Below are 56,999 nucleotides of genomic sequence, written 5' to 3'. Positions count from 1 at the left end.
TCGTCTTGAACTTCTCCCAGACCCGCGGCACCGCGAAGAAGATGGTGGGGCGCACCTCCGTGAGGTTCTTTCCCAGGGTGTCCAGCGAGTCCGCGAAGTACACCTGCGTGCCCAGGAGCAGCGGGCTGTGCAGGGAGACGATCTGCTCCGCGATGTGTGACAGCGGCAGGTACGACACCAGCCGGTCGTCCTCCATGTCCCGGAAGCCCATGGTGTCGCTCAGCTGCCTGGACGTCCAGGCGAGGTTGCGGTGGCTCAAGGCCACGCCCTTGGGCTGGCCGGTGGTACCGGAGGTGTAGATGAGCGTGGCCAGCGCGTCCGGGTGGAGCGCGTGGACGCCGTCCCAGTACGGGGCTTCATCCGTCTTGGCGCCGGAGGCCAGCACGTCCGCGTAGCGCAGCACGCCCTCGGGCAGCGGCGTGGGCGCGTCCACCACGATGAGGTGCTTGAGCGCGGGCAGCCGCTTCTGGACCTCCAGACCGGTGGCCAGGTGCTTCGCGTTCTCCACCAGGAGGAAGCGCGCCTCGCAGTGGCCCAGGATGTAGACGAGCTGATCCACGCTGCTGGTGGTGTAGAGCCCCACCGGGATGCCGCCCAGGGCCATGGCCCCCAGGTCCGCGACGTGCCACGCCTCGCGGTTGAAGCTCAGGATGCCCAGCGGGTCGCCGTCCCGGAACCCCAGCGCGTACAGCCCCAGGGCGAAGCGCTTGACGCGCTGGGCGTAGTCGAACCACGAGGTGGGGACATAGGCGCCTCCATGGCGGGACCAGAGCGCCGGGCGGTGTTCCAGCCGCGCGGCCTGGTCATGGAGCGCATGCAGCATCGTCTTGGGCAGGTCCATCTGGCGAAACGTAGTGGAAGCTCCCCGCCCGTTCCACGTCCCCCCGTCTCAGGCGTTGACAGCATGTTCACCGGCTTTGTATGCCGCGCCCGACCATGAGCATCGACTTCACCTGCCAGAAGTGCGAGGCCAGCTTCGAGTTGGAAGCCCAGGACCTCATCGAGGGGACGGAAAAGATTGTCTGTCCCCACTGCGACGCGAAGGCGCCCGCCAACCTCTCCGAGGACTTCGTCGCCGCGCTCACGGAGATGCGCGCGCAGATCGCCACCCTGAGCAAGAAGTTCGCGGTGACGATGACGCTCGAAGCCGAGGAGCTCGAGGACGAGCTCGACGACGAGGACGAAGACGACGAGGAGTCCGACGAGGACGAGCTCGACGACGAGGACGAAGACGACGAGGAGTCCGAGGACGACGAGGACTACGACGACGAGGAAACCGAGGACGACCGCTAGTCGCCTCGCGCCCCTTCTTCCCGGCTGCCCGCCCGCCCTCCAACCGGGTGGGCCAGGGCCCGGGGGCCGCTCGCGACGGCGGAGGGGCGGTGCCCTCCCGGTGAAGGGAGAGGTGCGTAGCTTAGGGATGTGAAAACGTCCAACCGCGCCAACTTCTTCGTCGCTCCGTTCACGGCCGTGGTGCTGGCGCTGGGGGGAGCGTTGTTCCTTCCCGCGTTCGGGATCCCCGGCGCCATCGCCGCCTCCGACAAGGCGGAAGGGAAAAAAGAGAAGCCCTGCGTCACCGAGAAGGGCAGCGACCCCAAGGCCTGTTCGGAGCTGGTGGAGCTGGAGGTGAAGGACGTGGTGCCCTTGATGGAGGCGCAGACGCACGCCGTCGTGCTGACCACCAAGGACGGGGAGACGGTGCTCCCCCTGTTCGTGGACGAGGGCGCGGCGGTCTCCATCGCCTTCCGCCTCGCGGAGCGTCCGCCTCCGCAGCCCCTGTCCCAGGACCTGCTGGACGACGTGGTGAACAAGCTGGGTGGCAAGGTCACGGAGGTCCGCATCGACGACCTGCGTGACAACGTCTACTCCGGCCGCGTCTTCCTCCAGCAGGGCAAGAAGGAGCTGGCGCTGGACGCGCGGCCTTCGGACTCCATCGCCATGGCCATGCACAGCCAGGCCCGCATCCGCGTGACGCGCAAGGTGCTGACCCTGGCGGGCATCACCCGCGCGGAGATTGAGGCCCTCCAGAAGCAGCAGGACCTGGGCGTGGGCGGCAGCGGCGGCCTGGGTGAGGAGGACATGGGTCCCCTGCCTCCGCCGCCTCCCATGGGCCCCAGCGCTGGCCACCCGAAGCCTCCCTCGGAGGACATCGGCATGGACCACGCCACGACGCCGCTGATGGAGCCCATGGGCAAGGGCCAGGAGATCGACCTCTAGCCGTCCGCGAAGAAGGCCCGCCCTGGAACGATGAAAGCCCGGCCCCCCCTCCCAAGGTAGCCGGGCTTTCTTCGTCTCAAGCGTCTGAGAGCCACGAATGGCGTGCGCCGGCTCGCGGTAACTTTCCGCCCAGCGCGTGAAGCGAAGAGTTAGTCCTTCGGGCGCAAGCCTGTCAAGACGCCCACCCCGTTGGCGCTAGGATGGGCGGTTCTATGCGCAAGGCGAAGATCATCTGCACGCTGGGTCCGGCTTCGGACTCCAAGGAAGTCATCGAGGGACTGGTGAAGGCGGGCATGAACGTGGCCCGGCTCAACTTCTCTCACGGGACGCACGACGAGCACCGCCAGCGCGTCCAGCGCATCCGCGCGGTGTCGAAGAAGCTGGGCGTGCCGGTGGCCATCCTCCAGGACGTCCAGGGCCCCAAGGTGCGCCTGGGGCGCTTCGAGGGCGGCCAGCTGATGGTCACGGCCGGCGACACGGTGACGGTGACGACGCGCGCGGTGCAGGGCCAGGGGAAGATCATCCCCACCCCGGTGCGCACGCTGCCCCGGGACGTGGAGAAGGGCCACGAGGTGCTGCTGGATGACGGCCGGGTGCGCCTGCGGGTGCTGAAGGTGAGCGGCCAGGACGTGTCCTGCCGCGTGGAGGTGGGCGGGCTGCTCAAGGACCACAAGGGGCTCAACCTGCCCGGCACGGCCATGTCGGTGCCCACGCTGACGGAGAAGGACAAGGTGGACCTGGCGTTCGGCCAGGAGGTGGGCGTGGACTACGTGGCGCTGTCCTTCGTGCGCTCCGCCCAGGACGTGCGCCAGGCGCGGGCGCTGGTGGCGAAGGGCAAGACGCCCATCATCTCCAAGATTGAGAAGCCCCAGGCGGTGGAGAACCTGGACGCCATCGCCAGGGAGTCGGACGGGGTGATGGTGGCCCGCGGCGATCTGGGCGTGGAGCTGCCGCTGGAGCAGCTGCCGGCCATCCAGAAGCGCACCGTGCGCGAGGTCAACCGCATGGGCGGCATCGTCATCGTCGCCACGGAGATGCTGGAGAGCATGGTGCTCAACGCCCGGCCCACGCGCGCGGAGGTGTCGGACGTGGCCAACGCCATCCTCGACGGCGCGGACGCGGTGATGCTCTCCGGCGAGACGGCCGCCGGCCGCTACCCCGTGGACGCGGTGGCCACCATGGCGCGCATCGTGGAGGAGACGGAGCGCACCGGCCTCATCACCCTGCCCCACTCTCCCTTCGAGCGCTCGGAGGACCTGGGCACCGGCGTCGCCGCGGCGGCGGTGGCCGCGTCCCGGCAGCTCAACATCAAGACCATCATCGCGTACACGGAGAGCGGCCACTCCGCGCGGCTCATCTCCGAGTTCCGGCCCGGCGGACGCATCCTCGGCCTGACGCCCAACGCGGACACGGTGAACCGGATGGCGCTGTACTGGGGCGTGACGGGCCACCTGGTGAAGCGCGTCAGCAGCACGGAGGCCATGCTCAAGCAGGTGCGCCGGCTCTGTCAGGAGCTGCGCTTCTGCGAACCCGGCGCCCCCTTCATCCTGGTGGCCGGCGTGCCGCTCAACGTGCCGGGCAACACCAACATGATGAGCATCCACCGCATCTGAAGACAGCCCGCGGTGGAGGCTCGGGGGCAGAAGGCCTACAGGACCTTCTGCTCGAAGTCGTAGAGCTTCTCCACGGACAGCTGGCGGTAGCGCTCCACGTTGAGGGCCCGGCGGGCGCACTCCCACACCAGGTCCTTGGCGGGGCGCTCCGGCTCCTTCTTCTTGCGGCGCTTCACCTCGGCCTTGATGGCCTTGAGGGCCAGCGCCGGGTGGTAGCAGAAGGCGGAGGAGAACAGCAGGTGGCCGCCGAAGGGCACCAGCCGCGCCTCCAGCACGTCCCCTGACTCCAGGCCCGCGATGTGGCGGCGCTCCGTCACGTCGAAGTCCTTGCCGGAGAAGAGCTCGCGCAGGCGCACCATGCCCTTGCCCAGCTTGCGCACCTCGAAGAGGCCGTGGACCGTCTCCGTGAAGCTGCGGAAGGCGTTGGCCTCCTCGGGCGGCGCGGACTTCTGGCGCTCTTCGTACAGCTCCGCGGCCGGCGTCTTGCCCGTGAGCGGCGAGACGCGGTCGTAGAGGTAGTAGTCCAGGAACGACGCCATCCGCAGCTCGAAGAGCTTGTCGTCCTCGAAGACTTCACCGGTGAGGCGGAAGTACTCCGCCTTGGCCTCCAGGAGGTCCGGCTTGCGCGCCTCCGAGCTGCCGAAGGCGATGAGCTGGTCCAGGTACGGCTGGTACGACAACGGGGTCAGCGCGGTGTCCATGGCCGTTGCGAGCTTTCTTCCTACGAACCCGCCATCAGCGTCGCGAAGCGGCTGAACAGGTAGCGCGCGTCGTGAGGGCCGGGCGAAGCCTCGGGGTGGTACTGCACGCTGAAGGCCCGCGCGTCCGGAACGGCCAGGCCCTCCACCGTGCCGTCATTCAGGTTGATGTGCGTGACGACGGCCTTGCCCTTGAGGCTGGCGTCGTCCACCGCGAAGCCGTGGTTCTGCGCGGTGATCTCCACCTTGCCCGTGGTGAGGTCCTTCACGGGCTGGTTGCCGCCGCGGTGGCCGAACTTCATCTTGTACGTCCGGCCGCCCAGGGCCAGCGCCATGATCTGATGCCCCAGGCAGATGCCGAACACCGGCACCTTGCCCAGGAGCGCCGCCACCGTGCGGTCCGCGCCCTTCACCGCGGCCGGGTCGCCCGGGCCGTTGGCCAGGAAGACGCCGTGCGGCTTCTTCGCCAGCACCTGCTCCGCCGTGAAGTGCGACGGCACCACCGTCACGCGGCAGCCCACGTCCACCAGGTACTGGAGCATGGAGCGCTTGAGGCCGTAGTCGTACGCGATGACGTCGTACTTCAGCTCCGGCTCCGGGCGCTTGTCCCCGGGGGCCAGGAACACGTCCGGCGACGGCGTGGTGAAGACGTAGGGCTCCTTGCAGGACACGCCCGTGGCCAGGTCCAGGCCCTCCATGCCCACGGCGGTGCGCGCGCGCTCGGACAGGGCGGCGGCGGACACGTTCTCCGTGGAGATGATGCCCGTCTGCGCGCCGTGCGTGCGCAGGTGGCGCACCAGCCGGCGGGTGTCCACGCCTTCGATGCCCACGCGCCCGTGGCGCGCGAGGTACGCGTCCAGCGTCTCCTGCGAGCGCCAGTTGGAGGGCGTCTTCGTCAGCGAGCGCACCACCATGCCCACCGCGTGCGGCAGCCCCGCCTCTTCATCCGCCGCGTTCGCCCCGATGTTGCCCATCTCCGGGTACGCCATCGTGACGATCTGCCCCACGTACGAGGGATCCGTGAGGATCTCCTGGTAGCCGTACATGGACGTGTTGAAAACCACCTCGCCCACCGTCTCGCCGGAAGCGCCAAAGGCGCGTCCCTCGAACGTGGTGCCATCCGCCAGTGCGAGCACCGCCCGCTTCGTCATCACCGCGACTCCTTGAGCTGACCGTCCTCGAACACACACCGGCCGCCCACCCACGTCTGCGTCACGCGGCCCTTCAGCGTGCGCCCGTGGAAGGGCGTGTTGCGACTGCGGGAATAGAACCGGTGGGCATCCACCGTCCACTCCTCCGAAGGAGACAAAAGAGTGATGTCCGCCGGGGCACCAGGCGCCAGGTGACCGCCCGGCAGGCCGAATACCCTCGCCGGCCCGTCCGACAAGAGCTCCACCGCCCGGCGCGGGGTGAGCACGCCCTCGTGCACCAGCGCCAGCGTGAGCCCCAGGGCCGTCTCCAGCCCGACGATGCCGTTGATGCCCTTCTCGAACTCCACCAGCTTGTCGGACACGCCGTGCGGCGCGTGGTCCGTGGCGATGGCGTCCACCGTGCCGTCCACCAGCGCCTCGCGCAGCGCCTTCACGTCCACGTCGCTGCGCAAGGGCGGCGCCATCTTCGCGTGGGTGTCGTAGTCCCCCACCGCCCGGTCATCCAGGGTGAAGTGGTGCGGCGCCACCTCGCAGGTGACGCGCAGGCCGCGCTGCTTGGCCTCGCGAATGAGCCGCACGCTGCCCTCGCAGGACACGTGCGCCACGTGCAGCCGCCCCTTCGTCTCCTCCAGGAGCACCAGGTCGCGCGCCACCATGGCCACCTCCGCGGAGGACGGAATCCCGCGCAGGCCCAGCCGCGTGGACGTGGCGCCCTCGTGCATGGCGCCGCCGGCGGACAGGGTGAGGTCCTCCTCGTGCACCATCACCGGCACGTCGAACTGGGTGGCGTACTGGAGCACCCGGCGCATCAGGCCCGCGTTCATCACCGGGCGGCCATCGTCGGTGAGGGCCACGCAGCCGGCGCCAATCAGCTCGCCTGCTTCCGACAGCTCCTCGCCCTTGAGCCCCTTGGTGATGGCGCCCGCCGGGTACACGTGGCACAGGCCCGCGTCCCGAGCGCGCGACAGCACCAGCTCCGTGACGAGCGCGCTGTCGTTCACCACCTTGGTGTTGGGCATGGCGACGACGCCGGTGAAGCCGCCCGCCACCGCCGCGCGGCAGCCGGTGAGGACCGTCTCCTTGCCCTCTTCTCCCGGCTCGCGCAGGTGCACGTGCAGGTCGATGAAGCCCGGCACCAGCCACTTGTCCGTGGCGTCCACCACCCGCGCGTCCTTCGGCGCGGGCAGCGGGGCCTCCGACACCTGGGCCACCCGGCCGTCCGTCACGAGCACGTCGCGAACGCCGTCCACGCCATTGCGCGGGTCGATGACGCGCGCCCGCTGGAATAGCACTGGGGTCATGATGCGCACGCCTCCAGGATGGCCCGGCGCACCGCGACGCCGTTGGCCACCTGCTCCAGGATGACGCTGCGAGGCCCGTCCGCCACCACCGGCGACAGCTCCACGCCGCGGTTGATGGGGCCCGGGTGCAGCACGAGGGCGTCCGGCTTCATCCGCTCCGCGCGGGCGGGCGTGATACCGAACAGCCGCGAGTACTCCCGCTGGGACGGCAGGAAGGCTTCCGACATGCGCTCCGTCTGCAGCCTCAGGCACATCACCGCGTCCGCCTGGGGCAGCACGGCGTCCAGCTGATGCGTCACCTCTCCGCCCATCTCCTCCAGCCCTGGCGGCAGGAGGGTGGGCGGACCGCAGAGCACGACCCGGGCCCCCAGCGCCTTCAGGCACAGGAGATTGGAGCGCGCCACGCGGCTGTGCAGCACGTCGCCGACGATGAGCACCGTGCGCCCGTCCAGGCGGCCCCAGCGCTGGCGCAGGGTGAAGGCGTCCAGCAGGGCCTGGGACGGGTGCTCATGCGCGCCGTCGCCCGCGTTCACCACCGCGCACCTCACGTGCCGGGCCACGAGCCCCGGCGCGCCGGAGGAGCGGTGGCGGATGACGATGACCGCCGGCCCCATGGCTTCGATGTTGCGCGCGGTGTCCAGGAGCGTCTCCCCCTTGGACACGGAGGAGCCCGCGTAGCTCCAGTTGAGGACGTCCGCGCCCAGCTTCCGCGCGGCCACCTCGAAGGAGGAGCGCGTCCGGGTGGAGTCCTCGAAGAAGAGGTTCGCCACGACGCGGCCCCGCAGTACGTGCGAGGCATCCGGTCCGCCGGGCAGGTGTGCCTGGGCGCGGTCGAGCAGCGCTTCCAGCTCGTCCCGCCGCCAGCCTGCGATTCCGAGAAGATGTCTCATGGGCCGGGGCCGCCGCGTACCGCGCGCCGCACGTTGCGTCAAGCACGGCGCGTGGTGGCCGTCCGGCCAGCGTCCGTCAGCGCACCGGTTCGAAGAAGCGGTCCACCCGCAGGCCCGTGCCGCCAAACAGGTTGCCCAGCAGGCCGCCCCAGCCGAGCGACAGCCAGACGACCATGGCCTTGCCCTTGATGTGGCCGTAGGGCACGTAGGCGACCTCGGCGCCGCCCGGGCCGCCCAGGTTGTAGCGGCTGTCCGCGCTGTTGTCCCGGTTGTCGCCCATCACGAAGACGCTGTTGGCGGGCACCGTGTAGGGGCCCTCGTGCTCGCGGCCCGGCAGGCGCATGGGGTGCTGGAGCGACGAGTGCACCACGTCGCCCAGGGTCTCCCGGTAGAGCACCTCTTCCTGGTCGAACCAGCGGCCCGTCAGGTCGTCCTGGTTGTGCACCACGAAGTCCGGCGTCACCAGCGTGCGCGGCTGCGGCTCGCCGTTGATCCGCACCACCCCGTCGACGATCTCCACCGTGTCGCCGGGGATGCCGATGACGCGCTTGATGAAGTCCTTGGACTCGTCCACCGGGTTGTTGAAGACGATGACGTCCCCGCGCTTCGGCTCGCGCACGATGCGGAACGGGACGAAGTTCGTGTACGGGATGCGCACCCCGTAGATGAACTTGTTCACAAAGACCTGATCGCCAATCTGCAGCGTGGGCAGCATGGAGCCGGACGGGATGCGGTACGGCTCGATGAGCACCGTGCGGATGACCACCGCGATGAGCAGCGCCTTGCCGAAGCCGCCCAGGAAGTCCCACACGGACTGCTTGCGGTACGCGCCCAGATGCTCCTGGGTGAGCTTCTCCAGCGCCTGCGTCTCCGTGCGCAGCAGCTCCGGGTTGCCCGCCACGGACGCGGACTCCACGCGCAGGGCCTGCTCGGTCAGCTTCTCCGCCACGGCCGGGGTCACCTTCGTCCCCAGGCGCGCGAGGATGCGCTCGTCCTCGGAGATGAGCTCGTGCGCCTCATGGCGCAGCGTGCGCAAGAGCGACTCCTTCCTGGAGGCGCTGCGCCACACCAGCAGCCCGAAGAAGGCCACCACCATCAGCAGGCCGAAGCCCTTCATCAGGGGCTGGGCCCAGGACGCGGTGCCGGGCGCCATCTCAATCAGCGTGACGTACGGGAGGAACGCCAGGCCCACGCCGCACAGCGGGGCCCAGAGGCTGGTGAGCAGCTCGCGCCACATGAGCTGGCGGCGGGCCTTGAGCTGCTCGGGGGTGCGGCGCGCGGCCATGGCCGCTCCCAGCTTCATGGAAGGACTGGCCGTGCTCATGGGGCTTACTGCTCCGTCTTGAGGACCGCGAGGAAGGCTTCCTGCGGAATCTCCACCGTGCCCACCTGCTTCATGCGCTTCTTGCCCTCCTTCTGCTTCTCCAGGAGCTTGCGCTTGCGGCTGATGTCGCCGCCGTAGCACTTGGCAAGGACGTTCTTGCGCATGGCGGAGATCGTCTCGCGGGAGATGATCTTCGCGCCGATGGCGGCCTGGATGGCCACCTCGTACATCTGCTTGGGAATCACTTCCTTGAGCTTCTCGCAGACCTCGCGGCCGCGCAGGTACGCGCGCTCGCGGTGCACGATGACGGAGAGCGCGTCCACCGGCTCCCCGTTGATGAGGATGTCCAGCTTGGCCAGGTCCGCCTCCGCGTAGGCGGACAGCTCGTAGTCCAGGCTCGCGTAGCCGCGCGACACGCTCTTCAGCCGGTCGAAGAAGTCGAACACGACTTCCGCCATGGGCATCTCGTACGTCACCTGCACGCGGGTGCCGCTGGAGCCCAGGTACTTCATGTCCTTCTGCACGCCACGCCGGTCCTGGCACAGCTTCAGGATGGCGCCCAGGTGCTCGTTGGGCACGTGGATGTGACAGGTGAGGATGGGCTCCTCGAACTTCTCGATGTTCTGCGTGGGCGGCAGCTTCGCCGGGTTGTCCACCAGCAGCGTCTCACCCTTGCTGGTGGTGATCCGGTAGACCACCGACGGCGCCGTGGTGATCAGGTTGAGGTTGTACTCGCGCTCCAGGCGCTCCTGGACGATCTCCATGTGGAGCAGGCCCAGGTAGCCGCAGCGGAAGCCGAACCCCAGCGCCGTGGACGACTCCGGCTCGTAGGTGAAGGCGGAGTCGTTCAGCGTCAGCTTCGCCAGCGCGTCGCGCAGGTTCTCGTAGTCCGCGGAGTCCACCGGGAAGATGCCGGAGAACACCATCGGCTTCACTTCCTTGAAGCCCGGGAAAGGCGCCTCCGTGGGGCGTGCCTCCTCCGTCACGGTGTCGCCGACCTTCGCGTCCTGCAGCTCCTTCACGTTGGCGACGAGCACGCCCACCTCGCCCGCCATCAGCTGCTGCACCGGGCGCGAGAACGGGCTGAACACGCCCAACTCCTGCACCTCGAAGACCTTGTTGTTGCTGAACATCTTGATCTTCTGCTTCAGCTTCAGCGTGCCTTCCAGCACGCGCACCAGCGTCACCACGCCCCGGTAGTTGTCGTACCAGGAGTCGAAGACGAGCGCCTTGAGCGGCGCGGTCGGCGAACCCGTGGGCGGCGGCACGCGCTTCACCACCGACTCCAGGATGTCGTGGATGCCGAGCCCCTCCTTCGCGGAGGCCGGCACCGCGACGGACGCGTCGATGCCGATGACGTCCTCAATCTCCCCGCGCGTGCGGTCCACGTCCGCGGAGGGCAGGTCGATCTTGTTGATGACCGGGATGATTTCCAGGTTGTGGTCCAACGCCATGTAGACGTTGGCGAGCGTCTGCGCCTCCACGCCCTGCGTCGCGTCCACGACGAGCAGCGCGCCCTCGCACGCGGCGAGGCTGCGGCTCACCTCGTAGGCGAAGTCCACGTGTCCCGGCGTGTCGATGAGGTTGAGGACGTAGTTCTGGCCGTCCTTGGCGGTGTACGTCATCCGCACGGACTGGGCCTTGATGGTGATGCCCCGCTCTCGCTCGATGTCCATGTTGTCGAGGAACTGGGCCTGCGCCTCACGCTTGGTCAGCGTGCCTGTCTTCTCCAGGAGGCGGTCGGCCAGCGTCGACTTTCCATGGTCGATGTGGGCGATGATGCAGAAGTTGCGGATGTGCGCGTTTTCAGCCGGCATGGTCAGGGCGCTCGTCGGTCGCGAAGCGGGCGTAGGTAACACCGAACCGCCTGAAAATCCACGACCGGCGCACACCTGCCCGCCGGGCACTCCACCCACCTGACGCCCGGCATTCCCTTTGATGCGCCCCCCGGCACCAGGGCCGGAGGGACCTGGGCGGCGACTCAGCCCCGGACGCGGACGGGCCCCGCGACCTGGTCGCGGAAGAACTGGATCGTGTGGCGCAGGCCCTCCGCCAGCTGCACGGTCGGCTCCCAGCCCAGCACCTTCTTCGCGTGCGCCGCGTCGATGCAGGAGCGCAGCTGCTCGCCCGGCTTGCCCGGCGCGTGCGCGGCCTTCAGCGAGCTGCCGCCGGCCTGCGCGATGAGCTCGTAGAGCCGGTTGATGTCCGTCTCCACGCCGGTGCCGATGTTCGCGGCGCCCACGTAGTCGCTCTGGAAGGCCAGGTAGTTGGCGCGGGCCACGTCCGGACCGAAGACGAAGTCACGCGTCTGCTTGCCCTCGCCGAAGATGGTGCAGCCCTGCCCCGCGATGACGCGCTGGCTGAAGATGGCCACCACGCCCGCCTCGCCATGCGGGTTCTGCCGCGGGCCGTACACGTTGGCGTACCGCAGGGCGACGTACGGCAGGCCGTACTGCGCGCGGTAGTAGCCCAGGTACAGCTCGCCCGCCGCCTTGGAGACGCCGTAGGGCGACACCGGCCGCTGGGGGTGGTCCTCCCGGGCCGGGAAGTAGTCCTGCTCGCCGTAGATGGCGCCGCCGGTGGAGCTGAAGATGACCTTCTTCACGCCGGATTGGCGCGCGGCCTCCAGCAGGTTCGTCATGCCGCGGATGTTCACGTCCGCGTCGAAGCCGGGGTCCTCCACGCTGCGGCGCACGTCCATCTGGGCGGCCAGGTGACAGAGAACCTGGGGCTTCTCCGTGCGGATGAGCTCCGCGGCTTCCGGGCTCCGGATGTCGTGCACAGCCAGCCGCACGCGCGGATCCAGGTTCTCCTTCTTGCCGCTCGACAGGTTGTCCAGCGCGATGACCTCATGGCCATTGCGGAGGAACTCATCGCACACGTGCGAGCCGATGAAGCCCGCGCCGCCCGTTACCAGGACTTTCACGCCGTTCTCCCCAGGCCCGGCCGCCACGGGCCCGGGCCGTCTACCTCGCGTTCACTCGCGCGCGGCCAACCTAAGTCCCAGAGGGACGAGCGGCAACCTCTCGGAAGTAGGCGATGGTGTCCCGCAAACCATCCTCCAGCTTCACCTTGGGCTCCCACCCCAGCAGCGTGCGCGCGCGGGTGATGTCCGGCTGACGCTGCTTCGGATCATCCTTGGGCAGCGGGTGGTAGACGATCTGCCTACCTCCACCGGCCGCCTCACGCACGGCCTCCGCGAACTGCTTGATGGTCATCTCGCGCGGGTTGCCGATGTTCACCGGGCCCCGGACGTCCGACAGCACCAGCCGCACCAGGCCGTCCACCAGGTCCTTCACGTAGCAGAACGAGCGCGTCTGGCTGCCGTCCCCGAAGACGCTGAAGTCCTCGCCCTTGAGCGCCTGGCCCACGAAGGCGGGCACCACGCGGCCGTCGTTGAGGCGCATGCGCGGGCCGTAGGTGTTGAAGATGCGCACGATGCGGACGTTCACGCCCCGGCTGCGCTCGTACGCGGCGCTGATGGCCTCCGAGTAGCGCTTGGCCTCGTCGTACACCGAGCGGGGCCCGATGGGATTCACGTTGCCCCAGTAATCCTCCTTCTGGGGGTGCACCAGCGGGTCGCCGTACACTTCCGACGTGGAGGCCATGAGGAACACGGCCTTCTTCTTCTCCGCCAGCTTCAGCGCGTTCTCCGTGCCGATGGAGCCCACGCGCAGCGTCTCGATGGGGAGGTTCGCGTAGTCGATGGGCGACGCGGGCGAGGCCAGGTTGAGGACGAAGTCCACCGGGCCGTCCACCTCCAGCCCCTCGGTGATGTCCTGGTTCACGAACTGGAAGCCCGCGCGCGGCTTGAGCGTGCGGACATTCGCCTCATTGCCCGTGATGAGGTTGTCCACCGCGAGGACGGACTCCGCGCCGTCATCCAGCAGCCGCTCACACAGGTGCGAGCCCACGAATCCGGCCCCACCCAGCACCACCGCCCGCTTGCCACGCATGCTCGTCACGTCACGCCTCGTTCGTCAGGAGAGTTCGTCGAAGGTCGCCTGGCCCGGCAGCTGCGCTTTGTATTTCTCCAGCACCAGGTCGATGCCCTGCCGGATGTATTCGGCCACGGGCACCTTCGTCTTCTGGTTCAGCGCCTTGAGCAGTTCGTTCTGCTCCGGAGTGATGTAGATGGTGGTGCTGACTTTCTTTCGGGCCATGGCGATACGTGAAAATATATGGAATGACGTGGCCTGCGAAAGCACGGAAGTGAAGAGGCGCGAACATGGCGCCCCACCTGCTCGGGAGGCACCTTGGCTTCTAGCAACCGTTTGATTTTCCTGGGCTTCCTGGTTGCTGGCGCGCTCGCGGGCTGCGCCTCCCAGAAGGCCGCGGAGGCCCCTGACGCAGCGCGCAAGCGCCCCGAGGCGGAGGGCGTCCGGGGGAAGCAGGCCCCGGGAGAGACCGTCACGGAGCTGGACGCCAACGGCGATGGCCGCACGGACGTGTGGGAGTACCGGCTCAAGGACGCGCTGGTGCGCAAGGAGCTGGACCTGAACTGGGACGGCCGCGTGGACGTCACCCAGTACCTGGATCCGCAGGGCGCGAAGGTCCGCGAGGTGATGGACCTGGACTACGACGGCAAGGTGGACGCCACGTACCACTACACCGAGGGCAAGCGCACCAAGGGCGAGCGGGACCTGAACGGCGACGGCCGCGCGGACTCGTGGCTGTACTACGAGAACGACACGCTCGTGCGGAAGGAGCGCGACGCGAACCACGATGGCCGGGTGGACTACTGGGAGTACTGGGAGAACGGCCAGGTGGATCGCATTGGCGAGGACCTGGACGGCGACGGCACCGTGGACCAGTGGACCCGCAATCCGAACCCGGCGGCGAAGCCCAAGGAGTGACGTCGGAGGCCCGGCCGGCGCACCGCGAAGGCGCGCCAGCGGGCTTCACGGCGGGGACTACGGGGCGCTGGTGCCCGTGCGCCCGTAGGAGTCCTCCAGGCGCACCACGTCGTTCAGCTCGGGGGTGCTGACCTCGAGGATGTCGCAGTCGGTGATGGCGACCATCCGGTGCTTGGTCAGCGGCTTGATGTGGTAGCTCTCACCGGGGTTCATCTCCTTCTCGATGAGGCCCTGGCCCTCGTCCACGACGAAGAGGAGCTTGCCGCTCTGGACGTGGATGGTCTCGTCCTTCACGTTGTGGAACTGGAGGCTCAGCTTGTGGCCGGCCTTCACGTGCAGGAGCTTGCCCACGTAGCGCTCCGTGTGGGCCCAGATGAGCTCGTGCCCCCAGGGCTTCTCCACCCGCTTCGTCGTCGTCATTTGCTTCGTCTCTTCCTTGCCCAGCAGCGCTAGTTCGTGCCGGCCACGTACGCGTCGAGCTGGGTCTCGCGCTTGAAGTCCGTCAGGTACCGACCCGCGGCTTCCTTGCTGGCGAAGCTGCCCATCCGGACGCGGTACCAGGTGCCCTTTCCAGGCACCTCCGCCGCCAGGATATAGGGGGCATAGCCCTTGTCGCGCAACCGCGCGGCGAAACGGTCGGCGTCCTGGCGGCTCTGGAAGGCAGAGAGCTGGAGCGTGAACGCCCCACCCTTCACGGCCTCGGACGGACGCGGCGGCTCCGCGGGCAGCGCCTGGGCCCGGGCGATGGCCTCCTTCATGCCCCCGTCACGCGCGGCGGTGCGGGTGGCGACCGGCGTCTCCTCCACCTTTCCCTTCACCGGCTCCACGACCTTGGGCTCCGGCTTCGCGGCGACCTTGGCGGGCTCTTCGACCTTGGGCTCGGGCTTGGACTCCGGCTTGGCGAGCGGCTTGCCGTTGGCGATGGCGTCCTCCTCGGCGGCGTCCATCGCGGGCAGCTCGCCCGTGTCGGGGTCCGGCGTGGGGGCCAGGGTGGGCTTCGCCGCGACCTTGGGGGCCTCCGCGGGCTTGGGCTCCGGCTTCGTCTCTGGCTTCGCGGCGACCTTGGGGGCCTCCGGCTTCGCGGCAACCTTGGGCAGCGGCGGCAGGGGCTCCGAGCCCGTCTTGCGGGTGAGCTCGTCCGGGAAGGTGAGCGGCGGATCCTGGCGCGCGTCGTTGAGGACCTGCGCGTTGGCATCCAGCGCGGAGAGCAGGTCCGGGGCGGCGGCCGTCTGCGAGTCGCCCGCGAGCTTCTTGCCCACCACCACGCCCAGCACGAACACGGCGCCCATCACGACGATGCCGGCGATCAACAGGCTGACGATCTGCCGGTTGTCCAGCGAGACGTCGAACTTCTCCTTCATCCGGTGGGCGTCACGCATGGCGGGGCAGACCTCGATCGCGCGCTCACGGCCCGTGTAACGGCCTGTAGCGACAGCGTGCGCGCAAGCTACGCCCCACCCCCAGGCGGGTCAAATTCGCGGAGGCAGCGAAGTCCCAGTGCGCGCGAGGCCGGAAGTCCGGCCCCAGCAGCTCCGGCGACGCCTTCAAGGGACGACGCAGGATGCGCCGGGTGGGCTCAGACGATCCACCCGCCGCCGAGCACGCGATCCCTGTCGTAGACGACCGCGGCCTGCCCCGGCGTGACGGCGCGCGCGGGCTCGTCGAGCTTCACCGACACCAGCCCGTGCTGCGAGATGTGGATCCGCCCCGGAGCGCCCGCGTGGCGGTGACGGATGCGGACCTCCACGGCCTGTTCGGGCGAGGGCGGCCCGTCCACCCAGTGCGGCTGGAGCAGGCCGAACTGCGCGCGGCCGGTGCCCTCCGCGGGGCCCACGACGACGCGGTTCGTCTCCGGCTCCAGGCGCTGCACGTAGCGCACTTCGCCACCGCCCAGGTTGAGCCCCTTGCGCTGCCCCACGGTGAAGCGGTGGATGCCGTTGTGCGTGCCCAGCACCTTGCCGTCCGGATCCACGACCTCGCCGGACGGCTGGGGACCGGCGACCTTCTCCACGAACCCGGCGTAGTCGCCGTCGGGCACGAAGCAGATCTCCATGCTCTCCGGCTTGTGGGTGGTGGGCAGGTGGTGGCGCTCGGCGACGGCGCGCACCTCCGGCTTGGTGAGGTGGCCCACCGGGAAGAGCACGTCCTTCAGCTCCTCCTGCCCCAGGGTGAAGAGGAAGTAGCTCTGGTCCTTGGCGGCGTCCACGGCGCGGCGCAGGTGGAAGCGGCCGTCCACCTCCTCCACCTGGGCGTAGTGGCCCGTGGCGAGCCGGGCGCCCAGGGCGCGCGCGCGCTTGAGGAGGAAGTTGAACTTCACGTCGCGGTTGCAGCTCACGCAGGGGATGGGCGTCTTGCCGCCCAGGTACGACTGGACGAACGGGTTGACGACCCGGTCCTGGAAGATCTCCTCGGCGTTGGCCACGTAGAACGGGATGCCCAGCGTCTGGGCCACCGCGCGGGCGTCGTCGATGTCGTCCGGACTACAGCAGCTGCCGCACTTCGCGGCGCCCTCGTAGGACCAGACGCGCAGGGTGATGCCGATGACCTCGTGGCCCTGCTCCTTGAGCAGGGCGGCGGCGGCCGAGGAATCCACTCCGCCACTCATCGCAACGACGACTCGCATGGGGCTCCTTCCTACACGCCCCCAGGCCGCGACGCACGGCCAGAGGCGCTCCAGGCCCCCTCCCCTGCCCTCCGGCCGGGAGGAGGCCCTCGTGTCATGAACCGCGCGCCGCCCAGGCCGTGAGCAGGGAACAGAGCGCGTCCGCGGTGTTCAGCGACGGGTCGTCGAGCACGGATTCGACAAGGTACCGGGTGGCCTCGCCCACCTTCGGTGAAGGGCCGATGCCCAGCGTCTTCATGATGTCGCCCCCGGTGAGCGCCAGCTCCTTCGCGGAGAGAGGGGGCTTCGCGGCGGCCAGCGCCTCCAGCCGCGCGGCCAGCGCCTCCACCGCGGGCAGCCGCTCCGGGGCTCGGACCTGGACGCGGGCCTTCGCCACGGAGAGGAGCGCGGGCAGGTTCGAAAGGCCCACGCGAGCAAGCAGCCGGCGCAGCGCGGAGTCCGCGTCGTCCACGCGCGTCTCCAGCTTCGCGTGCTCCACGAGCAGGCCGATGAGGTCCGCGGACTTGTTGGGGAACTTCAAACGCAGACACAGCTCCCGGGCCTGCGTCGCGGTGTCGATGTCCGCGAGCAGCGTGGCCATGCGCAGGTCCGCGTCCAGCGGCGCGGCCTGCACGGCGGCGCGGGCGAGCCGGACCGTCTCCGCGTCCGCGTGGGCCACCTCCGGCAGGAACACCGCCATCAGCCCCGTGTCCGCCAGCAGGTGCAGCCCCATCTCCGCGCGGGGGGACAGCAGCAGCTTGAGCAGCTCCTCGCGCACGCGCTCCAGCGCGACCTTGCGGAACACGGCCAGGGTCGCGGGGATGGCGTCGCGGGTGTCAGGGTCCAGCGTGAAGCCCAGCACGGCGGCGAAGCGCACGGCGCGCAGGGGACGCAGGCCGTCCTCGGAGAAGCGCTCCTGCGCGGAGCCCACGCAGCGGATCAGCTTCGCGGGCAGGTCCACCTGGCCGCCGAACGGATCCACCAGCTCGCGGTCCAGCGGGTTGTACGCCATGGCGTTGATGGTGAAGTCGCGCCGCGACAGGTCCTTCACGATGTCGCGCTCGAAGGACACGGAGCTGGGGCGCCGGCCATCCAGATAGTCCCCTTCCGAACGGAACGTCGTCACCTCCACGTGGTTGCCGCCGGTGACGACGGTGACGGTGCCGTGCTGGATGCCGGTGGGGATGACCTTGCGGAAGGCGCGCTGGACCTCTTCCGGCAGCGCGCTGGTGGCGACGTCGAAGTCCTTCGGATGGACCTTGCGCACCATGTCCCGCACGCAGCCTCCGACCAGATAGGTGGGGTGGCCCAGCTCGCGCAGGCGGGTGATGACTTCGAGCACGGGCTTCGGAATGTCGGCGTCGTGGAGGTTGGCGATCATGTCCGCAGGGGTGGGAGGAGGCGGGCGCGTACGTTGCCGTCTTCCGGAGGGCCTTGCCACTGCGATGGCCCCCGCGAAGGCCGGCATACGACAAATGACGTATACGTGGGCAAATGAAAGTCTTCAGGAAACTCCAGCCCACACGCCCCGACAATCATTTCAACGCATCACCTACCGCGGGCACGGTCCAACGGGCCGCCGCCCCCTGCGAGGAAAACCATGTTCAAGGTCACCAGCAACCACACGTTCAAGAACCCCTCCCGCCTGCAGATTGATCAGACGACGCAGGGCAAGAAGAGCGACTACAGCCACGCGGTCAGCGGCGTGAACCAGCTCCTCGACAAGGGCAACTTCGGCATCTCCGACCGGTCCAAGAACAGCGTCATCGACAACGTCAAGAAGGTGGAGACGGGCGCGCGCAGCGAGGTCAACGCGCACCAGCGCGAGGCGCTGAACTTCGGCCGCGACGCCTTCGTGAGCATCAGCAAGGGCCAGTTCAAGCAGGGCGCGGTGGAGGCCCTCGGCTCCGGGCTCAACGGCGCGGCCTCGGTGTTCAAGTCCACGTACACGCCGACCCCGCACGAGAAGCAGGGCATCGCCCCCTGGTGACCCCTGCCTGCTGACGGGCCGGGCATCACGCACGGCGTCTGGCGGGTGCATCTGTTAACGATGCACCCGCCATGTCCGAATCCCAAACCACCGCGGTGCACGTCCACGACGCCTGTGAGGTGTACGTGGGCCGCGCCTTTCGCGCCTGGGCAAAGCCCGGGCCGCTCAACCCCGTGCCCGGCCGCTTTGGCAATCCGTTCAAGCCCGGGGGTGTGAAGACCTGGAAGGCGATGATCCGCACGTACTTCGAGCCGTGGCTGGCGAAGCTGCCCGCGGACGAAGCCGAGCGGATCCGCGACGAGGCCCAGCGGCGCATGGCGCCCGGCCCGGACGCGTTCGAGTCCTTCCGCTGGTACCTGGAGCTGCGCACGAAGCACGACGCGGACTTCCTGCGCGACGTGAAGACCTTGCGCGGCAAGCGATTGGGCTGCTGGTGCAAGCCGGGCCCGTGCCACGCGGACGTGCTGGCCGCGTGGCTGGACTCAGGGCCGCGTTAGTGACGCGCGCTCTCCCGCTCGCGGACCTGTGCGGGCTGGGACGTGAGCCCTGCTTCCACCTGCTTCCGCGTGCCCAGGGCTTCCGACAGCGTCAGGCAGGCCTGGGTGATGGCATTGCGCGCGGCGAGTGAGTCCGCCAGCGGATCCAGCATCACGAAGTCGTGGATCATCCCCGCGTACTGGAGGGCCAGCGCGGGGACGCCCGCGTCCACGAGCCTGCGCGCGTAGGCCTGGCCTTCGTCGCGGAGCACGTCGCACTCGCCGTTGAGGATCAGCGCGGGCGGCAGGCCTCGCAGCTGCACGTCGGTCGCGCGCAGGGGGCTGACCGTGGGCTCCGTGCGGACCGTGGAGTCCGGGGCGTAGTTGTCCCAGAACCACTGCATGCCGCTCCGGGTGAGGAAGTAGCCGTCCGCGTAGCGCGCGTAGGACCCCGTGTCGAAGCGGGCATCCGTGACGGGATAGAACAGCACCTGCTGCAGGATGCGTGGACCGCCGCGCTCCTTCGCCAGCAGCGTGAGCGCCGCCGCCAGGTTCCCACCCGCGCTGTCCCCCGCCACGGCGATCCGCTGTCCATCCAGGTCCGCTTCGCCGCCGTTCTTCGCGACCCACTGGAGCGCGGCGTAGGCCTGTTCGAGCTGCGCGGGGTACTGCCCTTCCGGAGCGGGCGTGTAGTTCACGAACACGACCGCGCACCGGGTGCCCACGGCCAGCTCACGGATCAACCGGTCATGCGTGTCCTTGTCGCCCAGCACCCAGCCGCCGCCGTGGAGATAGAGCACCACCGGGAGCTTCTCCGACGCGTCCGCGGGCCGCACGATGCGGACGGAGACCTGGCCGTCAGGGCCCACCGGCAGGGAGCGGTCCTCGATGCGGGCCGGCTTCCGCGCGCTCTTTCCCGCCTGCACGCTCCTGAGCACTCCACGCGCCTCCGTGGGAGGCAGGGTTTCGAGCGCGGGCCCGCCCGCCTTCTTCAACTGCTCCAGGAAGGCACGGGCGTGGGGATCCAATCCGGAATCGGAAGGCTGCTTCGTGTCGGTAGGCATGGCGTCTCTCCTCCTGGGCCGAGGATGGCCATGCACGCCTGGAGTGGGAGACGCAGGCACACGGTGGGCTTGTCCGATGCGCCGCATCTGTCCTTTACAATCAGGCAGACATGCTCGGTTTTTCACGGAGAGGTTGTTCGGCGCCATGTTCGGCCGGGGCCGGGCCTTCTCGCTCCAGCTTCAGGCGCAGGTGGCCCTCTGTCAGGTCGCCGCGGAGGCCAATACACGGAGGACCGCGAACGCGGCGGCTGCCCCAGCCCCTGAGTCGGCGAACCGCGCGAGCTAGCTGATGCGATGGCGGCGGAGCTGCTAGGACGGAGCGCATGGGACTCGATGCGAGCTACCAGGCCCTTCCCGGCGGTTCCCCGCTGCTGGAGCTGGCGCGACGGAACACCGGCGTGGGCGGATGGCTGATGTCCGTCACCCGGTTGCTCCGGGCTCCGCGCGAGGAGACCCTGGCACCGGGCGGTCCGGATTCCGACGAACTCCTGCTCCTGGACGCCGTGCGAGACGTGCTGCGCACCCGCCCCGACCTGGCGACGCAACAGGTGGACCTTGGCCGGAGGTGGGACCACCTGCACTTCGTCCTCTCCGACCGCCGCCGGAACGCGCCGGGAACGGAGGACGACTCCCTGGCCGGCATCGCGATCCACGGTGAGGCGGAGATCGCCCCGCACGTGGTGGCGCCTCAGGGCGTGCCCCTGCGCTACACGCGGCCAGAGACGGTGGAGCGGATCGCCCGGATGCTGGAGGCCGTGCGGTTCGACGCCCTTCGCGAGCACTTCACCTTCAAGAGCCTGAGCGACGCGGCCGTCTACAAGTGCCCGCGCGAGGAGGGCATCGACGAGGCCTGGCAGTGGCTCACCGAGCGCTTCGATCGCTTCCGCGCCTTCTACGTCACGGCCGCGAAGCACGGAGACGGCGTCCTTGTCTGTGTGGACTGAACCCTGGCGCCGCGCATGAAATACACGTTCGTCTTCACGGCCGCGGCGGCACTGCTCACCTTCCTGGCGCAGCGGCTCCAGGGCCCAGGCTGGTTGCTGCTGTGGCCCGCGCTGAGCTTCGCGGTCCTGGCGCTCGCCTATGCCGGAGTGGGTGCGAGGGCCTTCGGGAAGCAGCCCTGCCCGGGCCGGTCTACGTCCACTGCGCGCAGGGACATGGGCGCACCGGGATGATCGCCGCCGCGCTCCTCGTGGCTCGGGGGGATGCTCCGGATGCGCAGGCCGCCCTCGCTCGGGTGCGTCAGGCGCGGCCCGGGGTGCGGCTCTCCGCCTTGCAGGAGCGTACGCTCGACGCGTTGTCGGCGGCCCTCCGCGCCCAGCCATGAACCGCGAGGCCTGGACACGGCAGGCCCCGCGGATGCTCAGGACCGCTCAGCTCTCAGCGGACGCAGTCTGCTCCGAGCCCGGATGGGAGGCGTCGCAGACCGGCGCGGCGTCCTGGGACAGCTCCGTGGAGACAGCAGCGGTCTCCTCGGAAGGCGACGGGGAGAAGCACCCCACCGACTCGCCACAGGTGGTGCGGTAGGTCCCTTCGTAACAAATCTGGTCGCAATACCCCTGACAGACATCCCAGCACTGCGGCGGATAGGCAACGGCAGCGGCGGGAGCCACGGCGAAGACAGCGGCGACGGCCATCAGGGACTGCTTCAGCGCGTTCATCGACACTCCTGGGGTGTGGGATGTGCCTGCGAAAAACCAGGCACGCCCGGCAGCAGACGCCAGCCACGGAAGACAATGACAGACTTCCACGCCACCAACGTCTCCGGCTGAACACCCACCTCATTCCCTGGATGATCCCCATCCCGGGAACCACGAAGCCACACCGGATGGAGGAGGACCTCGGCGCGGCCCGGGTGGAGCTGACGGCGGATGAGGTCCGCGACCTCACGGATGCCGCCGCGAAGCTCACGGCGCAGGGGGCCCGCTATCCCGAGGCCCTGGAGAAGCTGACCGGCCGCTGATTCGCTCTCACACGGCCTTCAGCGCCAGCTCGCGCGCGGCCTCGACGAAGAGTCGCAGCGGCGCGGAGCGCTGCGCACGGCTGGGGTAGTAGAGGAAGAAGCCGGGCACGGTGGGCGCGTAGGCCTCCAGCACCCGCACGAGCTTCCCGGTGCGCAGCCGCTCCTCCACGGCCGGCTCGAAGGCGTACGCCAGCCCCACGCCCTGCTCCGCCAGGGTCGCGGGCAGATGGATGTCATTGGTGACGACGCCGCCGCGCACCGGCACGCGCCAGTTCTTGCGTCCGCGCTCCAGCTCCCACGGGTAGAGCGTTCCGGTCGTCTGCGAACGGAAGGTGATGCACTCGTGCTTCAGCAGGTCCTCGGGACGCTGGGGCGTGCCGTGGCGCGCGAGGTAGCCGGGCGACGCCACCACCACGAAGCGGAACGCCTCCGTGAGGCGCACCTGCACCATGTCGCGCTGGATGGACTCGCTCAGCCGCACGCCCGCGTCGTAGCCCTCCTCGACGATGTCCACGAAGCGATCCTCGATGACGACCTCCACCTCCACCCGTGGATGTCGTTCACGAAAGGTGGGGACCACCGGAGTGATGACGTAGGGCACCGCCGCCGTCAGCACCGTCAGCCGGACCCGGCCCACGGCCTCTCCGGGTTGCGCGGCCACCTCGCGGAGCGTGGCCAGCGTCTGCCCCACCGCGGGGCCAGCTCCCTCCACGAGCCGCCGGCCTACGTCCGTCAGCGCCACACTGCGCGTGGTACGCGTGAGCAGCACCACCCGCAGCTGCTCCTCCAGCTGCCGCACCGCCTGGCTCACCGCGGCCGTGGAGACGCCCAGCTCGCGCGCCGCACCGCTGAAGCTGCGCAGCCGGGCCACGGCGAGGAAGACCTGCAGCTGCGTGAAGGGGGCCGTATTCATTCGCGAGGACCGTACCCGAAGCCACTGTTAAGCACCCGTTAAGAGCCTATTGGCTCCTCGCGCGTAGTCATCCACGGGGCTGGCGCGTATCTCTCTTCGCACGTGAACGGGGCCCGATGCCCCTGGAGAGAAGACACATGCCTACCGCCAACGCCTACGCCGCCACCTCCGCGAAGTCACCGCTCGGTCCCCTGGCCATCCAGCGCCGGGAGCTGGGCCCGCGCGACGTGCTCATCGAGATCAAGTACTGCGGCATCTGCCACTCCGACATCCACACCGTCCGCGGCGAATGGGGCGAGGCGACCTACCCCATCGTTCCCGGCCATGAGATCGCCGGCATCGTCACCGGCGTCGGCGCCCAGGTGAAGAAGCACGCCGTCGGCGACCGCGTCGGCGTGGGCTGCATGGTGGACTCCTGCGGCGACTGCGCGTCCTGCCGCAAGGGCGAGGAGCAGCACTGCCTCAAGGGGATGGTCGGAACGTACGGCGCCACCGGGCGGGACGGCCAGCTCACGCAGGGCGGCTACTCCACCCACATCGTCGTGACCGAGGACTTCGTCCTCAAGATCCCCGAGGGCATCTCGCTCGACGCCGCCGCGCCGCTCCTGTGCGCGGGCATCACGACGTACTCACCGCTGCGCCGCTGGGGCGCGGGGCCCGGCAAGAAGGTGGCCATCGTGGGCCTGGGCGGCCTGGGACACATGGGCGTGAAGTTCGCTCGCGCGATGGGCGCGGAGGTGACCGTCCTGTCGCAGTCGCTGAGCAAGAAGGAGGACGGCCTGCGCCTGGGCGCGCACCACTACCACGCCACCAAGGATCCGGAGACGTTCCGGAAGCTCGCGGGCACGTTCGATCTCATCGTGAACACGGTGAGCGCGAAGATCGACCTGGACGCCTACCTGTCCCTGCTGGCCCTGGACGGAGCCCTGGTCAACGTGGGCGCTCCCGCGGAGCCGCTCTCGGTCAACGTGTTCTCGCTGATCATGCCCCGCCGCGTGTTCACCGGGTCGCTCATCGGCGGCATCCCGCAGACGCAGGAGATGTTGGACTTCTGTGCGAAGCACCACATCGGCGCGGACATCGAGGTCATCCCCGCCAGCAAGATCAACGATGCCTACGAGCGGGTGCTCGCCTCCGACGTCCGGTACCGGTTCGTCATCGACACGTCGACCCTGAAGTAGCCCTTCGGGAAAGGCCCCACGTCCTGCCGCCGCTGGGGCGGCCCCGTCCCACTGCCTGAGTGAGCGAACAGCCCCCTGCCCCTGCTGGGCGATGGTGGGCCGGTTCGAGTTGGCGAACAGTCAAGCCTCCCAGGCAGTGGCAGGAAATCCCTGCGGGAGGCGTCGCCATGAGAGCGGTTCTGGCCGGAGTCACCCTGCTCTTTTCGGCGGCATGGTTCAGCGCCTGCACATGTCCCAAGAAGCAAGGTGCTGTGAAGACGATCGAGCTCACGCCGCCGAGCGCAGCCATCCAGGTGGGTGAAACCCAGACCTTCACGGCGGTGGCCAAAGACGAAGGTGGCAAGGTCCTGGAGGATGTGGGCTTCACATGGACCTCCTCGAACCCAGCGGTCGCCACCATTGCGGATGGCACAGCGACGGGCCAGACGCCCGGGGAGACCGGAATCACCGCCTCCGCGAAGAGGGTGACCAGCAATGGGGTCACCCTGTCCGTGGCACCCGCGGAGCAGGCGAACAGCCTTCAGCGCATTGATGCGGCACGGGCCAGAGGAGAACTCAATGACGAGACAGCCCTGATCTACAAGGTCTTCGCCATCTTTGGCGACGAGCGACTGCCCAGGCAGTACCTGGGGGACGATCGCGCACTGGATGGCACGGCCCTCATGGATGAGCTGGTGGAGTCGGTTGGAACGCTGTCGTCCGAAGCCCAGGCCACGCTCCAGCCATTCCTGCTCACTCCTCCGGAGGCTGGGAGTTGGTTCGCTCTGCGCGAGGCGGCTGGGGAGGAACGCGCCACTGCCCGGCAGGTCTCGTGGGGAACCGTTGTGACAGCCAACAACAAGGTCAAGCTCTGGTACCACAAGCGCTTCGCCGGGGACGCTGTCCGCGCCCAGCGAATCGCTGATGAGATTGACGGCGTCATCTGGCCCAAGCTGACCGGCCTCCTCCGGGAGCCGCTGCCCGACTGCGGCGCTGCCTGCCCGCGCGGGGGCGGAGACGAGCGCATTGACATCTATCTGGTCGACACGCGCGTCAGCCTCGCCCGCCGCTTCAGCTGCTGCCAGGGCTCGTCCGCCCTCGTGCTGCTCTCAAGACAGGCCTCGTTTTCCGTCGTCGCCCACGAGCTGATGCATGTCATTGCTTCAGCCTACCCCCGCGACTCCAGCCAGGAGTACCACTGGCTGAGCGAAGCCTCGGCGAAATGGGCGGAGAATTACGTCTACCCCAAAAGCAACATGGATCCCGATTACCCGTCGACCGACGACGAGCACTTCTCCGCCCAACGCTTCTTGCTGCTTCCTGACTTCCCCCTGGAATACCGCAACAATGCCCACGAATACGGTGCGTATCTGCTCCCGTTCTATCTCGCGGGCCCAGGTCAGGCGGGATCCGCCGTCGTCAAGACCATCTGGGAGAACGCCACCAACCCGAGCAGCCTCGGAGCCGTCAATGCCGCGATCGCTGGAGGGTTCGAGAAAGTCTGGCCCGAGTTCGTTCTTCACAACTGGAACCAGGATCCCGTGACTGACTACCGGGCCTGGGACGGTCTGCAAGCTCACGCCCAGGCGACGGGCACCTTCCACGTCGACGCCCCAGGAGAAGAGTCATTGACGACCAACGTCAAACACCTGGCGGCCAACTACTACGCCTTCACCTTCACCAGCGATGATGTCCATAAGGTCATCGTGGAGAATCCACTGGCAGCGAGCGCTGACCCCGCGGCTCGGGTTCAGGCCCTCGTGAAGATTGGCGGCCAGTGGCGGGCGCCAGAGGACTGGACGAAGCTCCAGAAGAAGAAGTTCTGTCGTGACAAGCCAGAGGAGCATGTCGAAGAACTCGTCATCATCATCAGCAACAGCGAGTGGCAGGATCGCTCGCACGTCCTTGCTGACGACCTTGTGACCGTCAAGTCTCTCAAGGAAGGTTGCACCTGCCCCGACCTGTCCGAAATCAAGAAATGGACAGGCCACATCGCCTTCTCGTACAGCGCGTCAGGCGCCAACAGCCATTACACGATCCAGACCGAGGTGAGCGCGGACGTCACGGCGACACTCGAGACTTCGAGGTTCGGCGGGCCCGGTAGCCCCACTGGCACGGCGACCATCCATCAAACCGTGCGGGATGCCACGGATGGACACCTGGTTTCGAGCACCGAGGGTTCCGGCAACCCGACCCCCATCGTTCCGCCGAACGAGAAGGGGTCCGTCCTTCTGCTTTCACTCGACCAGGATCACTGCAGGTACAACCTGGGCGGGCGCGTCTTCATCAACGCAACGGTGAATGGGACAAGCCAGGTCGGGACCCACGTTGGCGGTATAGGTACTGCCTGGCGGCCCCTCCCTGACGATCTCGTGCTTGAAGGCGGCGGTTCCTATCCTGCCCACTCCTCCAACTACCTCGAGAACCTGCCCGATCTGACGGACTCGTTCGGCGGCACCTTCATCGACAGCTGGCTCCTGCAGATTCTGGGGGAGCAGGGGCTGGGCTCAGCCTCGGTGACGTGGAGATTCGCGCCGGTGGTTCCCCATCCCCCCGAAGCCTCCCGGGGCGCAGGCCCCAGCGGACTGCCCCAGAACTGAAGGACGCGTCAGCGGCGTTGTGCCGGCCTCCGGTCGCGCTCAGGACTCTGCGGGGATTCCCTCTCTCGCTCTGAGAAAGCGCGCGCCGCAATGAGAAACGCGATGACTGGCGATGGCTCTCCCTCACACAGTGAGGCCCGCTCCCCCCATTCCGTCGTGGTGATCCACGTCACCCCGCCGTGCCTTCATGCTGTCGCCCTGCCAGCGGCGCGCTGCCACCCGTGGTCGAGATGATGCGGAGGCCGCTTTCTCTAGGATCTCCGCCGGTGACCGGACGTCTCCGGTCCAGGGGGAGCCAGAATGAAGCAGACACGCGGATTCGCCGTTGCCATGGCTGTGAGCACCTTGCTCACGGGAGCGCCCGACGTCCTGGCCCGGGACACGGTTCCATCCAACGTGGAACCCAAGGTGATCTTCAAGTCCGGCCATGCCGTCAGGTGCGGGGACACCCTCACCGAGCACACGCTCCTCACGCATGATCTCAACTGCCCGAGTTCGGATCCCTTCGCGCTCCAGCTCGACGGCCCGGACATCCTGCTCGACCTGGGCGGCCACACCATCCGCCGCACGGGTCCGGTGAATTTCACCTCGCAAGGCATCGTGGTCGCCAACGGCAGGATGGTGCGCAATGGCACGGTCCAGGGATTCGCCAGCGGCATCACCACCACCAGCGGAGAGACCGCGCTGAACCTGCGGCTGCATGCGCTCGCGATCCTCGACAACGGCATCGGCGTCTACAACCGGGCGTCCAATGCGAACTTCCTCATCACGGACTCGCTTCTGAGCGGGAATGACACAGGGCTGAGGGGTGAGTTCGATGCGTCCACGGGAAACTTCGACGTGCGGTCATCCATCTTCACCCACAACGAGCTCGTGATGATCGCGGACTATCACGACATCGACGTGCTCGACTCCACGTTCACGTCCAATGGACGCATCTTCTTCTGCTGGGAAGGCTTCATCCGCATCAGGTCGAGCACCATCGAGTCGAACGATGCCGTGGGCACGGCCCACAATGACGGCGAAGGCCCCCGCCGCTGCTACGAAACGCGCTTCGAAAACACGCTCATCGCGAACAACGCCGCGTTCGCGCCTGCTGATGAACCGGTCTGGGCGCCGCTCTCGCTCGCGATGCTCGACACGCTGGTCGTCAGCAACGGCACGGGGCTCCAGGCCTCTGCCTTCAACGTCTACATCGACGGCAACACCTTCTATGGCAACGCAGGCGGCCTGACCCTGTCCGACCGCGCAGGGTCCTCCCCCGGTTCACTCACGGGCATCGTCCGCGGCAACGAGTTCCTGTCCAACGACGGCGACGGACTCCGGGTAGAGCCGCCCAGCACCCCCACGGTGATCAACAACGTCGCCCTGGGCAACGCGGGCTTCGGCATCTATGCGCCGACCGCCTTCGACGGGGGCGGGAACGTCGCGCGAGACAACACCGCGGGCGACTGCGTGGGCATCGTCTGTTCGCCCTTCTGAGCACCTTTGTGTCGCCGTCCAGGCGGAGGGCTGCCACCCCTGGACGGAATGACGCGGGTGGCGCGTTCCCTAGGCTCTCCGCCGGTGGCCGGACGTCTCCGGCCCCGGGGAGGCAGCATGCGGAAGACACGCGGATTCGCCGTGGTCGTGGCGGTCACCACCTTGCTCACGAGCGCGCCCGAGGCGCAGGCCCGGGACACGGTTCCTTCCGAATTGGAACCCAAGGTGATCTTCAAGTCCGGTCACGACGTCCAGTGCGGAGACACCCTCACCGAAAGCACGATCCTCACGCATGACCTCAACTGTCCGGGTTCGCCGCCCCATGCACTCGAGCTCAATGGCGCGGACATCGTCCTGGACCTGGGCGGGCACACCATCCGCCGCATCGGCCCGGAGGTCCCGGGTTCACTCGGCATCGAGGTCACCGACGCCAGGATGATCCGCAATGGCACGGTGCAGGGCTTTGGGTACGGTATCGACGTCAGCTTCAGCTCCCCCACGGTGAACCTGCGACTGCACGAACTTGCGCTCCTCGACAATGGTTACGGCGTCTACAGCGCGTCCCAGACGAACTTCCTCATCACCCACTGCCGTCTGACCGGGAATGGCCGGGGACTGGGCAGCGTGTTCGATGCGTCCACGGGACTGTTCGACGTGCGCTCCTCGATCTTCACCCACAACGGGATCGCGATGGTGGCGGACTTCCATCACATCGATTTGTTCGACTCCACCTTCACATCCAATGGGTTGGTCAGCTTCTGCTTCGGTGGTTCCTTCCGCTTCAGGGCAAGCACGATCGCGTGGAACGACGCAGTGGGGCGGATGCAAGTCGACCAGGGCGGCCCCAACACCTGCGGAGAGATGCGGTTCGAGAACTCGCTCATCGCGAACAACGCCGCGTTCGCGCCCGCCGACCGGCCGGTCTGGGAACTGAACAGGCTCGCGATGATCAACACGATGGCTGTCAGCAATGGTCTGGGTCTCCAGGCCTCCGCCCTGACGGTCTACGTGGACGGCAACACCTTCCATGACAATGGCGGCGGGCTGACCCTGTCCGACCTTCCGGCGCCCGTCCCCGTCCCGCTCACGGGCATCGTCCGCGGCAACCAGTTCCTGAGCAATGGCGGTGACGGCCTCCGGGTGGTGCCGCCCAGCACGCCCACGGTGATCAACAACCTGGCCCTGAACAACACGGGCTTCGGCATCTACGCGCCCACCGCCTTCGACGGGGGCGGAAACGTCGCGCGAGACAACACCGCGGGCGACTGCGTCGGCATCATCTGTTCGCCCTTCTGAGCACCACCGTGTCGCGCTCCAGGCGGCGTGCTGCTCCCACTGGGGGGGAAGCCGTCTGGAGCAGCGTGCCTAGCCTCTTGCGCCGGTGGCCGGACGTCTCCGGCTCGGGGAGGCTGCATGAAGCAGACACGCGGATTCGTCGTCGCCATGGCCGTGACCACCTTGCTCACGGGAGCGCCAGACGCCCAGGCCCGTGACACGGAGCCTTCCGACGCGGAAGCCCAGGTCGTGTTCACCGGCGGCTCCCACGTCCGGTGCGGTGACACGATCACCGAGCACACGCGACTCACGCGCGATCTCTACTGCCCCAGCTCGGCGCCCTTCGCGCTCCAGGTCGACGGCCCGGGCATCGTCCTGGACCTGGGCGGATACACCGTGCGCCGCACGGGTGCGGCGAACTTCACCTCGCATGGCATCGTGGTCGCCAACGGCAGGATGGTGCGCAATGGCACGGTCCAGGGATTCGCTAGCGGCATCTCCACCACCAGCGACGCACCCGTGCTGAACCTGCGGCTGCATGCGCTCGCGATCCTCGACAACAATGTCGGCGTCTTCAACCGGGCGTCCTATACGAACTTCCTCATCACGGACTCGCGCCTGAGCGGGAATGGAACAGGGATGGCCGGCGAGTTCGATGCATCCACGGGAACCTTCGACATTCGGTCATCCATCTTCACCCACAACGGGATCGCGATGTTCGCGGACTTCCATAGCTTCGACGTGCTCGACTCCACGTTCACGTCCAATGGGAGCGCCGCCTACTGCTGGCACGGAGTGTTCCGCTTCAGGTCGAGCACGCTCGCGTGGAATGACGCCGTGAGCACGATCCCCAACGACGGCTTTGACGCCCGCGTCTGCAGCGAGATGAGGTTCGAGAACACGCTCATCGCCAACAACGCCGCGTTCGCGCCCGCCACGACTCCGGTCTGGGAGCCGATCCAGCTGTCGATGCTCGACTCGCTGCTCGTCGACAACGGCACGGGGCTCCAGGTCGCGGCCCAGACCGTCTACATCGACGGCAACACCCTCCATGGCAACGCGAGCGGCCTGACCCTGTCCGACCGCACTGGCCTCGTCACCGTCCCGCTCACGGGCATCGTCCGCGGCAACCAGTTCCTGTCCAACGACGGGGACGGACTCCGGGTAGAGCCGCCCAGCACACCCACGGTGATCAACAACCTGGCCCTGAACAACACGGGCTTCGGCATCTACGCGCCCACCGCCTTCGACGGCGGCGGAAACGTCGCGCGAAACAACACCGCGGGCGACTGCGTGGGCATCGTCTGCGCCATGTACTGACGTCCCCGCCAGCGGCGGCGAACTTCGGCTGCCCTGGCTGGAACAATTCACCTCCAGATACCTGCACACACCCGGGGCGCCTTGAGGCGCACCTGGGTCGTTTCACTAGCGTGGCCTCCGTCCATTCCACCCTGGAGGTCGCGACATGGAAGAGGAACGCGGAAGGGCCTGGGGGCCCTGGCTGGTGACGGCGCTGGTGGCGGTGCTCGCGGGGCTGGTGCTCTATCTGTCGCATCGCAGCACGACCCGCGCGGACGCGGAGGCGGCGGCTGCCGCTGCCCGGGCCAGCGAAGCGGAGGCCACGAAGGAGCAGCTGGCGGCGAAGCTGTCCGCGCTGGAGGCGGAACACGCGAAGCTGACCACGGAGAAGGATCAGCTCAACACGGAGAAGGAGCAGCTCAGCCAGACCGTGCAGGAGCAGGAGGCGGAGCTCACCCGGCTGAAGGCCACCTACGAGGACCTCCAGGACAAGCTGAAGAAGGAGATCGCCGAGGGCGCCATCCGCCTGTCGCAGGACGGAGGCCGCCTCCAGGTGGACCTGGTCGACAAGGTCCTCTTCGATTCAGGCGACGCCAGCATCAGCACGCGCGGCCAGGAGGTCCTCACCCGCCTGGGCGGCGTGCTGTCCAAGGTGGATGACAAGCTCATCCAGGTGTCGGGCCACACGGACGACTCGCCCCCCACGCAGAAGCTCCAGGCCACCTTCCCCACCAACTGGGAGCTGTCCGTCGCGCGCGCCGTCAACGTCGTGCGCTTCCTCCAGGAGAAGGGCGGCGTTCCCGCGAAGCGCATGCTCGCGGCCGGCTACGGCGACACGCGGCCCCTGGGGGCCAATGCCTCGCCGCAGGGCCGCGCGCGCAACCGCCGCATCGAGCTGCTGTTGATCCCGGAGCTGGCCGCGAAGAGAAACACCGCCATCGCGAAAGCAGCGGCCCCCGCGAAGGCGGCCCCCGTGAAGGGGGCTCCCGCGAAGGCCACCGCCGTGAAGCCTGCCGTCGGGAAGAAATCCACGTCCGGCCGGTAGAGGCGCGCGGGCGTTATTCGGAGAGGTGGCGGGACGCCCGCCACCTCTTTCCGTTGAACAGGTAGACCCAGGTGGCGTTGCCCTCGCCCCAGTCGACCAGCCCCTGCCGTGCCGTCTTGGGTACGCCATGGGGGCCCGGCTTGGACCGGATGCCGTAGAGCTGGAGGCAACTCACCTCGCGCGGCAGGGGGAGCACCTCCCGCACCTTCCCGTCCTTCGTGAACAGCACCCGCACCGGCACGGAGCCGTTGCACGAATAGCCCTTGCCCGGGAACGCGTAGTCCGGCTGCCCATCCTTGTCGAAGTCCCCCTGGACGCAGGGCCACCCGTCCGTCTTCAAGGCGTTCAGGTCCACGCCGATCTGCTCGAGCTGGGCGGTCGCCGTGCCGGGCGTCCCCACGCAGAGGCAGCGCCAGTTCTCCACCGGCGAACACGCCGGATCCGCGGGAGCGATCGCTACGCGCTCACCTTCCGGCTTCGCGGGCGGAGAGGCCTCCGCCAATCCCACGGCCAGCGGAAGAGCCCACGGCCACATCCAACGCATCCGCATCATTCGTCGCTCCTGGTGCCCATCCGTCGATGGGCATATCAGGAACAGTCCGAGGTGGAGGCCCTTCAACACAACAACCATGGTTACATTCAAATCAAACCTGTCTCGAATTCACTCTGAGTTCATGGCCACGCTCGCCTGCAGGGCGTCCAATGACACCCACCCGAGTCATATGGCTGGGTATTGCTTTTTCTCAGGAATCAATAGACAGTCAATCCAACCTTCCTGCCCTGACGACCGGGACCGCACGGGCATGAAGGCACTCCATCCTATCCTGTGACTGACCCGCGCTTGGGGAGCGCGTCGTGCGGCAATGGGGGTCGATCCGCCTTCGCGTCCGTGAACAGGAAGGAATCTCTCCAGACATGACGTCCAGGCTCAGGGGGGCCGGGGCGTATCAGGAGCTGTTCCATTGAAAAGACAGACTGTGAAGCAAGACCCCGCACCGCTCTGGTGGTGCGTCACGGCATTGCTTGCCCTGAGCGCGGGCTGTGGCGAATCCTTGCCCGACGCGGAGCCAGAGTCCCCGCGGCCCCTGAAGGTTGCCCAGGGCCGACTCGCGGCGGGCTTGGAGGTGCAGGGCGTGGCCGCGGGCGCGTACCACTCACTGGCCGTCAAGAACGATGGCGTGGTCTGGAGCTGGGGGCAGAACACGGATGGGCAGCTGGGACAGGGAACCGCCAGCGCGTCGCCCCAGCCGACGCCGCTGCCCATCACCCTGCCCCGCCGGATGACCGCGGTGGCGGCGGGGAGCGGGCATTCCCTGGCGCTCGACGAGACGGGCCATGTCTGGGCCTGGGGACGCAACGACAAGGGGCAGGCGGGAGGGCTGCCCGCGAACGCCCGGGTCCTGGCGCCAACGCAGGTTCCCGCCCTGAGCGGCATCACCGCGATCTCCGCGCGCGCGGACCTGTCGCTCGCCGTGGATGCGAACGGCGACCTGTGGGCGTGGGGGCAGAACACGGACGGCGAGCTGGGCCAGGGCATGGCGGACACGGCGGCCCATGCGGTGCCCGTGAAGGTCGTGGTGCCAGCGCTCGCGGCGGGAGATGCGTACCTCCCTGCCGGGCCCACGGCGAACCCGCAGGACATCTACAAGTTCACCAAGGTCGCGGCGGGTGGACACCATGTCCTCGCGCTGACCCGGAGCGGACGCGTCTGGAGCTGGGGGCGCAACGCCTCCTCGCAGGTGGGAACGAACGAAGCGACCGAGGCGCCGGTGCTGACGCCGACCCTCCTGCGCTTCGAGTCCCTCGTGGCGGACATCGCGGCGGGTGAGCACCACTCCCTCCTGGTGGACACGGGGGACCGCAAGCCCTGGGCCTGGGGGTTGAACACCTCCGGTCAGGCGAGCCGGACGTGGAACGGGCTGGACCAGCCTGTCACCCCCTTCCCGACCTATCCGCAGGGCTGGACCTTCATGGGGAGCGCGATTGCCGCCGGCGATGCGTTCTCGCTCTTCATCGGTGCACCCAACGTCGGACAGATTCGCGCTTGGGGTGACAACGTCTTCGGACAGGTCGGCGATGGCAGCGGGCTGCGCCAACCCGAGCCGGTGGCGGTCCGTCAGTACAAGGAGCCGTATGGTCTGGCGGACACGGAGTACATGCTCGCCATCTCCGCGGGCGCCCGCCACGCCCTGGCGGTACATAACGGCTGTCCGGCCATCTGGGCCTGGGGTGACAACAGCCAGGGCCAGCTGGGGCTTCCGGGAGGCGTCTCCGCGCCGGTCCTCTACGCGCAGCGGAGCCTGCCCTTGCGGCGGTTCTACCGCGACACGGACGGTGACGGCTTCGGAGACCCGGTCCAGTTCGAACAGGTGTGCGAGCCTTCCGAAGGCTTCGTGGAGGGAATCGACTGCGACGACACCCGCCCGGGAATCCACCCGGCTGCCACGGAAGTGTGCGACGGCCTCGACAACAACTGCGACGGCGCGGTGGACGACAACGGCTGCGCGGTCTGGTACCGGGACGCGGACGGCGACGGGTACGGAAACCCCAGTGACACGAAGCAGTCCGGCATCCAGCCGCAGGGCTACGTGGCCACCGGTACGGACTGCGACGACACGCGCGCGAACGTCGCTCCCGGCAAGGCCGAGGCCTGCGACGGACTGGACAACAACTGCAACGCGCAGGTGGACGAAGGGGTGGGCTCGACGTGGTACCGCGACGCGGACGGTGATGGCCATGGCAACTCCAGCCAGTCGACCGTCGCGTGTTCGCAGCCCTCGGGCTACGTCTCCAACGCCAGCGACTGCAACGACACCAATGGGAGCATCCGGCCTGAGGCCCCGGAGGTCTGTGATGGCCAGGACAACAATTGCAACGGGCAGGCCGATGAAGGCGTGAGCGCCCTCTGGTACCGGGACGCGGATGGTGACGGCTACGGCAACCCGGGCAACTCCGCCGCGGCCTGCGGCCAGCCTTCGGGCTACGTGGCCAACTCCAGTGACTGCAACGACGCCAATGGGAGCATCCGGCCCGGTGCGGCGGAAGCCTGCGACGGCGTGGACAACAACTGCAATGGCGCCGTGGATGAGGGCACGGGCTCGACGTGGTACTACGACGGCGACGGTGACGGCTATGGAACCTCGCAGTCGACCAGGGCGTGTTCCAGGCCCTCGGGATATGCCGGCAACTCGGGCGACTGCAACGACTCCAACCCGAACATCCGGCCCGGCGCCACGGAGGTCTGCGACAACGTGGACAACAACTGCAACGGCTCCGTGGATGATGGGGTGGGCCCGACCTGGTACTACGACAGCGACAAGGACGGCTATGGCTGGATCATCACGGCGCAGGCGTGCACGGCCCCGCCGGGCTATATCGCCCGCGGGGGCGACTGCAATGACTTCAACGCGAGCATGTACCCTGGGGCGACCGAGGTCTGCGACGGCTTGGACAACAACTGCAACGGCGCCGTGGATGATGGCGTGGGTCCGACCTGGTACCTGGACTACGACAGCGATGGTTACGGCGGGAGCCAGTCGAGACGGGCGTGCTCGCAGCCTTCGGGCTACGTCGCCAACTCCAGCGACTGCGACGACTTCAGCTCCGTCGTCTGGCCCGGGGCCCCGGAGGTCTGTGACTGGCAAGACAACAACTGCAACGGCCTGTCGGACGAGGGCCTGGGAGCGTGGTACGCCGACGGCGATGGTGACGGTTACGGCAATCCGCTGGGGCTGGCGTACAACTGCATCCAGCCTTCCGGCTACGTCGCCAACGCCTCGGACTGCGACGACTCCAACCCGGCCATCCATCCCGGGCGTGCGGAGGTCTGCGATAGCCTGGACAACAACTGCAATGGCGCCTCCGACGAAGGCGGCGTCTGCGCACCGGTCTGCCCCTCGGATGAGACCGCGTGCGGCAATCTGTGTGTCGACCTCTCCAGTGACTTCAACAACTGCGGAAGCTGCGGCCGCCGATGCTCGAACTACAAGTTCGAGTGCAGGCAAGGCAGCTGCGTGCAGTACTAGCTGGGATTGAACCGCGGCTCCTGAGCCGTCCGGGGAAGAGGCGGTCAGGCGATGAAGGCCTGGCCGCCTCTTCTTGCGTCGTGCGGTGGCCCGTTACCGGAACTGCCACGCCCGGACGTAGTTGACCTCGAACGAGTTGCCTTCACCCGTCGGGGTCGTGCTGTCCGGCGTGCCGCTCGCGCTGCCGAACCACAGGTCCAGCAGGAGGTACATCGGGTCGCCCATGGACACGTTGACGGTGAGGAACGGCTGCCCGTCGAAGTAGAAGGTCTGCCGGTTCGCCTCCCACTTCACGCCGTAGACGTGGAAGGCCGCCGACAGGTCGGGGGTCTGCAACATGCGGGAGCCGGCGTTGCCATTGCTGGAGCCGTTGGGCCACACGGTGGCGGCGAAGGCGACCGGGTGCAGGCTGGAGTCACCCCAGCCGCTGTTGGGGCCACCGCCCGGGTACGCCTCCATGATGTCGATTTCGGGGCGGCGGTCGCCCGGGTGGGCGAAGAGCCAGAACGCCGGCCACACGCCCTTGCCGATGGGCAGCTTCGCCTGCATCTCGAAGTAGCCGTAGCGCTGCTGGAACTTCCCATCCGTGTCGAGGGTCCGGTTGAAGAAGTTGCCGCTGGCGTCGCGCTGCGGCCAGATCTTCAGCACGCCGTTGCGGACCGCGTAGTTGAGGGTGGGGTTCGACGTCTCGTACCAGATGTGATCATTCCACACGCTGGTGTTGAAGCCGTTGTTGAACTCCTCGGAGAAGGTCAGCACGTAGGCGCTCGCGTCCTGTCCCACGGGGCCGTTGCCCGTCGGCTGCCCACCACCGACGGTGAGCGTTCCGACGGTGTAGCGCAGCTCGTTGTCGGCCGTGACGCCGCTGCCCGTCGTCAGCGCCACGCGCTGCATGGGCGAGGCGATGTTGTAGAGCCCCACGCGAACCGTGTACGTGCCCGAGGCGAGGTTCGTGGGGAGCGCCACGACGCGGTTGTAGGCGATGGCGCCGCTCCAGGTCGCCGTGCTGACTGGCGGCAGGTGGTCCGCGCCCAGGTTGGGGTACTGCACGCCGTTCGCATCCACCAGGTGGACGAAGACGTAATAGCTCTGGCTCATCGGCACTGCGTTGAACCGCAGCCCCATCGTCACGTTCTGCCCGGCCTGGCCGGACAGGTTGGGAGTGGAGAGCTGGAGGACCTGGGTGGTGGCGGGCTGCTGCGCGCTCACGGTGAGCGTTCCGACGGTGTAGCGGAGCTGATCATCGACGGTGACGCCGCTCCCCATCGCCAGGGCCACGCGGCCCCAGGGCGAGTGCGTCTGCGAGAGACCGACCCGGATGCTGTAGGTGCCCAACGGCATCGACGATGGAAGCGTCACGGTGCGGTTGTACGCAACGGCCCCGCTCCACTGCGACGTACCGACCGGCGGGAAGTGGTCCGCGCCGTCAGGAGCGTGGTTCACGCCGTTCGAGTCGATGAAGTGGATGAAGACGTTGTAGTTCTCCGCCTGCGGCACGGCGTTGAACCGCATCGCCACCGTCACGGCCTGGCCGGGCTGCGACGACAGGCTGGGCGTGCCTAGCCGCTGCACGGTGCTCGTCTGGGCCGCGCTGACCGCGGGGATCAGCGCCAGGAGCAAGGCGGCGAAGAGCGAAGCGGGACTTCGTCTGGACGACGTCATGGGGATCTCCGGGGAGGGGACGAACGCACTGATTGATCCGCAGTGCGCTCTTCACGGCTATACCCGAAAGTCCGTTTGTCCAGACCTTGAAATCAGTCCTGCTTCAGGGTGCGGAACACTGCCGGCAACTCCTGCTCACCCAGCCCCGCGCCCAGAGCCCGCCGGTAGTTCTCCAGCAGCTCCCGCGGGAAGCGGGCGCTGATGCGGGCGTCCGTGCTCAGCCGGACGATGTGCTCGATGGCCGCGACATGGGTGTTGAGGCTGCACTGCTGGCCGGTGAAGTCGTTGCGCGCGATCATGTCCTGCGCGGCGTCCGCGGTGACGGAGATCAATCCCAGGAAGGAGTTCTTCTGGGCGAAGAAGGCCTTCGGGTCCAGCCCCTCGGCCTGGCACATCGCCGCGGCGTGGAGGACCGCCAGGGAGCCTCCGTAGTAGGCCTCGAGGATCGCGCAGTCGAGCGTCGCGGCGGAGCCGATCTTCTCGTCGACGTAGACGGAGTTCCTGGCGATGGCCTTGAGGGTCTCCTGGTGCCGGTCGAACACCGCTCGCGCCCCGGCGTAGTAGACCGTCGCGTAGTCGGTGGCCACGAACGCGGGATAGGCGAGGATCGCCGCATCCAGGTAGTCCACGCCGTGGGCCCTCGCCCACTCCAGGCCTCCGCGCGCATCCGCCGGTGAGCCGCTGGTGAGCTGGACCAGCGTCGTTCCCGCCAGCGCCGACGCGACGATCTGCGAGGCGACCAGCTCCGACCACGCCGCGTAGTTGGACAGCGAGACAACCACGAGCGACCGCCCGGTGACGGCCTCCACCAGGTTCTCGAACGCGACGGTGCCACCGCCCACGGCCCTGGCCTTGCCCGGCGTCCGGTTCCACACCGCGACGTCGTGCCCCGCTGAGGCGAAGGCTCGCGCCAGCGCGCTGCCCATGAGACCACTGCCAATCACCGCGAGCTTCGTCGAACGGCTGGACGTCATCGTCACGCTCCTGTTGTGAGGCACCCAGCCTCGAAGCACGCGCACTCCACGTCAACCCGGACACTTGCCGAACGGCCTGGCCACCCAGCCCTGTCCCCCTTGCTCGCCTTCCTGCCTGGCGTCCTTCCTCACTCCAGGTGCGCCCGCACTGCGTCATCCCCATCCCTCCCCCCGAGGAGACACCATGGCCAGGAAGATGAAAGCGGCGCAGGTGCAGAAGGCGGGCGGCACGCTCGAGGTGATTGAGCGTGAGGTCCCCGAGCCCGGTCCCGGGCAGGTCCGGATCGCGGTGGAGGCGTGTGGCGTCTGCCACAGCGACGCCATCACCAAGGAAGGCTGGATGCCCATCCAGTACCCCCGGGTTCCGGGCCACGAAGTCGTGGGCCGCATTGAACGGGTGGGCCCTGGCGTGACGGCCTGGAAGGAAGGACAGCACGTCGGCGTGGGCTGGCACGGAGGCCATTGCGGCCAGTGTGTCGCGTGCCGCAGCGGCGACTTCGTCACCTGTGAGAAGCAGCAGATCTGCGGCATCAGCTATGACGGTGGCTATGCCGAGTACCTGGTCGCGCCCCAGGAGGCGCTGGCCCGGGTCCCGGAGGGGATGAGCTCCGAGGATGCCGCGCCCCTGCTCTGCGCGGGCGTCACCACGTACAACTCCCTGCGCAACATGGGCGCGCGGCCGGGGGACCTGGTCGCGGTGCAAGGCATTGGCGGCCTGGGCCACCTGGCCATCCAGTACGCCAGCAAGTTCGGCTACCGCACCGCCGCCATCTCGCGTGGCGCGGACAAGAAGGCCCTGGCGATGGAGCTGGGCGCGCACGAGTACATCGACACGGAGAAGGGCAAGCCCGCGGAGGCCCTCCAGAAGCTCGGGGGCGCGCGCGTCATCATGATGACCGCGTCGAGCAGCAGCCTCGCGGGCGAGCTCCTTGGAGGCCTGGGACGCAACGGCACCCTGCTGCTGCTGGGCGCGGGCTCGGAGCCCATCCCCGTGAGCAGCCTGTCCATGATTGGAAAGCGCACGCGCATCCAGGGCTGGCCCAGCGGCGTGCCCCAGGACTCGCAGGAGGCCATGGCCTTCAGCGCGCTCGTGGGCGTGCGCTCGCGCAACGAGGTGTTCCCCCTGGACCGCGCGGCGGAGGCCTACGAGCGGATGATGAGCAACAAGGCCCGCTTCCGGGTGGTGCTCAAGATGCGCTGACTTGCCGGGGAACGGCCGGGGTGGGGATGCTTGCGCCGTCCTCTTCCCCGGTGCCCTCCGCATGTCCCCTGCCCGTCCGCTCCTCCGCCTCGCGGCGCTGTCCCTCACCCTGGCCCTCCCGGCTCCCACCTGGGCCGAGGAGGCTCCGCCCTCCGTGCGTGAGCGCGAAGCCGCGCTGCTCGTGGGGAGCGTGCTGGGGGCAACGCCCATGTTGGAAGACCTGCGCTCGCTGGTGGATGAAGTGGGCGGGAGGGCCACGGGCTCCGAAGCCAACCAGCGCTCCGTGTCCTGGGCGCTGGAGCGCTTCCGCGCCGCGGGCGTGACGGCGCGCGCGGAGCCCTTCCCCATGCCGGCGCTGTGGCTGGAGCGCGCCGCCACCGCGTCCGTGAAGGGCCAGGACGTGAGCTTCGCCCCGCGCGTGGCCGCGATGCCCTTCTCCACCGCCACGCCCAAGGGAGGCCTCACCGCTTCGCTGCTGGACGCGGGCCGGGGCACCGAAACGGACTTCAAGCGCCTGGGCACGAAGGCGCGCGGCTCGTACCTGCTGGTGGAGACGGACGAACTCAAGGACGTCGACGGGCTCTTCCGCGAGTACGACGAGGCGGCGACCATCGAGTCCCGCGCGTTCGCCGCGGGCGTGACTGGCGTCGTCTACATGGGCAGCCGGCCGGGCAATCAGCTCTACCGGCACAGCGTCTCGGTGGGCCCCAGGAACACCCGCCCCATGCTGGTGATGGAGCGCGACGGCGCGAAGCGCGCGCTGCGGCTGCTGCGCTCCGGCAAGACGCTGAACCTCACCGCGGTGTTGGACCTGCGAACGGGCGGCCCCTACGAGTCACGCAACGTCATTGGCGAGATTCGCGGCACCACGCATCCCGATGAGGTCGTCGTGCTGGGGGCGCACCTGGACAGCTGGGACCTGGGCGGCGGCGCGCTGGACAACGGCGCCAACGTCGCGATGCTGCTCGACCTCGCACGGCAGATGCAGCGCCTGGGGCTGAAGCCCGCGCGCACCCTGCGCTTCGCGCTGTGGAACGGCGAGGAGCAGGGCATGCACGGCTCGGCTGGCTATGCGCGCACGCACGCGGCGGAGCTGGACCGGCACACCCTGGCGCTGTCGGTGGACATCGGCTGCGGGCGCATCACCGGCTTCTACACGAACGGCCGGCCCGCGCTGGTGCCGCTGGTGGACAAGGCCTTGAAGCCGGTGACGGGCCTGGGCCCCTTCGCGCAGGTGGACGTGCCGGTGGTGGGCACCGACAACTTCGACTTCATGATGCACGGCGTGGCCAACCTCATCGCCAACCAGGAGCCGGCCACGTACGGGCCCAACTACCACGCGCGCTCGGACGAGTTCGAACAGTGCGACGCGCGCACGCTGCGCGCCAATGCGGCCGTGGTGGGCGCGCTCGCGTGGGGCTTCGCGACGATGGAAGAGAAGCTGCCCCGGCAGAGCCGCGCGGAGGTGGAAGCACTCGTGCGCGACACCGACCTGGGCCAGCAGATGAAGTCGTTCAACGTCTGGGAGGAATGGACCGCCGGCACCCGGGGGCACCCGCTCGACGGGAAGCCCGTCCAGGCACCGCGCTGAACCGGGCGGCCATCCAGTCCCCAGGCCTCTCGCCTGGGGAACAGGCCCGACGGCCTCAGAGCGCCGCTGGCTGCTCCTGGTGCATCCGGGCCTCCACCTGGCGCTGGATGACCAACAGCTGGTCGAGCCTGTCTCTCAGCTCCTCACGCAGCTCGAGCTTGTCGGTGCGGACGATCTCATCCCGCAGCGCATCAGCGCTTTCGGCCAGCACTGCGTGGAGCAGGTGGATCTGCTGCTGGGAGAACTCCAGGACCATGGGACACCTCATCGTCAGGAGAACAGCGCGCGGCACACACCATGAAGTGTAAGCACGCGCTCGCCCACTGCCCCTGACGCGGCCGGCATTGCCTGGCCGGGTGTCTGGTCTCCTACACCCAGGGTGCGGCGCCCCGAAGCCGGGTGGCCGCACCCCAGGGATGGCTCAGCGCAGCGCGATGAGCGAGGCCACGAGCAGCGACACGACGCTCATGACCTTGATGAGGATGGCCACGCCCGGACCGGACGTGTCCTTGAAGGGGTCGCCCACCATGTCGCCCACGACGGCGGCCTTGTGGACGGCCGAGCCCTTGGCGTGACCCGGCAGCTTGCCCTTCTCGATGAACTTCTTGGCGTTGTCCCACGCACCGCCCGCGTTGGCCATGTAGAGGGCCATGGTGGCGCCGACGACGAGCGAGCCGGCCAGGAGGCCCGCCAGGGCGAGGGGCCCCAGCACCCAGCCCACCAGCGGCGGGGCGACGATGGCGATCAGGCCCGGGAAGATCATCTCGCGCAGCGCGCTCTTGGTGGAGATGTCGACGATCTTCTTGGGGTCCGGCTCGGCCTTGAGCTCCATCAGGCCGGGGATCTCACGGAACTGACGGCCAATCTCCTCCACGATGGCGCCAGCGGCGCGACCCACCGCGAGCATGGTGGAAGCGCCCACCAGGAACGGGAGGATGGAGCCCAGGAGCAGGCCCACGATGACGTTCGGGTTGGTCAGCTCCAGGCTCATCTCCGCCAGGCCGTTGGCGACGCGGGTGTGATTGACCTCCAGGTTGAACGCGGAGAACAGCGCGATGACCGTGAGGGTCGCGGAGCCGATGGCGAAGCCCTTGCCGATGGCGGCCGTGGTGTTGCCCACTGCGTCCAGCTCGTCGGTGATGGCGCGCACTTCCGGGCCCAGGCCGGACATCTCGGAGATGCCGCCCGCGTTGTCGGAGATGGGGCCGTACGCGTCCACCGTCATCACGACGGCGGTACCGCCCAGCATGCCCACCGCCGACAGCGCGATGCCGTACAGGCCGAGCGCGCGGTCCGCGATGTAGGCCACCAGGGCGATGGTGGCCATGGAGATGCCCACGCTCTCCATGCCGACGGCGAGGCCGCGGATGAGGTTGGTGCCCGCGCCCGTGATGGAGGACTCCGCGATGCGCTGCACCGGCGTGGACGACGTGTAGTAGTCCGTGACGAGGCCGATGATGGCGCCGCCGAAGGCACCCGCCGCCAGCGCGATGGTGATGTTCTGGGACAGGCCGAACACGTTCATCAGCACGAACGACAGACCCACCAGGATGACGGGGGGCATGATGAGCGCGCTGCGCAGCACCTGCGCGGGGTTCATGTGCTTGAGCGCGCGGGCGATGAAGATGCTCAGCAGGCTGACGACCAGACCGATGGCGGACAGCACCAGCGGGAGGATGACGCCGGCCAGCTTCGCGTTGCCCGTCGCGTTCGTGTCCACCACGAGGCGGGAGAGCTCCGTCGCGTTGGCGGTCAGCGCGATGGCCATGGCGGCGACGATGGCGGCCACCATGGACTCGTAGATGTCCGCGCCCATGCCGGCCACGTCGCCCACGTTGTCACCCACGTTGTCGGCGATGACGCCGGGGTTGCGCGGGTCGTCCTCGGGGATGTTCTCGATGACCTTGCCGGCGATGTCGGAGCCCACGTCCGCGGCCTTGGTGTAGATGCCGCCGCCCACGCGCGCGAAGAGCGCGATGGAGCTGGCGCCCACGGCGAACGAGTGGAGGATGGGGGACAGCTCCGGGCTGGAGCGGAACACGTAGTAGACGACGCCCATGCCGATGAGGCCCAGGCCGGCGACGGCGAGGCCCATCACGGCGCCGCCATCCAGCGCGACGAGCAGCGCGTTCGGCTTGGAGCCCGTGCGCGCGGCCTGCGCGGTGCGCACGTTCGCGAACGTCGCGGCCTTCATGCCGATGTAGCCCGCGAGCAGCGACAGGAACGCACCCGCCACGAAGCTCGCGCTGGCGATCGGGCCCAGCGCCAGGCCGATGGCGATCGCCACGACCACGCAGTAGACCGCGAGCACCTTGTATTCGCGGACGAGGAACGCCATCGCGCCTTCGCGGATGTAGCCCGCGATGCGGTTCATCGTCGCGTCACCATCGGGGAGACCCTTGACGCGGAAGTAGAAGAACGCAGCGAAGAGCAGACCGACGGCGCCGATGACGCTCGGTGCGATCGCCCAGAATTCAGATTCGAGACTCGACAACTCCATCCGTTCCTCCAGAGCAGTCCCGGGGGCCCCTGACCGCTCACCCTGCGGATCGCTCGCGTGCCGCGCGAAATGTGCGGAGGGCCTATACGTGATTTCAGGGCAAGCGGGGAGCCTCCTCGGAGCGGACGGCCCCACCCGGGTCCTTGACGCAGTAGGAGTTCAAAGGGATCCGGCGGGGCCTGGAGGGCCCATCGAGTGGATTGAAGTACCCGGATTCACTGGTGATTCAGCTCGACACAGGGGGAGGTTTCACCGCCACCCCGGGGTTGGAGCGCCACCGCGAGTTCCAGCCACAGCGGCATGCCGGTTCGCGGGGGGGGCGTACCCCCAGCACCTGGACATGCCAGCATGACGCCCCAAGGAGATGGAATGCCCGCTTCTCTCTTCCTCGAGCAACTCACGTTCAGCGGCGGCGAGCGCATCCCGCTCGAACCCGACGCCATCGTCGTCATCGTCGGGCCCAACAACGCCGGCAAGAGCGTGACCCTCCGGGAGATCTTCAGCCAGTCCGGTGAGACGAACAATCACGTCGTCGTCCACGCGGACGTGGGCCGTCTTGGGACAACCGACGAGTTCCTGGAGCGGATGGCTCCGTATCGTCTGGCCGAAGCCGGGTACTACCAACTCCAGTCACTGCAAGCCCCGAAGTATTCGAAGGCCGTCAACAGCTTCGTGGGCTTCACGCCTGACACCGTAGATGAAGATTGGCTCCGGAATGCGTGGGAGCGAAAAGGCTTGAGCATTCTCAACAGGCTCTTCTTCGGCCTGATGGACCTCTCTACCCGCATCAGGGCCACCGACCCTGCGGACGTCTTCAACCTTACGAGCGACATCCCATACCACCCCATCCAGAAGATGTGCGTCGATCCGGCCCTGGCGGAGCGGCTCAGTCGCTACTTCCGACGAGCCTTCGGACAGGCGCTCATCGTCAACCGGACCGCGGGCACCAAGATGCCCCTCCACTGCGGCACGGCACCTCCCCTGGATCCCGGCGAAGATCGGGTCTCCCCCAGCTACGCCAGGAAGCTCCAGGCGCTTCCCCTACTCCAGGACCAGGGCGACGGGATGCGCAGCTTCGCGGGCTGCATCCTTGATGTCACGGCCTCCGACAAGCATGTCGTCATGATCGACGAACCCGAGGCGTTCCTTCACCCGCCCCAGGCGCGCTTCCTCGGGACGCTGTTGGCGAAGGAGAAGCCCGCCGGGCGCCAGCTCGTCATCGCGACCCACAGCGGGGATCTGCTCCGGGGCCTGCTGGATGCCAACCCGGCCTCGCTCCAGATCATCCGCCTCACGCGCGAGGGAAACCTCAACCACGCGCGGACACTGGACAAGGACCGGATCCGCACGCTCTGGAATGAGCCCATCCTCCGTTTCTCCAACCCCCTGGATAGCCTCTTCCACGAGCAGGTCGTGCTCTGCGAGGCGGACGGAGATTGCCGCTTCTATGCCGCACTCCTGGAAGCGACCCGGTCCGAGGACACGGACTCCCGGATGCCCGACGTCATGTTCACGAGCACGGGTGGCAAACACAAAATCCCGACCATCGCCAAGGCCCTCGCCAGCATCGGCATCCCCACGCGCATGGTCGTGGACTTCGACATCCTGAACAGCGAATCCCCTCTCAAGGAGGCCGTCGAGGCCCTCGGAGGCAACTGGGACGACTTCCGACCTCGCTGGAAGCAGGTCAAGGCCGGCATCGAGCAACGCAAGCCGGAGCTCGAAACCACCCACGTCCAGAAGGAGATCCAGAAGCTCCTGAACCAGGTCACCACCGCGACCTTCCCCATGGACGTGGCCAAGAGCATCCGGGACGTGCTCAGGCGCGCCTCGCCCTGGGATGAAGCGAAGCTGCTCGGCGTGAACGCGGTCCCCAAGGGAGAGCTTCGCCAGGTGGCCGAGACGCTCCTCGCGGACCTGAAGCGCCTGGGGCTCTTCGTCGTGGAGTGTGGAGAGATGGAGAGCTTCGTCCCCACCGTCGGAGGACATGGAAACGCCTGGCTCGCGGAGGTGTTGCGCATGAACCTCCGGCAGGATCCCCACCTCGAACACGCCAGAAGGTTCGTCCAGGCGCTCTTTTCACCCCGGCCCGACGCCAAAGCCTGACTCGCGGCATCTGTCACGCGTCCGCGAGGTATGGCAGGAGCCCCGGCCATGAGCTTGCGTTTGGGGATCCTGGGGCTGGTGGAGAAGCATCCGGAGGATGGGCGCGCGTGGGACCTGCTCGCCAACACGCGGACACGTCCGCCACCCAGGAGCAGGCCCGCCAGCGCGCCGCGGAGCTGCTGCCGGACAGCCCCTCCGCCCAGAACAGCCTGGCCTGGTACTACGTGACCACGGACCAGCCCCAGAAGGGGCTCGCCCCGGCCCAGCGCGCGGTGCGGTTGATGCCGGGCAACTCGGCCATCCTCGACACGCAGGCGGCGCTGTTCTTCCAGACCGGACGGTGCCGGGAGGCCGTGGCCATGGGGCGGCGTGCGCTCGACATGCTCCACGAAGGCGTCCCGGATGCGGCGCGCCAGGACTTCAAGCGGATCGTCACCGTCTTCGAGACGAAGTGCGTCCCCGCGCCGTCGGCGCAGTCGAACCAGCCCCAGTTGACGGAAGGCGGCATGAGACAGCTACACCGCGTCTCATGCATCCTCACCTCGCGTCTCGAATCCCCTGGCGGGCCAGCGCCCTGGCCCTGCTCTGCATGAACGTGGCATGTGATTCATTGCCCGCCGCGGAGCCCTCCCCCTCCTCGCCGCTCGCCACGTCCGAAGCCCGGCTGGACCCACCGACGCAGTTCTCCGACGTGGCCTTCGTGGGCACCGCCGCGTGTTCCAACGACTACAGCCGCATCGACAACTGTTACAACGCGGAGAACCCCCAGCGCCCCAGCATCTTCCGCGAGGTGTCGGCGGCCTGGCGCCCCCATCGCGCGGCCAGCACCACGCCGCTGTCCGTGCGCCCCTCGGCGCTCACCGGCGTGATGCAGCCCTTCCCTCCGTTCGAATACGACAACGGCTGGAACGCGCCGCGCACGCCCGAGTCCGCGGACGCAGCCCAGGCCATCCAGGTGATGCCCTTCAACCGGGGCAGCAACGACGGGCGGCTCTTCGTGCGCGGGGGCTGCCGTGGCTGCGCGGAGGGCTCCACCCTCTACACCTTCCGTCCGGAGCTGCTGGGCCCGGACTTCCGCTACGACTTCGCCCAGAAGGGCACCCGCTACGTGCAGCCCACGTGGCAGCCGGGGCTCCATCCCTTCGTCGCCTTCAACCCGATGCCCGGCTACACCCGGCTTGCGGCGAAGAACAACGGCGACTTTCCGGACATGCTCCACAGCACGCTGTGCGAGGACTCCGTGTCGTCGCTGAACGCGGCGGGCCGCGGCCGCAACCCGCTGGCGTGCCGGGCCCGCTACGAGGCCACCTCGCCGTGGGTTTCCGGGGACTGCTACGACATCTCGCTCGTCTACGGAATGGTCGCCTCCGACGGGAAGCGCTGGGAGCTGCGCTCCACGGCGCTCACCGTCTTCGTGCGCAATCCCAAGCTCGTGACGGCGGGCGACTCCGTGGGCGGAGGGACCGCGAACTGGGGCCTCTGGGTCTACCCGCGCAACCCCGAAGGCGAGCTCAAGTCCCTGCCCACCTGGGACCTGCCGCCGTTCCGGCCGTTCAACGTCCACGACTCCAACTGGGGCGACATGAACGCCGGCTCCGCGTACAGCGTCCCCGGGACGCCGGACACCATCGACTGGCGCAAGCTGTTCACGCAGAACCCCAGCTTCCAGTGCTACACCCCCAAGAAGATCCTCGGCATCACCTTCTACGTCCGCAACACCGCCGCCACCGCGCCCAAGTGGTGCCAGTTCTTCGACCGGCAGAGCTTCGCGGGCGACCTGAAGGTGGAGGACGACGAGGACGCCGTCATCGGCAACGGCGGCACGTGGAACGGCATCGTCGGCAGCGGGCCGGATGAGAAGCACCTGGCGATGTTCGAGCCCGCGACCAGCGGCGATGGGCGGATGCTCATCCTGAACATGGGCGGCCTCTTCTACGCGTCCTCAAACGACATCTGCCAGGCCGCGAGCTGGAACCACTTCAAGCCCATCAGCATGATGCCCATGGACCCCGCGGTGAACACCCGCTACGAACTGGCCCGCTCGCAGGTCATCAATGGCCAGCCACGCAACTTCCGCGACACGCTGGGCAACCCCATCCCCTTCGGCGTGCGCAACCAGGGCGCGTACGCGTGGCTGGACCGCGAGGGCAAGAACCTGTTCTTCGCGGCGAAGAACAACCCCCATGACGGCTACTACGCGCGGCAGGTGTTGAGGGAGGAGCGCTTCGCGCCCTTCTCCTACTTGGATCAGCTGTGGAGCGCGCCCACGTCCGACGCGGACCGGGCCCGCTTCAATCCGGACCGCGCGCCGGCGCAGGCCATCAGCGTGCTGGGGGCCTGGACGCACGGCAAGGCCGTCATCCTGGACAACGGCATGAGCATCACCGACCTGGGAGGCAACAGCGAGGACCACTTCCAGCGCACCTACTCCCTGCGCCTCTACGCGGGCGCGGACCTGTCCCTGTCGCCCAGGGGCAGCTCGCAGCTGTTCTCCTTCGAGAACCAGCTCAACACCTTCAATGCCTTGCGCCCCACGCTGCCCTTCGACGTGGTGTGGAACTTCCAATCCAACACCCAGCGCAACTCCGAGGTGGCCTTCGACGACTACCTCAACAAGCGCGCCTTCGTGGTGGCGCACATGAACGCGGCCATGCGCATGGACGTGTCTCCCGAAGGTCCCTGGCGCGCGGAGACCTTCCCGCAGGATGGCTTCATGCCCACCCGCAACGCGTGGGCCTACGTGCGCGGAGGCGACGTCGCGGACTTCCGCTTCGTGCGCAACCCGCTGGCGCAGAACGCGGCCACGGGCAGCCCGGTGTTCGGCACGGACGGGCCGCAGCCTCCGGGCTCCGTCCGGCTGCGGGGCGGCGCGCGCATCGAGCCGGTGGCCCTGGGCGGCGTCAGCGGCAAGGGCGTCTGGCTGGATGGCCGCAACGACTTCATGGACATGGGCTACCCGGTGGATGGCTCGCGCCGCGACTGGCTGTTCGGCATCTGGCTGGACTCCCGCATGGCTCCGCCGCCCGTCCCCTGGCCCGGCGGCGTCTCACGCACCGTGCCGCGCACCCTGTTCTACTTCTCCGACAACTCGTGGGTGGGCCTGGTGCAGGCGGTCGACGGCTACTCCAACACCTGGCACGAGCTCACCGGCTACAACGGCCAGACGGGCTCCACGTTCACCGTGAACCTGGGTTCGCTGGTGCAGCCCGGCACGTACTTCCACTTCGGCATGAAGGTCTACACGCTCGCCGGGCAGCGGAAGCTCACGTTCTACATCAACGGCACGGCGCATTCGTCGCTGACCGTGGCCTCGTGGGACCTGGGCTTCGACCCGATGTACAACTCCATGAACGGCTGGACGTGGATGACGGTCGGCGACCCCGGTCCCGACTTCGTCCGGGGACAGGCGCGGATGCCCTTCCATGGCTGGGTGGATGAGCTGCGCATCTACGCGCTCTCCCCCGGAGACGCGACGCGGCCCTGGGTGGAGGAGTTGCTGTGCAACCAGGCCCTGGGAACGACCGTGGACCTGACCTACCGCGCCTCGGAGGTGTACTCGCCGGTGCTGGAGACGCTGCGCTCGCGTTCGTATCAGTACCCGCTCTCGTCGGGCCGGGCGCTGTGTGAGCAGCTGCGGCTGGAGTCCTACGTGGAGCCGCTGGATTACCCGGCCCAGTCGGGCGAGCACCTGTGCATCGACCGCGTGCACAAGAATCCCCAGCCGGTGCAGCAGTGGCGCGAGCGCTGTCTGCGTCCGTCGATGATGGCCATGCCCCATCTGGAGGCGGACCTGCCTCGGCCGGACTCCACCAGCAACGCCTTCTGTCAGTCGTGCCACACGTCCAGCGCGCCGCTGCCGGGCCTGCGGATGGGCGCCCTGACCGCGGGCAGCGTCAATCGCCACCAGGATCCACGCCGCCAGCCGATGAACGTCCCGGCGGTCCTGGGTGGAGCCGTGCCGCCCTGGCTGCTCGTGCGCGTGGATCAGCCGGACGGCACCTTCACGCTGGATCACCACTTCGACTGGCTCAACGCTCCGTGAGCGCGGTGGGGACCTCCCGTGCGAGCAGGAGGTCCCGCAGCCGTGCCGTCTGGTCCGCGCTCCAGCCTTCGGGCCGCAGGAGCGCGGCCCAGCCGTCCACGTGCTCGGCGGTGTAGACGTGGCCGTGGCCCGCGGGCACCTCCATGCCCAGGGGCAGGTCCGCCGTCACCTGCCAGAACGTCACGAAGGGGATCCACACCATCTGGTCCAGGACGTCATCGCCTCGCGGCTCACGCAGCCAGTCCGGCCGCTGCACCAGGAGCCGGGGACTCCACCAGATGATGGGGTCGGAGGGATGCAGCAGGTACAGCACGCGCGAGTCTCCCCACGGCGCGGACGCGGGCGGGATGTCCGTCCCCGGCCGGCGGCTGAAGCGGACGATGCGGCCCTGACGGTAGATGGGCTCCACCTCGGGGCTGCCCGGGTCCCGGTGGTCGGTGAACGCGCGATACAGGGTGTTGAAGTTCGGCGGGCCCACGAAGAGGACTCCGTCGGTGCGGTTGGCCAGGTCCCGCTCGCCGCTGAACGCGGTCTCTCCACCGTAGGAGCCCAGGCTCTCTCCGAACACCAGCAGCTTCGGCCGCTGGCCGGGAGGAAGCCGCGACCAGCGCTCATGGACTTCGTCGAAGAGCGCCCGGCCTGACTCCCGCGCCCGCGCCTGATCCACCAGGACGGAGAGCCACGACCACAGATGCGAGTACTGCATGGCGACGACTGCGGAGTCACCGCCGGTCATGTACTCGAAGGCGTCCACGGCCTCCGGCACCACCCAGCCACTGCCCGTGGTCGTCACCACCAGCAGGTACGCGCGGTCGAAGCCGCCAGCCCGCTCCAGGTCATCGACCGCGAGCGCGGCGCGGGCCTCCGCATCTGGCGCGGAGGCATAGCCCGCGTACGCGCGAATGGGTTCCTTCACCGCCGTGCCATGGAAGCGCGAGAGCTCTTCGACCGAGGGCCCGCGCCCGATGAAGTTGCGCCCTTCCCGTCCCAGGGACTCCCACGGAATGGGTGAGCCCGGGCCCCCGGAGCGCAGTGCTGTACTCGGTGGCACCACGCCCTCGTCGGTCATCGTGTCCTGCACCTCCAGCGTGCGGTCCGCGGCGGAGATGAGCCCGTCCCACAGCAAGCCGCTGGCCACCAGCGCGGTGAGCACCACGACGGCCAGTCCGCTCGTCGCCCGGGCCACGCGAGGCCCGATGTGTCTTGAGAGCCGCGAAGCCAACGCGCGGGACACGGCACGCAGGCCACGCCCCACGGCGATGATCACGAAGAAGACGACCGCAGCGACAACGGGAGCGAACAGATATCCCGCGCGGCCCGGAGAGGGCATGCCCATGAGCTCCCGCAGGCGCTGTTGCCAATGCCAGCCGAGCAGCAGCGCGCCCGCCAGCGCCACGGCGGCCACGATGAAGAAGCCCTGCCATGCGCGACGGTGGGGCGTCCTCGCGGGACGGTCCGCGAACTCCCGCCAGAGCCAGGCCCCCAGGCACCCGAGCCCATAGCCGATGGCCGCGCTGAGGCCGCTGACGAACCCCTGGAACGGCCCGCTGCGAGGCAGCAGCGACGGAGTGAAAGCCAGACAGGCGAAGAGGAGCGCCACCCAGGCCCCCGGCAAGGTGTAGCGGAGCCAGCAAGGCCATGTCCGGCTGGCACGTCGGGTCTGGCGCACCGCGACGGGTTGGTCGGCGTGGGTGAGGAAGTGCTCCATGCGAACTCCCCGCGAGTGCGCAGGCTCTCCGGAGCGCACTCCAGAGGGTAGGCCCCAAGACCGCTCCCCAGCAGCGAGCGCATGCCATGTCTGGCTCCGTGACTGCCAATGGATTCAGCCGCCGGGTGGGCCTGCTCGCACTCCCCGCGAAGTGCCTGATAGCCTTACCGGATGCTTCCCCGTGCCCTCGCTCCCACCCTGTTCGGTGCCTCGGTCCTGTGGCCACTGCATGCGCTCGCCTGCATCAACGCGATGGACTCCGCAGCGAGGGACTTCAATCTGCCCTTTTGGGGCGAGCTGTTCCTCTGGACCGCGGGCGCGGTGATCATGAACCGCGTCGTCGTCCACAATGTCTGGGGACCGACCGTGAAGGAACAGCCCCGGCCAACGGCCGCGCGCCGGAATTTCTTCCTGGTCATTGGCGTCGCCCTCGTCCTGTTGCTGGCAACGGCCTGGGTGGGCGGAAGTTTCATGGACGTCAGCGCTCAGGCTCTCTCCTATTGCGCGATAAGCATTCGCGGCGTGGTGGTGCTGATGGCCAGCCCCATCGTGCTCTTCGTCCTGCAAGCCCTCTACTTCCACGGGCCGGGCCGGCGGCGGTTTTGTGGCACAAGACGCAAGGCCATCATGAGCCTGGTGCTCACGTCGGCCGTCCTGGTGTGGGGATTGGGGACGGCCCGCGAGTCCCTCATCTTCCCGGAGCTCATGTGCCACAACGTGCGGCTCAGCTACTGGTCCTCCTCCTCCTACGACTGAGCGACCTTCGTGGCATTGCGCGTCCCTCTCCTCGGCACCCTGGCCGGTGTCGCGCTCGTCGTGGCCGTGGCCGGTGGTGGCTATGTGCCCATCCGTGACGCGGACGTGCTGGCGCTGCGCCTGCGGACGCGGGTGCTCGCCCCCACGAAGCCCTCACCGGCGACGCCAAGGGAGGCCGTGGAGCATTTCCAGTGCAATCGCTGTCATGTCGTCCCCGGACTCGGACCGGTGTCCGCGCGCCTGAGCGAGAACTGCGTCACGTGCCATCAGGCCATCGCCGCGGGGAGGATGGACCTCTGGTACAAGCGGGCGGAGGTCGAGCGGTGGAAGGGACACATCAACCACCTGGTGAGGACCCCGGACCTCGGCTCGCTGGGCCAGCGGGTCAAGCGCGAGTGGCTCGTCTCCTGGCTCCAGGCGCCGCACGTGGTGAGGCCGCTCTACGGCGCCACCATGCCCCGGATGAAGGTGGGCCCGAAGGACGCGGAGCTGCTCGCGGACTTCTTCGCGGTGACCGAGCAGGAGTCGGCGGAACCCTCGAAAGGTGATGTGGAGGCAGGCCGGGCGCTCTACGCGGAGCACGCATGCGCGAGCTGTCACTACCGGGGAGACTCCCCGCTCGCGTCCCTGCGCTACGGCGCGCCGGAGTTCAACAGCCCCTCGGCCCGGAGGCAGGCCCCCGACCTGCGCCACGTGCGTGACCGCATGTCCCTGGCGCAACTGCGGAGCTGGCTGACGGATCCGCGCCGCATCCTCCCCGACACGGAGATGCCCACCTTCCGGTTCACCCCGAAGCAGGTCGAAGACCTGGCGGCCTTCCTGCGCGAGCCCCTGCCCCAGGTGGCGGAAGCGCCACGGTCCCGGTACCAACCCAAGCGGCTGGAGCGAGAGGTCCACTATCCAGAGGTCGCGCAGAAGCTCACACGGCACCTTTGCTACCACTGTCACTCCGACCTGCGGCGGCCCGGAGATCAGGGGCCGGGGAACTCGGGCGGGTTCGGCTACGGCGGTGCCTCACTCGACCTGGCCACGCGCGAAGGCCTGCTCCGCGGCATCCGGCGCGACGGCCAGTTCCGCGGGCTCCCGGATCGACTGGAGGATGGGACGCCCCGGCTGGTGGCCGCGCTGCTCGCACGGCAGGGAGAGCTGGACGGGCACTTCCAGCCGGGCGTGCTGGGCATGCCCCTGGGCCTGCCGCCCATTCCCGAAGAGGACATCGATCTCATCTTCTCGTGGATTGAGCAGGGCGCGCCCGAGTAGCTCGAAAGCGGATTCGCACCTCACCCCGGAGTATTCCCCTTGGCTCGCTTTCCATGGACTACCCTGTCCATGGGGATGAACCCGGGGGAGAGGCACGTCGCTTGAGCATTCGGAATGTCATCGTCATCGGAGGCACGGGCGACATCGGACGCGCCGTCGTCCACAAGCTGCGCGCGGAGGGGCTGCGCGTGGTGTGCGCCGCGAGTGACGTGACGACGGAGACGGCGGATTGCCTGCACGTGGACGTCACGCGCGAGGACTCCGTGAGGGCGCTGTTCGAACGGGCGGAGGCGGAGACGGGTCCTGTCGAGGTCCTGGTCAACTGCGCGGGCGTCGGAGTCTTCACGCCGCTCCATGAGACGTCCCTCGAGGACTGGAACCGGACCCTGGACGTGAACCTCACGGGCACGTTCCTGTGCGCGCGCGAGGCCTTCCGGTGGATGAAGCCCCGGGGCGGCGGGCGGATCATCCACATCGGGTCCGTGAGCGACCACCTCACGCTGCCCTTGAACGGGGCCTACGCCGCGACGAAGCATGGCGTCCGGGGACTGACCGGCGTCCTGAACGAGGAGGGCAAGGCGTTCGGCATCCGCGCCACCCTGCTGTCGCTCGGTGCCGTCTACACCTCCTTCTGGAAGTCGCGGCCGGAGTTCAGTCCGGCAGACATGCTCGCCGTGGAGGACGTGGCCCAGTGCATCTGGGAGATCGCGATGAAGCCCCCGAACGTGCGGATCGACGAGCTGCGCCTCGTCCCGCCGCAGGGGGTCCTCTGATGAAGCCGCAGCCAAAGGCACCTGTCGCCGTCGTCACCGGAGCCAGCCGGGGGATTGGAGCGGCCATCGCCACCCTGCTGTCCCGGACCGGGTTCGAGGTGGTCCTGGTGTCCCGTGATGTCGCCGCGCTGGAGCAACTCCAGAAGCAGCTCTTCGACGCCGGAGGCCGCGCGTGGCCGCTGGCCTGTGACGTCGCGAACCGGGACGAGGTGGAGTCAGCGCTCGGCCGGCTCGAAGCGAAGGTGGGCGTGCCCCAGGTGCTCGTGAACAACGCGGGCCTGGGTGGGCCGTTTCATCGCGCGGACGAGGTGAGCGTCGCCGAGTGGGATCTGCTGTTCGGCGTGAACGTGGAGGGCGTGCGCAACCTGTGTCAGTGGGCGCTGCCGCGAATGAAGGCGGAAGGCCATGGGCGCATCGTGAACGTCGCGTCCATCATGGGCCTCTTCGGTGGCGCGCAGTCGTCCACCTACGCGGCCACCAAGCACGCGCTCGTGGGCTACTCGAAGGCCATCGCCGCGGAGTGGGGAGCCTACGGCATCACCTGCAACGCGGTCTGTCCCGGATACATCGAGACGGACATGCTGGCGAACGCCCCCACTGCGTCACGCCAGCGCTTGCAGGAGCGCATCCCCGTGAAGCGCTTCGGAACGCCAGAAGAGGTGGCGGGGCTGGTGGCGTTCCTCGTGGGGCCCGCTGGCGGCTACGTCAACGGGAGCGCCCTGGTGATGGACGGTGGGCTGTCCTCCCATCTGGCGTCAGACCTGCCGTCATTCTGAGTCGCGAAGCAGCACCTGCTCCAGCAGCACGCGCAGCTCCTGCTCCAGCCCTGGCACCGAAGCGCCGCGCAGGTTCCCGCCGCCCCGGAAGAGCGACAGACCTTCGAAGAGGGCGACCAGCAGGGCCGCTCGCCGCTCCCTACGTGCCGGGGTGAGTCCGGGGGACAGCTCCCGCAGCAGCTCCACGACGCCCGCGCGATAGCCGGCGTAGAAGACCGCGAGCGCGTCGGCGACCATGGCGTCCCTCGCGGCCATCGCCCACAGCTCCGCGAAGAACTGGCAGGCGTGGGGTGAGTCCTGGTCCTCCAGGATGGCGTCCACGGCGAGCCGAAGCCGCTGCGCCGGTTCGCTTCCGCCCCCCGCCATCCGCTCGCGGACCCGCTGGAGGGCCTGCTCCAGGTAGCGCGCCAGCAGGGCCCGCACCACGTCCTGCTTGGTGGGGAAGTAGTACTGGAGGTTCCCCAGGCTCACCCCCGCGCGCTGGGCCACGACGCGCAAGCTGAGGCCCGCGTAGCCGTCACCGGCCAGGACCTCCATGGTCGCGTCGAGGATGCGCTCCACGCGCTCGGTGCCCTTGGCATGCACCGCGGTCCCCTTCCGGGGGCTCGCCGAGGGAAGTGTCCCGGGCTCCTTCTTGCTCGTGCGGCGGGCCATCACGCCGCCTCGCGCGCCAGGCGCTCGTCGATCCGGACCGCGACGCCGCAGGCACGCAGGGTGGCCAGCGTCTCCTCGGGCCGGGGCTCATGCTCCGGGAACCACACGCCCGGGGGTGGCGGCAGCGCGCCATCCAATCCCAGGAGCCGCTCGGCGCCCACCAGCGCTCCGACGGCGGTGAGATGGGCCTGTCCCAGGGGATCCACCACCTCGATGCGGACGTGCCCCCGCTCGCCCTCCACGTCCGCCACCCACGCGGCTTCGCCCCCGGTGTTGCTGCCGGCGAGCAGCGTGCGGCGCAGTGGCGTCCAGCGGGGATGCTGGAGCAACCGCAGGATGCCCAGCCGCTGGAGGGCGACGAGCGTCCAGGTCGCGAAGCCCGAGTCGAAGCCCAGCCGCGTCGTCACCGTCCGCGCGCCCAGCACGCGGGGCAGCGTCGCCTGTTCGGGCGTGTCGAGCCGGAAGACCCGGGTATGGCGTCCGTCGGAGAACCTCACCCGCCGGCCGTCCGTCAGCGGCAGCACCTGCCGCTCCTCCCCGCCCTCCATCACCTCGAAGGACAGGCCCAGCCGGTCCATGTACTCCAACGAGTCTGGCCCGGCCTGATCCGCGAGCGCGAAGCGGATGGCCACCTCCACACGCTCCAGGCGCCCCACCCGCCCCGCGGCCATCGCCACGAGGCGAGGAACCAGCCCCGCCATCCACGCGGATCCGAGCAGCACCGGCGCGCCCGGCGTCGCACCGGAGAGCCGCAGCACCGTGGCCTTCAGCCGGGACGTCCACCGGGTGATGTCCAGCACGGGCACCCCGGCGCGCGACGCCGCCAGCAGCAGCGTGTCCTCCGGATCATTGACCAGGGACAGCACGGCCCGGGGCTTCCCACCCAGCGCCGCCAACGCCTGGGGCGAGCGGACATCCAGCGCGACCCCCTCCGCCCGTCCCAGCCGCGCGGCCAGTTCCCTGGCGGGTGCCTCCCTGCGCCCTGCGATGAGCAGCGGCAGGTCCGGGTGACGCTCCCTCAGCAACAAGGCGACCTGCGCCCCCACCACCCC

General features: G+C 68.6%; 51 protein-coding genes (1 of these 51 running past the window's edge). 26 read left to right on the top strand and 25 right to left on the bottom strand.

Annotated elements, in window-relative coordinates:
- Positions 1–841: the start of a long-chain fatty acid--CoA ligase gene (locus D7V80_RS10110; protein ID WP_199738479.1), read on the bottom strand. It extends 977 nt beyond the left edge of the window; 841 of the gene's 1,818 nt are visible here — the first part of the coding sequence; its start codon is at positions 839–841; its stop codon lies beyond the left edge, outside the window.
- Between the two features lie 95 nt (positions 842–936).
- Between D7V80_RS10110 and D7V80_RS10105 the strand changes: the two genes are divergently transcribed.
- The 3 genes from D7V80_RS10105 (at position 937) to pyk (ending at position 3,830) form a co-directional block, all read left to right on the top strand.
- Positions 937–1,293, top strand: a complete 357-nt coding sequence (locus D7V80_RS10105; RefSeq protein WP_233585240.1) for a hypothetical protein — start codon at positions 937–939, stop codon at positions 1,291–1,293.
- 129 nt (positions 1,294–1,422) lie between these two features.
- Positions 1,423–2,217, top strand: coding sequence for a bifunctional nuclease family protein (locus D7V80_RS10100; RefSeq protein WP_014397332.1), 795 nt, complete (start codon positions 1,423–1,425; stop codon positions 2,215–2,217).
- 212 nt (positions 2,218–2,429) lie between these two features.
- A complete protein-coding gene (gene pyk, locus D7V80_RS10095) occupies positions 2,430–3,830 on the top strand; it encodes a pyruvate kinase (RefSeq protein WP_120587950.1) in 1,401 nt (466 codons plus the stop codon).
- Between the two features lie 35 nt (positions 3,831–3,865).
- Here pyk and D7V80_RS10090 read toward each other — a convergent pair whose 3' ends face one another.
- From D7V80_RS10090 to D7V80_RS10050, 9 genes are all read right to left on the bottom strand, one after another.
- Positions 3,866–4,531: a hypothetical protein gene (locus D7V80_RS10090; RefSeq protein WP_120587949.1), complete on the bottom strand. Its 666-nt coding sequence runs from the start codon at positions 4,529–4,531 to the stop codon at positions 3,866–3,868.
- A 20-nt stretch (positions 4,532–4,551) separates the two neighbouring features.
- Positions 4,552–5,679 (bottom strand): glutamine-hydrolyzing carbamoyl-phosphate synthase small subunit, encoded by a 1,128-nt coding sequence (gene carA, locus D7V80_RS10085; RefSeq protein ID WP_120587948.1) that lies wholly within the window; start codon positions 5,677–5,679, stop codon positions 4,552–4,554.
- Complete coding sequence (locus tag D7V80_RS10080) at positions 5,679–6,980, bottom strand: dihydroorotase (RefSeq protein WP_199738477.1); 1,302 nt, start codon at positions 6,978–6,980, stop codon at positions 5,679–5,681. The genes carA and D7V80_RS10080 overlap by 1 nt, the downstream gene beginning before the upstream one ends.
- A complete protein-coding gene (locus tag D7V80_RS10075) occupies positions 6,977–7,870 on the bottom strand; it encodes an aspartate carbamoyltransferase catalytic subunit (protein ID WP_120587947.1) in 894 nt (297 codons plus the stop codon). Before D7V80_RS10075 ends, D7V80_RS10080 begins: the two co-directional genes overlap by 4 nt.
- 76 nt (positions 7,871–7,946) lie before the next feature.
- Positions 7,947–9,194, bottom strand: coding sequence for a signal peptidase I (gene lepB, locus D7V80_RS10070; protein ID WP_120587946.1), 1,248 nt, complete (start codon positions 9,192–9,194; stop codon positions 7,947–7,949).
- A gap of 5 nt (positions 9,195–9,199) precedes the next feature.
- The gene (lepA, locus tag D7V80_RS10065) at positions 9,200–11,011 is read right to left on the bottom strand and encodes a translation elongation factor 4 (protein WP_120587945.1); all 1,812 of its coding nucleotides are present in this window, start codon (positions 11,009–11,011) and stop codon (positions 9,200–9,202) included.
- Positions 11,012–11,175: 164 nt separating this feature from the next.
- Positions 11,176–12,120, bottom strand: coding sequence for an NAD-dependent epimerase/dehydratase family protein (locus tag D7V80_RS10060; RefSeq protein ID WP_120587944.1), 945 nt, complete (start codon positions 12,118–12,120; stop codon positions 11,176–11,178).
- Between the two features lie 70 nt (positions 12,121–12,190).
- Positions 12,191–13,150 carry a UDP-glucuronic acid decarboxylase family protein gene (locus tag D7V80_RS10055; RefSeq protein WP_014397341.1) on the bottom strand — a complete coding sequence of 320 codons (960 nt, stop codon included), beginning with the start codon at positions 13,148–13,150 and terminating at the stop codon, positions 12,191–12,193.
- Between the two features lie 24 nt (positions 13,151–13,174).
- Positions 13,175–13,357, bottom strand: coding sequence for a ribbon-helix-helix domain-containing protein (locus D7V80_RS10050; RefSeq protein ID WP_014397342.1), 183 nt, complete (start codon positions 13,355–13,357; stop codon positions 13,175–13,177).
- 93 nt (positions 13,358–13,450) lie between these two features.
- On the opposite strand from D7V80_RS10050, the gene D7V80_RS10045 reads away from it, so the two are divergent.
- The gene (locus D7V80_RS10045) at positions 13,451–14,050 is read left to right on the top strand and encodes a hypothetical protein (protein ID WP_120587943.1); all 600 of its coding nucleotides are present in this window, start codon (positions 13,451–13,453) and stop codon (positions 14,048–14,050) included.
- Positions 14,051–14,107: 57 nt separating this feature from the next.
- On the opposite strand, the gene D7V80_RS10040 is transcribed toward D7V80_RS10045, so the two are convergent.
- The 4 genes from D7V80_RS10040 to D7V80_RS10025 form a co-directional block, all read right to left on the bottom strand.
- Positions 14,108–14,470 (bottom strand): cupin domain-containing protein, encoded by a 363-nt coding sequence (locus tag D7V80_RS10040; RefSeq protein ID WP_014397344.1) that lies wholly within the window; start codon positions 14,468–14,470, stop codon positions 14,108–14,110.
- 29 nt (positions 14,471–14,499) lie between these two features.
- Positions 14,500–15,429, bottom strand: a complete 930-nt coding sequence (locus D7V80_RS10035; RefSeq protein ID WP_120587942.1) for an SPOR domain-containing protein — start codon at positions 15,427–15,429, stop codon at positions 14,500–14,502.
- Positions 15,430–15,626: 197 nt separating this feature from the next.
- Positions 15,627–16,673, bottom strand: coding sequence for a tRNA 2-thiouridine(34) synthase MnmA (mnmA, locus tag D7V80_RS10030; protein ID WP_120587941.1), 1,047 nt, complete (start codon positions 16,671–16,673; stop codon positions 15,627–15,629).
- A gap of 94 nt (positions 16,674–16,767) precedes the next feature.
- Entirely contained in the window at positions 16,768–18,033 is a 1,266-nt protein-coding gene (locus D7V80_RS10025; RefSeq protein ID WP_120587940.1) for a CCA tRNA nucleotidyltransferase, read from the bottom strand.
- Between the two features lie 219 nt (positions 18,034–18,252).
- Between D7V80_RS10025 and D7V80_RS10020 the strand changes: the two genes are divergently transcribed.
- Entirely contained in the window at positions 18,253–18,642 is a 390-nt protein-coding gene (locus D7V80_RS10020) for a hypothetical protein (protein ID WP_120587939.1), read from the top strand.
- A gap of 71 nt (positions 18,643–18,713) precedes the next feature.
- On the top strand, positions 18,714–19,139 hold the full coding sequence (locus D7V80_RS10015; protein ID WP_120587938.1) for a DUF4326 domain-containing protein: 426 nt from the start codon (positions 18,714–18,716) through the stop codon (positions 19,137–19,139).
- Here the strand turns inward: D7V80_RS10015 and D7V80_RS10010 are convergent.
- A complete protein-coding gene (locus D7V80_RS10010; RefSeq protein WP_120587937.1) occupies positions 19,136–20,182 on the bottom strand; it encodes an alpha/beta hydrolase in 1,047 nt (348 codons plus the stop codon). The two genes, D7V80_RS10015 and D7V80_RS10010, sit on opposite strands and share 4 nt — an antisense overlap.
- Before the next feature lie 323 nt (positions 20,183–20,505).
- On the opposite strand from D7V80_RS10010, the gene D7V80_RS10005 reads away from it, so the two are divergent.
- The 3 genes from D7V80_RS10005 to D7V80_RS42650 are packed head-to-tail and all read left to right on the top strand — an operon-like array spanning position 20,506 to position 21,509.
- A complete protein-coding gene (locus D7V80_RS10005; RefSeq protein ID WP_120587936.1) occupies positions 20,506–21,126 on the top strand; it encodes a DUF1877 family protein in 621 nt (206 codons plus the stop codon).
- Positions 21,127–21,141: 15 nt separating this feature from the next.
- A complete protein-coding gene (locus D7V80_RS42655; protein ID WP_233585243.1) occupies positions 21,142–21,357 on the top strand; it encodes a hypothetical protein in 216 nt (71 codons plus the stop codon).
- A complete protein-coding gene (locus tag D7V80_RS42650; protein ID WP_233585242.1) occupies positions 21,303–21,509 on the top strand; it encodes a protein-tyrosine phosphatase family protein in 207 nt (68 codons plus the stop codon). Before D7V80_RS42655 ends, D7V80_RS42650 begins: the two co-directional genes overlap by 55 nt.
- Positions 21,510–21,555: 46 nt before the next feature.
- On the opposite strand, the gene D7V80_RS09995 is transcribed toward D7V80_RS42650, so the two are convergent.
- Positions 21,556–21,843: a hypothetical protein gene (locus tag D7V80_RS09995; protein ID WP_120587935.1), complete on the bottom strand. Its 288-nt coding sequence runs from the start codon at positions 21,841–21,843 to the stop codon at positions 21,556–21,558.
- A gap of 167 nt (positions 21,844–22,010) precedes the next feature.
- Here D7V80_RS09995 and D7V80_RS43460 point away from each other — a divergent pair, with 167 nt between their 5' ends.
- On the top strand, positions 22,011–22,145 hold the full coding sequence (locus tag D7V80_RS43460) for a hypothetical protein (protein ID WP_255417629.1): 135 nt from the start codon (positions 22,011–22,013) through the stop codon (positions 22,143–22,145).
- Positions 22,146–22,152: 7 nt separating this feature from the next.
- Here the strand turns inward: D7V80_RS43460 and D7V80_RS09985 are convergent, their stop codons facing one another.
- A complete protein-coding gene (locus tag D7V80_RS09985) occupies positions 22,153–23,058 on the bottom strand; it encodes a LysR family transcriptional regulator (protein WP_120587934.1) in 906 nt (301 codons plus the stop codon).
- A gap of 137 nt (positions 23,059–23,195) precedes the next feature.
- Here D7V80_RS09985 and D7V80_RS09980 point away from each other — a divergent pair, with 137 nt between their 5' ends.
- From D7V80_RS09980 to D7V80_RS09955, 6 genes are all read left to right on the top strand, one after another.
- Complete coding sequence (locus tag D7V80_RS09980) at positions 23,196–24,239, top strand: NAD(P)-dependent alcohol dehydrogenase (RefSeq protein ID WP_120587933.1); 1,044 nt, start codon at positions 23,196–23,198, stop codon at positions 24,237–24,239.
- A 167-nt stretch (positions 24,240–24,406) separates the two neighbouring features.
- Positions 24,407–26,818 carry an Ig-like domain-containing protein gene (locus tag D7V80_RS09975; RefSeq protein ID WP_120587932.1) on the top strand — a complete coding sequence of 804 codons (2,412 nt, stop codon included), beginning with the start codon at positions 24,407–24,409 and terminating at the stop codon, positions 26,816–26,818.
- A 330-nt stretch (positions 26,819–27,148) separates the two neighbouring features.
- A complete protein-coding gene (locus D7V80_RS09970) occupies positions 27,149–28,300 on the top strand; it encodes a right-handed parallel beta-helix repeat-containing protein (RefSeq protein WP_370452477.1) in 1,152 nt (383 codons plus the stop codon).
- Positions 28,301–28,417: 117 nt separating this feature from the next.
- On the top strand, positions 28,418–29,596 hold the full coding sequence (locus D7V80_RS09965) for a right-handed parallel beta-helix repeat-containing protein (protein WP_120587930.1): 1,179 nt from the start codon (positions 28,418–28,420) through the stop codon (positions 29,594–29,596).
- A gap of 117 nt (positions 29,597–29,713) precedes the next feature.
- The gene (locus D7V80_RS09960) at positions 29,714–30,895 is read left to right on the top strand and encodes a right-handed parallel beta-helix repeat-containing protein (protein ID WP_120587929.1); all 1,182 of its coding nucleotides are present in this window, start codon (positions 29,714–29,716) and stop codon (positions 30,893–30,895) included.
- Between the two features lie 145 nt (positions 30,896–31,040).
- The gene (locus D7V80_RS09955; protein WP_120587928.1) at positions 31,041–31,919 is read left to right on the top strand and encodes a flagellar motor protein MotB; all 879 of its coding nucleotides are present in this window, start codon (positions 31,041–31,043) and stop codon (positions 31,917–31,919) included.
- 13 nt (positions 31,920–31,932) lie between these two features.
- On the opposite strand, the gene D7V80_RS09950 is transcribed toward D7V80_RS09955, so the two are convergent.
- Entirely contained in the window at positions 31,933–32,472 is a 540-nt protein-coding gene (locus D7V80_RS09950) for a hypothetical protein (RefSeq protein ID WP_120587927.1), read from the bottom strand.
- A 409-nt stretch (positions 32,473–32,881) separates the two neighbouring features.
- On the opposite strand from D7V80_RS09950, the gene D7V80_RS09945 reads away from it, so the two are divergent.
- Positions 32,882–35,944 carry a MopE-related protein gene (locus D7V80_RS09945; protein ID WP_120587926.1) on the top strand — a complete coding sequence of 1,021 codons (3,063 nt, stop codon included), beginning with the start codon at positions 32,882–32,884 and terminating at the stop codon, positions 35,942–35,944.
- A 93-nt stretch (positions 35,945–36,037) separates the two neighbouring features.
- Here D7V80_RS09945 and D7V80_RS42185 read toward each other — a convergent pair whose 3' ends face one another.
- On the bottom strand, positions 36,038–37,606 hold the full coding sequence (locus D7V80_RS42185; RefSeq protein WP_199738475.1) for a family 16 glycosylhydrolase: 1,569 nt from the start codon (positions 37,604–37,606) through the stop codon (positions 36,038–36,040).
- Positions 37,607–37,698: 92 nt separating this feature from the next.
- Positions 37,699–38,580, bottom strand: a complete 882-nt coding sequence (locus D7V80_RS09935; RefSeq protein ID WP_120587925.1) for an NAD(P)-dependent oxidoreductase — start codon at positions 38,578–38,580, stop codon at positions 37,699–37,701.
- Between the two features lie 184 nt (positions 38,581–38,764).
- On the opposite strand from D7V80_RS09935, the gene D7V80_RS09930 reads away from it, so the two are divergent.
- Together D7V80_RS09930 and D7V80_RS09925 are read left to right on the top strand one after the other, a co-directional pair.
- The gene (locus D7V80_RS09930; RefSeq protein ID WP_120587924.1) at positions 38,765–39,781 is read left to right on the top strand and encodes an alcohol dehydrogenase; all 1,017 of its coding nucleotides are present in this window, start codon (positions 38,765–38,767) and stop codon (positions 39,779–39,781) included.
- A 61-nt stretch (positions 39,782–39,842) separates the two neighbouring features.
- A complete protein-coding gene (locus D7V80_RS09925; RefSeq protein ID WP_120587923.1) occupies positions 39,843–41,372 on the top strand; it encodes a M28 family metallopeptidase in 1,530 nt (509 codons plus the stop codon).
- A gap of 55 nt (positions 41,373–41,427) precedes the next feature.
- Here D7V80_RS09925 and D7V80_RS09920 read toward each other — a convergent pair whose 3' ends face one another.
- Together D7V80_RS09920 and D7V80_RS09915 are read right to left on the bottom strand one after the other, a co-directional pair.
- Positions 41,428–41,628 carry a hypothetical protein gene (locus D7V80_RS09920; protein ID WP_120587922.1) on the bottom strand — a complete coding sequence of 67 codons (201 nt, stop codon included), beginning with the start codon at positions 41,626–41,628 and terminating at the stop codon, positions 41,428–41,430.
- Between the two features lie 165 nt (positions 41,629–41,793).
- Positions 41,794–43,872, bottom strand: a complete 2,079-nt coding sequence (locus D7V80_RS09915) for a sodium-translocating pyrophosphatase (protein WP_120587921.1) — start codon at positions 43,870–43,872, stop codon at positions 41,794–41,796.
- 369 nt (positions 43,873–44,241) lie between these two features.
- On the opposite strand from D7V80_RS09915, the gene D7V80_RS09910 reads away from it, so the two are divergent.
- The 3 genes from D7V80_RS09910 to D7V80_RS09900 all read left to right on the top strand — a co-directional run bounded on the left by D7V80_RS09910 (position 44,242) and on the right by D7V80_RS09900 (position 50,020).
- The gene (locus D7V80_RS09910; RefSeq protein WP_158616586.1) at positions 44,242–45,978 is read left to right on the top strand and encodes an ATP-dependent endonuclease; all 1,737 of its coding nucleotides are present in this window, start codon (positions 44,242–44,244) and stop codon (positions 45,976–45,978) included.
- A 107-nt stretch (positions 45,979–46,085) separates the two neighbouring features.
- Positions 46,086–46,571, top strand: coding sequence for a tetratricopeptide repeat protein (locus D7V80_RS09905; protein ID WP_120587919.1), 486 nt, complete (start codon positions 46,086–46,088; stop codon positions 46,569–46,571).
- Positions 46,568–50,020, top strand: coding sequence for a LamG domain-containing protein (locus D7V80_RS09900; protein WP_147447032.1), 3,453 nt, complete (start codon positions 46,568–46,570; stop codon positions 50,018–50,020). The genes D7V80_RS09905 and D7V80_RS09900 overlap by 4 nt, the downstream gene beginning before the upstream one ends.
- Here D7V80_RS09900 and D7V80_RS09895 read toward each other — a convergent pair.
- Positions 50,007–51,620, bottom strand: coding sequence for an alpha/beta-hydrolase family protein (locus D7V80_RS09895; RefSeq protein WP_233585239.1), 1,614 nt, complete (start codon positions 51,618–51,620; stop codon positions 50,007–50,009). The genes D7V80_RS09900 and D7V80_RS09895 overlap by 14 nt on opposite strands.
- 279 nt (positions 51,621–51,899) lie before the next feature.
- Here D7V80_RS09895 and D7V80_RS09890 point away from each other — a divergent pair, with 279 nt between their 5' ends.
- The 4 genes from D7V80_RS09890 to D7V80_RS09875 all read left to right on the top strand — a co-directional run bounded on the left by D7V80_RS09890 (position 51,900) and on the right by D7V80_RS09875 (position 55,293).
- Complete coding sequence (locus D7V80_RS09890) at positions 51,900–52,484, top strand: hypothetical protein (RefSeq protein ID WP_120587916.1); 585 nt, start codon at positions 51,900–51,902, stop codon at positions 52,482–52,484.
- A 9-nt stretch (positions 52,485–52,493) separates the two neighbouring features.
- Positions 52,494–53,744 carry a cytochrome c family protein gene (locus D7V80_RS09885; RefSeq protein WP_120587915.1) on the top strand — a complete coding sequence of 417 codons (1,251 nt, stop codon included), beginning with the start codon at positions 52,494–52,496 and terminating at the stop codon, positions 53,742–53,744.
- Between the two features lie 101 nt (positions 53,745–53,845).
- The gene (locus D7V80_RS09880) at positions 53,846–54,517 is read left to right on the top strand and encodes an SDR family oxidoreductase (protein ID WP_120587914.1); all 672 of its coding nucleotides are present in this window, start codon (positions 53,846–53,848) and stop codon (positions 54,515–54,517) included.
- Positions 54,517–55,293, top strand: coding sequence for an SDR family NAD(P)-dependent oxidoreductase (locus D7V80_RS09875; protein WP_120587913.1), 777 nt, complete (start codon positions 54,517–54,519; stop codon positions 55,291–55,293). The genes D7V80_RS09880 and D7V80_RS09875 overlap by 1 nt, the downstream gene beginning before the upstream one ends.
- Here the strand turns inward: D7V80_RS09875 and D7V80_RS09870 are convergent.
- Together D7V80_RS09870 and D7V80_RS09865 are read right to left on the bottom strand one after the other, a co-directional pair.
- Positions 55,285–55,947 (bottom strand): TetR/AcrR family transcriptional regulator, encoded by a 663-nt coding sequence (locus D7V80_RS09870; protein WP_120587912.1) that lies wholly within the window; start codon positions 55,945–55,947, stop codon positions 55,285–55,287. The two genes, D7V80_RS09875 and D7V80_RS09870, sit on opposite strands and share 9 nt — an antisense overlap.
- On the bottom strand, positions 55,947–56,999 hold a 1,053-nt coding region (locus tag D7V80_RS09865; protein ID WP_120587911.1), incomplete at its 5' end, for a saccharopine dehydrogenase family protein. The genes D7V80_RS09870 and D7V80_RS09865, both read right to left, overlap by 1 nt.

Origin of the sequence: Corallococcus sp. CA054B (genome assembly GCF_003611625.1) — a bacterium.
Lineage (GTDB): Bacteria > Myxococcota > Myxococcia > Myxococcales > Myxococcaceae > Corallococcus > Corallococcus coralloides.
This window is presented reverse-complemented; position numbering and strand designations above follow the sequence as displayed.

Bases quoted from the DNA above. Each gene is read 5' to 3' on its own strand.
- D7V80_RS10025 (WP_120587940.1), bottom strand. From the start codon at position 18,033: ATGATCGCCAACCTCCACGACGCCGACATTCCGAAGCCCGTGCTCGAA.
- D7V80_RS09875 (WP_120587913.1), top strand. From the start codon at position 54,517: ATGAAGCCGCAGCCAAAGGCACCTGTCGCCGTCGTCACCGGAGCCAGC.
- lepA (WP_120587945.1), bottom strand. From the start codon at position 11,011: ATGCCGGCTGAAAACGCGCACATCCGCAACTTCTGCATCATCGCCCAC.
- D7V80_RS09925 (WP_120587923.1), top strand. From the start codon at position 39,843: ATGTCCCCTGCCCGTCCGCTCCTCCGCCTCGCGGCGCTGTCCCTCACC.
- D7V80_RS42655 (WP_233585243.1), top strand. From the start codon at position 21,142: ATGAAATACACGTTCGTCTTCACGGCCGCGGCGGCACTGCTCACCTTC.
- D7V80_RS10015 (WP_120587938.1), top strand. From the start codon at position 18,714: ATGTCCGAATCCCAAACCACCGCGGTGCACGTCCACGACGCCTGTGAG.
- D7V80_RS09915 (WP_120587921.1), bottom strand. From the start codon at position 43,872: ATGGAGTTGTCGAGTCTCGAATCTGAATTCTGGGCGATCGCACCGAGC.
- D7V80_RS09950 (WP_120587927.1), bottom strand. From the start codon at position 32,472: ATGATGCGGATGCGTTGGATGTGGCCGTGGGCTCTTCCGCTGGCCGTG.
- D7V80_RS09995 (WP_120587935.1), bottom strand. From the start codon at position 21,843: ATGAACGCGCTGAAGCAGTCCCTGATGGCCGTCGCCGCTGTCTTCGCC.
- D7V80_RS43460 (WP_255417629.1), top strand. From the start codon at position 22,011: ATGGAGGAGGACCTCGGCGCGGCCCGGGTGGAGCTGACGGCGGATGAG.
- D7V80_RS10055 (WP_014397341.1), bottom strand. From the start codon at position 13,150: ATGCGTGGCAAGCGGGCGGTGGTGCTGGGTGGGGCCGGATTCGTGGGC.
- D7V80_RS10105 (WP_233585240.1), top strand. From the start codon at position 937: ATGAGCATCGACTTCACCTGCCAGAAGTGCGAGGCCAGCTTCGAGTTG.
- D7V80_RS09870 (WP_120587912.1), bottom strand. From the start codon at position 55,947: ATGGCCCGCCGCACGAGCAAGAAGGAGCCCGGGACACTTCCCTCGGCG.
- D7V80_RS09920 (WP_120587922.1), bottom strand. From the start codon at position 41,628: ATGGTCCTGGAGTTCTCCCAGCAGCAGATCCACCTGCTCCACGCAGTG.
- D7V80_RS10075 (WP_120587947.1), bottom strand. From the start codon at position 7,870: ATGAGACATCTTCTCGGAATCGCAGGCTGGCGGCGGGACGAGCTGGAA.
- D7V80_RS09965 (WP_120587930.1), top strand. From the start codon at position 28,418: ATGCGGAAGACACGCGGATTCGCCGTGGTCGTGGCGGTCACCACCTTG.
- D7V80_RS09890 (WP_120587916.1), top strand. From the start codon at position 51,900: ATGCTTCCCCGTGCCCTCGCTCCCACCCTGTTCGGTGCCTCGGTCCTG.
- D7V80_RS09955 (WP_120587928.1), top strand. From the start codon at position 31,041: ATGGAAGAGGAACGCGGAAGGGCCTGGGGGCCCTGGCTGGTGACGGCG.
- D7V80_RS09980 (WP_120587933.1), top strand. From the start codon at position 23,196: ATGCCTACCGCCAACGCCTACGCCGCCACCTCCGCGAAGTCACCGCTC.
- D7V80_RS09930 (WP_120587924.1), top strand. From the start codon at position 38,765: ATGGCCAGGAAGATGAAAGCGGCGCAGGTGCAGAAGGCGGGCGGCACG.
- lepB (WP_120587946.1), bottom strand. From the start codon at position 9,194: ATGAGCACGGCCAGTCCTTCCATGAAGCTGGGAGCGGCCATGGCCGCG.
- D7V80_RS10020 (WP_120587939.1), top strand. From the start codon at position 18,253: ATGTTCAAGGTCACCAGCAACCACACGTTCAAGAACCCCTCCCGCCTG.
- carA (WP_120587948.1), bottom strand. From the start codon at position 5,679: ATGACGAAGCGGGCGGTGCTCGCACTGGCGGATGGCACCACGTTCGAG.
- D7V80_RS10010 (WP_120587937.1), bottom strand. From the start codon at position 20,182: ATGCCTACCGACACGAAGCAGCCTTCCGATTCCGGATTGGATCCCCAC.
- D7V80_RS42185 (WP_199738475.1), bottom strand. From the start codon at position 37,606: ATGACGTCGTCCAGACGAAGTCCCGCTTCGCTCTTCGCCGCCTTGCTC.
- D7V80_RS10050 (WP_014397342.1), bottom strand. From the start codon at position 13,357: ATGGCCCGAAAGAAAGTCAGCACCACCATCTACATCACTCCGGAGCAG.
- D7V80_RS10090 (WP_120587949.1), bottom strand. From the start codon at position 4,531: ATGGACACCGCGCTGACCCCGTTGTCGTACCAGCCGTACCTGGACCAG.
- D7V80_RS09975 (WP_120587932.1), top strand. From the start codon at position 24,407: ATGAGAGCGGTTCTGGCCGGAGTCACCCTGCTCTTTTCGGCGGCATGG.
- D7V80_RS09910 (WP_158616586.1), top strand. From the start codon at position 44,242: ATGCCCGCTTCTCTCTTCCTCGAGCAACTCACGTTCAGCGGCGGCGAG.
- D7V80_RS09970 (WP_370452477.1), top strand. From the start codon at position 27,149: ATGGCTGTGAGCACCTTGCTCACGGGAGCGCCCGACGTCCTGGCCCGG.
- D7V80_RS09900 (WP_147447032.1), top strand. From the start codon at position 46,568: ATGAACGTGGCATGTGATTCATTGCCCGCCGCGGAGCCCTCCCCCTCC.
- D7V80_RS09985 (WP_120587934.1), bottom strand. From the start codon at position 23,058: ATGAATACGGCCCCCTTCACGCAGCTGCAGGTCTTCCTCGCCGTGGCC.
- D7V80_RS10040 (WP_014397344.1), bottom strand. From the start codon at position 14,470: ATGACGACGACGAAGCGGGTGGAGAAGCCCTGGGGGCACGAGCTCATC.
- D7V80_RS10080 (WP_199738477.1), bottom strand. From the start codon at position 6,980: ATGACCCCAGTGCTATTCCAGCGGGCGCGCGTCATCGACCCGCGCAAT.
- pyk (WP_120587950.1), top strand. From the start codon at position 2,430: ATGCGCAAGGCGAAGATCATCTGCACGCTGGGTCCGGCTTCGGACTCC.
- D7V80_RS09960 (WP_120587929.1), top strand. From the start codon at position 29,714: ATGAAGCAGACACGCGGATTCGTCGTCGCCATGGCCGTGACCACCTTG.
- D7V80_RS09935 (WP_120587925.1), bottom strand. From the start codon at position 38,580: ATGACGTCCAGCCGTTCGACGAAGCTCGCGGTGATTGGCAGTGGTCTC.
- D7V80_RS10035 (WP_120587942.1), bottom strand. From the start codon at position 15,429: ATGCGTGACGCCCACCGGATGAAGGAGAAGTTCGACGTCTCGCTGGAC.
- D7V80_RS10005 (WP_120587936.1), top strand. From the start codon at position 20,506: ATGGGACTCGATGCGAGCTACCAGGCCCTTCCCGGCGGTTCCCCGCTG.
- mnmA (WP_120587941.1), bottom strand. From the start codon at position 16,673: ATGCGAGTCGTCGTTGCGATGAGTGGCGGAGTGGATTCCTCGGCCGCC.